This is a genomic window from Saccharothrix coeruleofusca, assembly GCF_014648515.1.
Taxonomy (GTDB): Bacteria; Actinomycetota; Actinomycetes; order Mycobacteriales; family Pseudonocardiaceae; genus Actinosynnema; species Actinosynnema coeruleofuscum.
The window spans coordinates 1-54,691 of sequence record NZ_BMRG01000004.1 but is presented as its reverse complement, the minus strand read 5'-3'; the positions used below and the strand labels follow the sequence as shown (position 1 = coordinate 54,691).

37 protein-coding genes are annotated in these 54,691 nt (G+C 74.3%); 12 read left to right on the top strand and 25 right to left on the bottom strand.

The genetic code is table 11. The features are described from left to right. From IEZ00_RS36520 to IEZ00_RS12445, 4 genes are all read right to left on the bottom strand, one after another. The coding region (locus IEZ00_RS36520; RefSeq protein WP_229795533.1) for an NADP-dependent oxidoreductase at positions 1-653 on the bottom strand (653 nt) is incomplete at its 3' end. A gap of 330 nt (positions 654-983) precedes the next feature. Continuing rightward, positions 984-3,050: an ATP-binding protein gene (locus IEZ00_RS12455; RefSeq protein WP_229795531.1), complete on the bottom strand. Its 2,067-nt coding sequence runs from the start codon at positions 3,048-3,050 to the stop codon at positions 984-986. A 76-nt stretch (positions 3,051-3,126) separates the two neighbouring features. Then, positions 3,127-3,978: a helix-turn-helix domain-containing protein gene (locus IEZ00_RS12450; RefSeq protein WP_229795704.1), complete on the bottom strand. Its 852-nt coding sequence runs from the start codon at positions 3,976-3,978 to the stop codon at positions 3,127-3,129. A 73-nt stretch (positions 3,979-4,051) separates the two neighbouring features. Further along, positions 4,052-4,900, bottom strand: coding sequence for a helix-turn-helix transcriptional regulator (locus IEZ00_RS12445; protein ID WP_189223388.1), 849 nt, complete (start codon positions 4,898-4,900; stop codon positions 4,052-4,054). Between the two features lie 139 nt (positions 4,901-5,039). Here IEZ00_RS12445 and IEZ00_RS12440 point away from each other — a divergent pair, with 139 nt between their 5' ends. Then, positions 5,040-5,819, top strand: coding sequence for an NAD(P)H-dependent oxidoreductase (locus IEZ00_RS12440; protein ID WP_189223387.1), 780 nt, complete (start codon positions 5,040-5,042; stop codon positions 5,817-5,819). Positions 5,820-5,885: 66 nt separating this feature from the next. Here the strand turns inward: IEZ00_RS12440 and IEZ00_RS12435 are convergent, their stop codons facing one another. The 3 genes from IEZ00_RS12435 to IEZ00_RS12425 all read right to left on the bottom strand — a co-directional run bounded on the left by IEZ00_RS12435 (position 5,886) and on the right by IEZ00_RS12425 (position 9,404). After that, the gene (locus IEZ00_RS12435; protein WP_189223386.1) at positions 5,886-7,163 is read right to left on the bottom strand and encodes a putative glycoside hydrolase family 15 protein; all 1,278 of its coding nucleotides are present in this window, start codon (positions 7,161-7,163) and stop codon (positions 5,886-5,888) included. 304 nt (positions 7,164-7,467) lie between these two features. Further along, a complete protein-coding gene (locus IEZ00_RS12430; RefSeq protein WP_229795529.1) occupies positions 7,468-8,253 on the bottom strand; it encodes an alpha/beta fold hydrolase in 786 nt (261 codons plus the stop codon). A 5-nt stretch (positions 8,254-8,258) separates the two neighbouring features. After that, complete coding sequence (locus tag IEZ00_RS12425; protein WP_189223872.1) at positions 8,259-9,404, bottom strand: BMP family lipoprotein; 1,146 nt, start codon at positions 9,402-9,404, stop codon at positions 8,259-8,261. A gap of 246 nt (positions 9,405-9,650) precedes the next feature. On the opposite strand from IEZ00_RS12425, the gene IEZ00_RS12420 reads away from it, so the two are divergent. Next, on the top strand, positions 9,651-10,373 hold the full coding sequence (locus tag IEZ00_RS12420; RefSeq protein WP_189223385.1) for a hypothetical protein: 723 nt from the start codon (positions 9,651-9,653) through the stop codon (positions 10,371-10,373). Between the two features lie 115 nt (positions 10,374-10,488). Continuing rightward, positions 10,489-11,232, top strand: a complete 744-nt coding sequence (locus IEZ00_RS12415) for a class I SAM-dependent methyltransferase (RefSeq protein ID WP_189223384.1) — start codon at positions 10,489-10,491, stop codon at positions 11,230-11,232. Between the two features lie 3 nt (positions 11,233-11,235). Here IEZ00_RS12415 and IEZ00_RS12410 read toward each other — a convergent pair whose 3' ends face one another. The 5 genes from IEZ00_RS12410 to IEZ00_RS12390 form a co-directional block, all read right to left on the bottom strand. Continuing rightward, complete coding sequence (locus tag IEZ00_RS12410; RefSeq protein WP_189223383.1) at positions 11,236-11,430, bottom strand: ferredoxin; 195 nt, start codon at positions 11,428-11,430, stop codon at positions 11,236-11,238. 11 nt (positions 11,431-11,441) lie between these two features. Continuing rightward, complete coding sequence (locus tag IEZ00_RS12405) at positions 11,442-12,947, bottom strand: class I adenylate-forming enzyme family protein (RefSeq protein WP_189223382.1); 1,506 nt, start codon at positions 12,945-12,947, stop codon at positions 11,442-11,444. Positions 12,948-13,033: 86 nt separating this feature from the next. After that, positions 13,034-13,804 (bottom strand): TylF/MycF family methyltransferase, encoded by a 771-nt coding sequence (locus tag IEZ00_RS12400; RefSeq protein WP_189223381.1) that lies wholly within the window; start codon positions 13,802-13,804, stop codon positions 13,034-13,036. 64 nt (positions 13,805-13,868) lie between these two features. Further along, a complete protein-coding gene (locus IEZ00_RS12395) occupies positions 13,869-15,332 on the bottom strand; it encodes an MFS transporter (RefSeq protein ID WP_189223380.1) in 1,464 nt (487 codons plus the stop codon). 92 nt (positions 15,333-15,424) lie between these two features. After that, complete coding sequence (locus IEZ00_RS12390) at positions 15,425-16,630, bottom strand: class I SAM-dependent methyltransferase (protein WP_229795527.1); 1,206 nt, start codon at positions 16,628-16,630, stop codon at positions 15,425-15,427. 149 nt (positions 16,631-16,779) lie between these two features. On the opposite strand from IEZ00_RS12390, the gene IEZ00_RS12385 reads away from it, so the two are divergent. Then, a complete protein-coding gene (locus tag IEZ00_RS12385; protein ID WP_189223379.1) occupies positions 16,780-17,973 on the top strand; it encodes a nucleotide disphospho-sugar-binding domain-containing protein in 1,194 nt (397 codons plus the stop codon). Continuing rightward, positions 17,970-18,881: an aldo/keto reductase gene (locus tag IEZ00_RS12380; protein WP_189223378.1), complete on the top strand. Its 912-nt coding sequence runs from the start codon at positions 17,970-17,972 to the stop codon at positions 18,879-18,881. The genes IEZ00_RS12385 and IEZ00_RS12380 overlap by 4 nt, the downstream gene beginning before the upstream one ends. A 53-nt stretch (positions 18,882-18,934) precedes the next feature. Here IEZ00_RS12380 and IEZ00_RS12375 read toward each other — a convergent pair whose 3' ends face one another. The 4 genes from IEZ00_RS12375 to IEZ00_RS12360 all read right to left on the bottom strand — a co-directional run bounded on the left by IEZ00_RS12375 (position 18,935) and on the right by IEZ00_RS12360 (position 22,254). Beyond that, positions 18,935-20,101, bottom strand: coding sequence for a DegT/DnrJ/EryC1/StrS family aminotransferase (locus IEZ00_RS12375; protein WP_189223377.1), 1,167 nt, complete (start codon positions 20,099-20,101; stop codon positions 18,935-18,937). 66 nt (positions 20,102-20,167) lie between these two features. Then, a complete protein-coding gene (locus tag IEZ00_RS12370; protein ID WP_189223376.1) occupies positions 20,168-21,301 on the bottom strand; it encodes a winged helix DNA-binding domain-containing protein in 1,134 nt (377 codons plus the stop codon). Positions 21,302-21,354: 53 nt separating this feature from the next. Continuing rightward, positions 21,355-21,747, bottom strand: coding sequence for a DUF3224 domain-containing protein (locus IEZ00_RS12365; RefSeq protein ID WP_189223375.1), 393 nt, complete (start codon positions 21,745-21,747; stop codon positions 21,355-21,357). 129 nt (positions 21,748-21,876) lie between these two features. Beyond that, positions 21,877-22,254, bottom strand: coding sequence for a VOC family protein (locus IEZ00_RS12360; protein WP_189223374.1), 378 nt, complete (start codon positions 22,252-22,254; stop codon positions 21,877-21,879). A 290-nt stretch (positions 22,255-22,544) separates the two neighbouring features. Between IEZ00_RS12360 and IEZ00_RS12355 the strand changes: the two genes are divergently transcribed. After that, complete coding sequence (locus IEZ00_RS12355; protein WP_189223373.1) at positions 22,545-23,483, top strand: Crp/Fnr family transcriptional regulator; 939 nt, start codon at positions 22,545-22,547, stop codon at positions 23,481-23,483. Between the two features lie 59 nt (positions 23,484-23,542). On the opposite strand, the gene IEZ00_RS12350 is transcribed toward IEZ00_RS12355, so the two are convergent. From IEZ00_RS12350 to IEZ00_RS12330, 5 genes are read right to left on the bottom strand one after another with little or no spacing between them, the layout of a single operon-like run. Continuing rightward, the gene (locus tag IEZ00_RS12350; protein WP_189223372.1) at positions 23,543-24,256 is read right to left on the bottom strand and encodes a PIG-L deacetylase family protein; all 714 of its coding nucleotides are present in this window, start codon (positions 24,254-24,256) and stop codon (positions 23,543-23,545) included. A gap of 27 nt (positions 24,257-24,283) precedes the next feature. Beyond that, positions 24,284-25,519, bottom strand: coding sequence for a beta-ketoacyl synthase N-terminal-like domain-containing protein (locus IEZ00_RS12345; RefSeq protein WP_189223371.1), 1,236 nt, complete (start codon positions 25,517-25,519; stop codon positions 24,284-24,286). Further along, positions 25,519-25,770, bottom strand: coding sequence for a phosphopantetheine-binding protein (locus IEZ00_RS12340; protein WP_189223370.1), 252 nt, complete (start codon positions 25,768-25,770; stop codon positions 25,519-25,521). Before IEZ00_RS12340 ends, IEZ00_RS12345 begins: the two co-directional genes overlap by 1 nt. 13 nt (positions 25,771-25,783) lie before the next feature. Further along, positions 25,784-26,749: a chlorinating enzyme gene (locus tag IEZ00_RS12335; protein WP_189223369.1), complete on the bottom strand. Its 966-nt coding sequence runs from the start codon at positions 26,747-26,749 to the stop codon at positions 25,784-25,786. A 1-nt stretch (position 26,750) separates the two neighbouring features. After that, positions 26,751-28,541, bottom strand: a complete 1,791-nt coding sequence (locus tag IEZ00_RS12330) for a non-ribosomal peptide synthetase (RefSeq protein ID WP_189223368.1) — start codon at positions 28,539-28,541, stop codon at positions 26,751-26,753. A gap of 195 nt (positions 28,542-28,736) precedes the next feature. Here IEZ00_RS12330 and fabD (IEZ00_RS12325) point away from each other — a divergent pair, with 195 nt between their 5' ends. From fabD (IEZ00_RS12325) to fabD (IEZ00_RS12300), 6 genes are read left to right on the top strand one after another with little or no spacing between them, the layout of a single operon-like run. Next, positions 28,737-31,043: an ACP S-malonyltransferase gene (gene fabD / locus IEZ00_RS12325; RefSeq protein ID WP_189223367.1), complete on the top strand. Its 2,307-nt coding sequence runs from the start codon at positions 28,737-28,739 to the stop codon at positions 31,041-31,043. Next, positions 31,040-31,837, top strand: coding sequence for a thioesterase II family protein (locus IEZ00_RS12320; RefSeq protein WP_229795525.1), 798 nt, complete (start codon positions 31,040-31,042; stop codon positions 31,835-31,837). The genes fabD (IEZ00_RS12325) and IEZ00_RS12320 overlap by 4 nt, the downstream gene beginning before the upstream one ends. Before the next feature lie 45 nt (positions 31,838-31,882). Then, positions 31,883-32,782: a DUF6039 family protein gene (locus tag IEZ00_RS12315; protein WP_189223366.1), complete on the top strand. Its 900-nt coding sequence runs from the start codon at positions 31,883-31,885 to the stop codon at positions 32,780-32,782. A gap of 28 nt (positions 32,783-32,810) precedes the next feature. Continuing rightward, the gene (locus IEZ00_RS12310) at positions 32,811-34,043 is read left to right on the top strand and encodes a hydroxymethylglutaryl-CoA synthase family protein (RefSeq protein WP_189223365.1); all 1,233 of its coding nucleotides are present in this window, start codon (positions 32,811-32,813) and stop codon (positions 34,041-34,043) included. After that, positions 34,034-34,792 carry an enoyl-CoA hydratase-related protein gene (locus IEZ00_RS12305; protein WP_189223364.1) on the top strand — a complete coding sequence of 253 codons (759 nt, stop codon included), beginning with the start codon at positions 34,034-34,036 and terminating at the stop codon, positions 34,790-34,792. The genes IEZ00_RS12310 and IEZ00_RS12305 overlap by 10 nt, the downstream gene beginning before the upstream one ends. A 20-nt stretch (positions 34,793-34,812) precedes the next feature. Beyond that, a complete protein-coding gene (gene fabD, locus IEZ00_RS12300; protein ID WP_189223363.1) occupies positions 34,813-37,035 on the top strand; it encodes an ACP S-malonyltransferase in 2,223 nt (740 codons plus the stop codon). Between the two features lie 36 nt (positions 37,036-37,071). Here the strand turns inward: fabD (IEZ00_RS12300) and IEZ00_RS12295 are convergent, their stop codons facing one another. From IEZ00_RS12295 to IEZ00_RS12280, 4 genes are read right to left on the bottom strand one after another with little or no spacing between them, the layout of a single operon-like run. Next, on the bottom strand, positions 37,072-38,331 hold the full coding sequence (locus tag IEZ00_RS12295; protein WP_189223362.1) for a hydroxymethylglutaryl-CoA synthase family protein: 1,260 nt from the start codon (positions 38,329-38,331) through the stop codon (positions 37,072-37,074). Further along, positions 38,328-38,597: a phosphopantetheine-binding protein gene (locus IEZ00_RS12290; protein ID WP_189223361.1), complete on the bottom strand. Its 270-nt coding sequence runs from the start codon at positions 38,595-38,597 to the stop codon at positions 38,328-38,330. Before IEZ00_RS12290 ends, IEZ00_RS12295 begins: the two co-directional genes overlap by 4 nt. Beyond that, entirely contained in the window at positions 38,594-39,544 is a 951-nt protein-coding gene (locus tag IEZ00_RS12285) for an LnmK family bifunctional acyltransferase/decarboxylase (protein WP_189223360.1), read from the bottom strand. Before IEZ00_RS12285 ends, IEZ00_RS12290 begins: the two co-directional genes overlap by 4 nt. Beyond that, positions 39,541-54,630 (bottom strand): SDR family NAD(P)-dependent oxidoreductase, encoded by a 15,090-nt coding sequence (locus IEZ00_RS12280; protein WP_189223359.1) that lies wholly within the window; start codon positions 54,628-54,630, stop codon positions 39,541-39,543. The genes IEZ00_RS12285 and IEZ00_RS12280 overlap by 4 nt, the downstream gene beginning before the upstream one ends. Positions 54,631-54,691: the final 61 nt, after the last annotated feature.

Genomic DNA, 54,691 nt, shown 5'->3' with positions numbered 1-54,691 from the left:
GTGATCGGCGCGAGGTTGAGCACGAGGTCGACCGGCTCGCCCACCGCCTCGACCACCTCGGTGGCGGTGTGGTCGACAACCTCGTCGGCCCCCGCCGACCTGACGCTCTTGCCGCTGCGCGGACTGGCCGTGGCGATCACGTGCGCACCGGCCCACTTGGCCAGCTGCACCGCGTAGCCGCCGACCGCGCCGCCCGCGCCGTTGATCAGCACGCGCTGCCCGGCCGCCAGCCCGCCGTGGTCGAACAGCGCCTGCCACGCGGTCAGGCCCACCAACGGCAGCGCGGCGGCGTCGGCCAGCGGGACGCGCTTCGGCGCAGGCGTCAGGAGTTCGGCCGACATCACGATGTGCTCCGCGGCAGCGCCGTCCTCCATCATCGGCAGGAAGCCGACGACCTGGTCACCCACTTCCAGGCCGTGCACGCCCTCGCCCAGCGCGTCGACCGCGCCCGCCACGTCGCGACCGGGGGTGTGCGGCAGGGCCACCGGCATGACGTCGCGCCTGCTGCCCGCGCGAACACCGGCGTCGATGGGGTTGAACGACGTCGCGGCCACGCGGATGCGGACCTGCCCGGCACCGGGGGCGGGCTGCTCGGCGTCCTCGAAGCGCAGGACCTCGGGCTCGCCGTACTCGTGGAAGCGCACTGCCTTCATCTCGGGGCTCGCTCTCGTTCTCGGGGGAAGTTGCTTCGAATTTGAAGCAACTGGGACTACTGTAATCTTGCTTCGAATTTGAAGCAAGTGATGCCGGTCACCTCCGCGCGCGACCAGCACCGACGACCCTGCGCCACACCACTGCTCGATCCCCGCGCCCTGTGGTGCTCACCCGCGCTCAACACTGCCCGCACCGCGCGCCACCGCCCGGTCCGTGAACGCCCGCGCCGAGCGCGCCCGGCTGGGCCGGGGCGGGCGCTCGCGGGCACAGGTGGGCACTGCCGCTGCCCGTGCTCTCCGGAACCAGAGACCTCGCCCTCCTGCGAAGGTCTACATCTCCGGTGCGTCCTCGGGTGTCTTCGACGAGGTCGGCGGAGAAGGCGCGAGCGCCTCGACCTGCCGCCGCAGCAACTGCTCGACGAGCCGTTGCCTGGCCAGCGCCAGGTGGCGCCGGTAGGTGCCGTAGGGCACCCCGAGCCGTCGGGCGGCTGCCTTTTGGGTGCGGGACGCCGAGATGTAGGTGGTGGTGAGCGCTTCGTAGGCCTTGACGCCCGCGGGATCGACCCGCAGGGCGTCGAGGGCGGTCGTGATGGTGCCGCGCAGGTCCGCGACCGGGTCGGCCGAACCCCGCGGCACCAGGCGCGAGCGCAGCAGGACGCTGGTCGCGAACTCGCGGGGAGCGCGCCACGTGCGCAGCGCCTCGACCACGCCCGCCTCGAACGCCGAACGCGGCAGCTCGTCACCGGGGGCGGCGGACGCGGACCACGCGACCACGGGCGCGGTCGCGGCGCGGGCCCGGTGCTCCACCCACTGCTCCACCGTCTGCCGCCGCCAGTCCCGACCGAAGACGTGCTGCTCGCGCCCGTCGAGATGCACCGCGACGATCTCGTGCAGCCCGGCGTCGGCGAGGTAGCGGCGCCACCGCTCGGCGTCCTGGAACACGGTGAAGGTCAGCGCGCGCCCGCGGGTCCTCATCTCCTCCGCGATGGTGCGCCTGCTGATGAGGTCCATCAGGGGTGAGGGACGCTGGTGCCAACCCGGTTGCACCGCGAAGCGGCGGATGCCCAGGTGTTCGCCCTGCCTCAGCGCGCCGCTCGCCCCCACGTGCTCCCACAGCCGCGCGATCACCGGGTCCGCGGCCCGGTCCTCGGGCAGCGGCGCCTCCAGCCGCAGCATCGCCATGAACGCCACCGGCGCGGACGAACCCGCGTAGCGGTAGACGCGGAAGGCCCCCGGCTGGCGGCGCGCCCAGTGCGCGACCGCGACCGCCGACGTCGGCCCCTCCGCCTCCTCGGCCATGCGCAGGACGTCGGGCACGTCGCCGGGTCGCAGCGGGGTGTCCTCGACGTGGGGATGCGCCCGCCAGTCGTACAGGGCGTCCGGGCCGTCGCGGTCGCGGAAGAGGAACATCCACTCCGCGACACGCGGCAGCGCATCCTCCTCGGAGGCGCGGCGCACCGCCTGCAAGCACGCGACCGAGACGCGCACGCGCACGTCGTCGTAGCGCTCGGGGTCGCGCCAGCGCAGGTCGGCCTCCAGGGTCGCCCGCACCGCGTCGTGCGGCTGCAGCCCTTCAGGGGTGGCCTCGATGTAGGGCAGCCGGCGCAGCCAGGGGAACACCGCCGCGCTGTCCTCATCGCCCAGCACCGCGCGCAGCAGTGGTTCGCGCGTGACGTAGGACTGGGCGACGACCTCCAGGGCGCGCCGGTGCGCGGCGCTCGGCAGGTCCCCCACCAACCGCTGCACCAGGGTCGTCAGCGCGTCCCCGGTGGGCCCCCACGGCGCGCCCGGTGTCGCCGGGGGCGCGGACGCGGCGAGGGAGAGCGCGAGCGGGCTGCCCCCGGCGAAGGCCACGAAGGCGGCCCGCTGCTCGGCGGCGACACCGCGGGCGGCGAGCAGGGCGTCGGCCTCGGCGGGGTCGAGGGGGCGCAGTGCCAGGTCGGCGAACAGCCGCGCCCAGCCGGGGTCCAGCGACCAGTCGGCGTCGGGGGCGCCCCGCCCCGCGAGCACGACCAGCGCGCCCTCGGCGAGCCGGAGCAGGAAGGTGTCGCGCAGCCACGGCTCGAGTCGCCCGCCCTGCTCGAAGGAGTCCACGAGCAGAGCCGTGCCGGGCTCGACGCAGGCCAGGGCGGCGGCTTCCTCCAGATGCCGCGGGTTCCCGTCGAGGAAGCGAGCGTCGACGTGCACCACGCTGCGGCCCGCGAGTTCCGCCTGCCGCGCGGCGTAGCGCACCAGCGAGGACTTGCCGATGCCGCCGGGGCCGTGCAGGTAGGCCACCACCGGGGCGTCCGCCGCTCCCGACACCATCCGGTCGAGCACCGCCCGCTCCGGCCCCCTGCCCACCAGCGCGACGGCCCGCGCCGCCGCCAACCGGTCCGCCAGCCCGGTCCTGCCCAATGCGCACTCCTCCTGCCCGCTCGGCTCGCCGCCGATGATCCGACGGGTGCTCAGAGGATTGCTCCCACCGGCTCAGTCAGCCTGGGCCGGCTTGGCCCACCCTGATGACGGGCTGCTCGTCGGAGGCGCTGACGACCTCGCCCAGCCGCGCCGCGTCGGCCGAGCCCGGTGCCGCGGTGAGGACCACCAGCATCAGGTCGTCCTCCGGCACTTCGAGCAGGTTGCCGTCCAGCGTGATGGCTTCGCCGTCCGGATGGCGGAACACGGCGCGGTTGTCGTAGCCCGCGACCGGTCTGGAGGCGCGCCACAGGGCGTCGAACGGCCTGCTCTCGCTCCGCAGCTCGTCAACGAGTTCGGCGAGTCGCTGGTCAGCGGGATAGCGCAAGGACGTGTCGCGCAGCCGGGCGGCGAGCATCGCCTGGAAACCCACCGCGTGCTCCTCGGTCCGGCTGATCCCGCCGAGCGGGTTGCGGAACGTGCGCCACGCGATGTTCCAGTCCAGGGCGTGCCCGGTCGGCGCTCCGCAGCCCAGCGCTGCCCACGTGGCGTTGACCGCGACCGCGTTCCACGCCGCGTCGACCAGGAACGCGGGGGTGTCCGCGAACCGCTCCAGCAGCCGCAGCGCGGCCACCCCGGCCTCGCTCGGCACCTGTCCGTCGGCCGCGGCGTACCCGGCCAGGGCGCACAGCCGCTCGTACTCCGCCCGCTCCAACCGCAGCGCGCGGGCGATGGCGTTCACCACGCCGGCGGACGGGTGCCTGCGCCCCTGCTCCAACCGCCGCACGTAGTCCGCCGACACCCCGGCCAGCTCGGCGAGCTCCTCCCGCCGCAACCCGCGGACCCGCCGTCCACCGCCCGGCAGTCCGATCGCGCTGGGCTCCGCGTTCTCGCGCAACCTGCGCACCGCCGCCCCAAGATCGTGCAACATCACGGCGCAAGTGTGCCCGACGTGGAACATCCGCTTTCGCGTGTCGATTCGCGGGCGCTGGATGTCGCCGGGACTACTCGCGGACCTGGGCGTTCACCGCCTGCTGCACGTCACCGCTGTCCGCCCCCAGGCTCGCGAGCAGACGCAGCCCGTCCTCGGCGGGGCTGCCGGGAGGCGCGGACAGCACGACCAGTTCCACGCCCGATTCATCCGGCAGCGCGAAGTTCTCCTGGTGCAGTTCCAGCCGCCCGACCAACGGGTGCCGGTAGCGCTTGCGGCCGTGCGTGCGAGCGCGGACGTCCGCGCGCGCCCAGAGGCGGCGGAAGCGCTCGCTGCCCATGGCCAGCTCGCCGACGAGCGAGGTGAGCCGGGGGTCCTCGGGGTACTTGCCCGCGGCCAGGCGCAGGTGCCCGACCGCGTCGAGGGTGCAGTGCTCCCAGTCCGCGTAGAGGCCGTGCGGGCCCTCTTCGAGGAAGACGTGCCGGGCGATGTTCAGGCCCGGTATCGGCTTGCCGAACAGCAGGCGGGCCATGTGGTTGCCCGCGAGCACCTGCAAGCGGTAGTCCATGATCATCGCGGGTGCGCCCGCGACCAGGTCGAGCACGCGCAGCAGCTCCGGCCTGACTCGTCCGCTCGGCACCTTTGCGCGGCGGTGGCGCTGCCGGGAGAGCCGGTGCAGGTGCTCGCGTTCGGTCTCGTCGAGACCGAGAACGCCTGCCAGCGCGTCGAGGACCTGCTCGGAGGGCTGGGTCGCGCGGCCCTGCTCCAAGCGCACGTAGTAGTCGACGCTGACACCGGACAGGTGCGCGACCTCCTCGCGGCGCAGCCCCGCGACCCGGCGACGCCGGTCGGTGGGGATGCCGACCGTCGCCGGGTCGACCCGTGAACGCCTGGTCCGCAGGAAGCCCGCGAGATCGTCCATGCCCACCAGTATGGCCCCGGTGGCGCGGGCGAAGGTGGTCCTGCCATTACCAGGAAGTCCCGTCCGACGGTGGAAGCGTCCCTGAACACCGGGTGCCGCGACGCCCAGGATCGGGAGCACCCGATCTTGAGGAGTTCCCATGAAGGTGCTGATCGTCTACGCCCACCCCGAGCCGAAGTCGCTCAACGGCTCGTTGAAGGACCTCGCGGTGTCCACACTGGAGTCCGCCGGGCACGAGGTGCGGGTGAGCGATCTGTACGCGATGAACTGGAAGGCGGTCGTGGACGCCGCGGACTACGGTCCCTACGCTTCGAGCCCGTTGAAGATCAACAGCGACTCGGGCCGGGCCTTCGACGCCGGGGCGCTCACCCCGGACGTGCTCGCCGAGCAGGAGAAGCTGCTGTGGGCCGACACGATCATCCTCCAGTTCCCGCTGTGGTGGTACACGATGCCCGCGATCCTCAAGGGCTGGGTGGACCGGGTGTTCACCTGCCACTTCGCCTACGGCGTCGGCGAGCACAGCGACACCCGGTACGGCGAGCGCTTCGGCGAAGGCACCCTGGCGGGTCGGCGGGGCATGCTGGTGGTGACCACCGGCGGCCCGGAGGCGCACTACGCCCCTCGCGGGATCAACGGCCCCATCGACGACCTGCTGTTCCCGATCCAGCACGGCATCCTCTACCACCCCGGCATCGAGGTGCTGCCGCCGTTCGTCCTCTACGCCGTGGACCGGATGACCGCCGACGAGTACGCCGACGCGGCCAAGGCGTGGGAGCAGCGCCTGCTCACCCTGGAGTCGACCGAGCCGATCGCGTTCCGGCGGCAGAACTCCGGTGACTACGAGATCCCCTCGCTGCAGCTGAAGGAGGGGCTGGAGCCCGCGGGCCGCACGGGTTTCAGGCTGCACGTGCGCGACTGACCGCAGGAGCAGCAGGGAGATCCGGGGTGTCCCGGCGGCGGGTGGTGCCCGCCGCCGGAACCCCGGTCAGCAGGGCTTGCGGAGGATGGCCCCGGAGGTGCCCGCCAGCGAGACCGAGGAGACCGTCGCGCCGCGCTCGTCGACCTGCCCCTGCTCCAGCCGCACGGTGGTCGGCGGGCTGTCCGTGCGGTTGGCGTTGACCAGGACCGTGCCGCAGGAGAAGTCGCGGCGGAAGACGTTCGCGGCCACCGACCGGTAGGGCCCGGTCGGCGTGCCGAGGTCCCAGTCGTACTCGGCGTGCCACGGCGAGGGGTCGCCGTAGCCGTCGGTCCGCTCCACGCCGGCGATCGCGGTCCGGTCACCGGCGGCCATCAGGTAGCTGGCCAGCGCGTACCGGCGGGGCCGCTCCGCGCCCGCGCTGTGGTGGGGCTGCACCCAGGTGATCTTGCCGCGGGCCTCGTTGGCGGCGATCTGGTCGACCTGCCTGCTCCAGCCCTCGGGGTACTCCGAGAGCAGGTTGGTGTCGTCGAAGGTCAGCCACCACTCGTCGAACCCGCCGTCGAGGTGCTCGGTGTAGGCGTCCCAGGCGCCCGCGTGCAGCCGGGCGTTGGACAGGTTGGCCACCGTCTTCAACCCGGCCGCGGTGAACCGGTCGCGGGTGCCCGCCAGCATCGACTCGTAGGCGTCCTGGAAGGCCGCGTCGGTCGGGTACTTCGCCGGGCAGACCCCTTCGTGGTAGGCGTCGCACGGGAACAGCGCGTTGTCCATCAGCACGCCGTCGAACCCGGCGGCCTTGCTGCTGCCGACCACGTTGGCGGCCCAGGCGTCCTGGTAGGCGGGGTTGCCGACGTCCATCTGCCAGTGCCCGGCGTAGCCGCTGTACTCGAACCGGCGACCGCCCTGGTCGAGCAGGAACCACTCGGGGTGCTCCCGCTCGGCCTGGCAGTACCCGACGCCGGTGGGCAGCTGCGCGTCGTCCACGCCGCCGCGGCAGGCGTAGCTGCGCGTGGAGGACAGGTCCTTGTAGACGAACACCTGGACTTCCGGGTTCGCCGCCTTCAGCTTCGGGACCAGCGCGCCTTCCCAGGCGTTGAGCACGATGTAGGCGCGCCTGCGCGCTTCGGTGGCCAGCACCTCGTCCGACACCGGGGTGCCGTTCCAGTGCAGCCAGAAGGACTTCACCGCTCCGCCTCCGCCCGCCGAGGACTCGACGGCGCTGGTCGCGCCCGACGGCGCGGCCAGCAGCGCCGCCGCGACACCGGCCACGACGCTGAGCAGTATGCCGCCCCGGCTGCGGCGCGCAAGCCGGTGGCGGACGCGGTGGCGGCGGTCGAACAGGGCCATTCCGGACTCCCCGGTTTACCGCAGGCGGCACCCACCGGTGCGCGCGACAAAGATGTCGAGCACAACGGGGAATGGGCGCGCCTGCCCTCGTACCATTAGCACGGAGATCACCTACCAGCCGGTAGGACAACGTGCGGAGGCAGTAAAACCGGCGCTCTTCAAATAAGTCAAGCAACGTGCGCCACACCACGCGGAAAATGCGCTCCCATATTGATCGAAATCATTCTTGTCAACCGCTGGAGCGATCAGGCGCGAGCCCGTCCCGTCCGGTGGGAGCCGGTCGCGCCGGGGGCTTGGGCGGGCGTCAACCCCGCAGGAAGTCGACGGCCGCGGCCCGGAAGGCCGGGCTGCCCACGACGCCGTGGTCTCCCGGCAGCAGGCGGAGGCGGGCGTCGGGGATGGCGTCGGCGAGGACGTGCGGGCGTTGCGCCAGCGGATCGACGTCACCGGCGATGACGAGGGTCGCAGCGGCGATGGCGGCCAGGTCGATGCGCCCCCGGTGCGCGGAGCGGGCCTGCGCGGCCAGGGAGGGCAGGTCGGCCCCCACCGTCTCGGCGAACGCGCGCATGGCCGCGACCTCGGGCGGCAGGGTGCCGGGGGCGTCGGCGAGGAGGGCCAGGGACAGCACGTCGTTGGGCAGCACGCGGGTGTCGACGCCGCCGAGTTCGACGACTCCGGCGCCGACGCCGCCGATGACCAGCCTGCGCACGGCGGGTTCCTCGGCGGCGGTCAGGAGGGCGACGACCGCGCCCATCGAGTAGCCGACGAGGTCCACGGCGGGCACGCCCAGAGCGGCGATGACCGCGCGCAGGTCGCGGGCCATGCGGCGCTCGCCGTAACGGGCCGGGTCGGGCGATTTCCCGGACCGGCCGTGGCCGCGGGCGTCGACCCCCACGACGCCGCGCCCGGCGGCGGTGAAGGCGGCCACCGTGCCGCGGTCGGCCCACTCGACCGCGGTGTTGGCGGCGAAGCCGTGCTGGAGCACGACCGGCACCGGGTCCGGGTCGGTGCCGGGGTCAGGCTCCCAGCGGTGGTAGGCGATCCCGGTGCCGTCGTCGACGACGAGCGTGGCGCTGAGCGGCTGGTCCACGGCGGCTACGGCTTGTCCGCGACCTTGATCGAGCCCTGGATGATCTGGGCCTTGAACCCTTCGAGGATGCCCTGCAGCTTCGCGTCGATCCTGCCACCGGAGGTGGCGTAGCCGACACCGTCGACCTTGAGGTCGAAGACCTTCGGCAGCGAAGCCAGGTCGTTCCTCGCGGCGGCCTTGAAGAAGTCGTAGACCGCCACGTCGACGCGCTTGAGGCTGGACGCGACGATGACGTCCCTGCTGTCCGCCAGCGACGGCTGGTTGTACTGGTCGGCGTCGCACCCGACCGCCAGCACGCCCGCCTGCTTCACCGCGGAGAAGACCCCGATGCCGGAAGCACCCGCGGCCGGGTAGAGGACGTCCGCGCCCTCGGCGATGAGCCCCTTCGCGGTCTCCAGGCCCTTCGCCGGGTCCTGGAAGCCGCTGAAGTCGGTGGCGGGCGTGATGTACTTCTTGTCGACCACGACCTTCGGCGCGGCGGCCCTCGCGCCCTGGGTGTAACCGGCCTCGAACTTCCGGATCAGCGGGATGTCGACGCCGCCGACGAAACCGACGTGGCACTTCTTGCTCTGGTACGCGGCCACGACGCCCGCCAGGAACGCCCCCTCCTGCTCGGCGAAGACCAGCGGCGTGACGTTGGCCGCGCCCTCCACCGCCGAGTCCACCAGACCGAACCGGACGTCGGGGAACTCCGGCGCGACGACCCGCAGCGCCTCGGTGTAGGCGAAACCGACGCCGACGATCGGGTCGAAGCCCTCGCGCGCGAGCTGGCGCAGCCGGGACTGCTTCACCGACTCGTCCTCGGCCGGGGCGGCGGAGACCTCGCGGGTGTTCTCCTTGCGCACCCCCATGTCCTGGATCGCCCGGTCGAACCCGGCGGCGGCGAGGTCGTTGAACGAGGCGTCACCACGACCACCGATGTCGTAGGCCAAGCCGATCTTCAGCGCGCTCCCGTCCACCTGCTCGCCCTCGGCCTCCCGGCGACCCGCGGCGCTGGTGGTCGCGGCGGCTGGCGCGGCGGGCGGGGTCGCGAACTCGCAACCGGCTCCGACGACGCCGGTCGCCGCGGTGGTGCCGCCGGAGTCCTTCGCGCAGGCGCTCAGCACCATGAGGCCGGTCAGCGCGAGCGCGGCGACAGCGGTGCCGGACACAGGACGACGCACAGTTGGTCTCCCTCCCTGCTCGTCGAGCAGACGACAGCTCCCCCGATGAGCCCCATCAGGGCTTGCGCGACGGACCGTACCTTCCGGCCGCGATCTTGCGTTTCGGCGTTCACCTGCTGGGAACCGGGGGAAACGCCCGCGCTCCGACCGCTCGGTTGAGCCGATCGGGCCGCCACCCCGAGCCGTGGCTCCGCGATGAACCGGTGAGCGCCTCCTGGGGCACAATGACCGGCCGTGGGTTCTGACTGGTGGTGGTCGTTGTCCCTGCCGCCCGGCTCGTTGACCGCCGACCTGGTCGAGACGGTGCTGGCGCTCGCGGGGAACGCGGGACTGTCACCGCACCGGCCGGACGGGGCGATCAACGGCTTCCAGCGGGAGGGCGACCTACTGCTGCTGGACCACCGCGAACTGGTCGCAGGGTTGGCCGCGGGGACGATCGCCACGAACCTGTGGAACTCCGAAGGGGTGGACATCTGGCTGGCGACGGACCCGGAGACGAGCGCCGTCGTCCTGTCGCTGGACTCCTGCTGGACCTGGCGGTCCCCCGTTCCCGAGGCGGAGCCCTACCGGCGGCTGCACGGCGGCCTGACCGAGTTGTGGGTGGCCGTCGCGGAGCGGACGGGAGCGCTGTTCGGGCGGGTCGAGGACGAGTGGTCGCTGGAGCAGGTGTACCCGTCGCTGACCAAGCCCGTCTCCGACGCTCCCCCACCACCCGGCCGCAGGCCCGAGCGGATGGGGTGGTGGACCTACGTCACCGCCGAGCTGTACCGGCGGATGCCGCCGTTGCCGCCGGGGATCGACGCGACGGTCCGCCGCACGGCCAGCGGCGCGGCGGTGATCGCCCTGCTCGACGATCCGGCCGCGGTCGACCCGTTGGCGTTCGAGCGCTTCCACCTGCACCACGGGACGCAGACCCGGCTCGCGGGCATCGACCCACCCGGCGGGTCCCGGCGGTGAGAGGCTTCTCGTTGTCCCGCAAGCCGATACTGCGCATCGGCGACGGCCGCGAGCAGTGCGGTTGCCCTCTGGTCGAACCGGTGACCATCCACCTCGGACGCACTAAGCTGTCGCTGTGGCGCAATCATCGTCGTTCGACCGGATCGCCAAGCAGTACGACAACTCGCGGGGCGGGTTGGAGCGCGGCCAGACCGCCGCGGCCATCATCGCCCGCCACCTGGTGCCCGGTGCGGTGCTGGAGGTCGGCATCGGCACCGGCGCCGTCGCGGCAGGGCTGCGGGAGTTCGGGCACCCCGTGGTCGGCGTCGACATCTCGGCCGAGATGCTGCGCGAAGCGGGCGACCGGTTCCCCGGCGCGGTGGCGCGCGCGGACGCCGTGGCGCTCCCGGTCGCGGACGGCTGCCTGCCCAACGTCGTGTGCGCCCACGTGCTGCACGTGGTGAGCGACATGGGTGCAGCGATCTCGGAGGCCGCCCGCGTGCTGCGCCCCGGCGGTCGGTTGGTCGCTCTGCACGGCAACACGGTCAGCGACCCCGACCCGGTGAGCGAGGCGATGGCTGCGCTGGAACCGCTGCGGGCGCGTCCGGACAGTCCCGAAGGCGTGGCCGCGGCGGCGGCGGCCGCGGGGTTGCGGGTGGTCGCGCAGTCGTGGGCCGGGCCGTACGAGACGGCGTTCAGCCCCGAGGACTTCGCGAAAGCGTTGACCGGCAAGCAGTACCCGTACCTGTGGCGGGTCGACGACGCCACCTGGGTCCGGGTGGTCGAGCCGGTCATCGCGGCGTTGCGGGCGCTGCCCGACCCCCAGCGGGCCAGGCAGCAGTCCTGGCGCGTGCCGCTCACCGTGCTGGTCAAGGGCTGAGGGTCAGCCCTTGACGGTGATCGCCCCCGAGGGGCACAGCGACGCCGCTTCGCGCACGGCGGCCCGCAGCTCCGGCGGCGGTTCCGCGACGAGGAGCACCACGGTGCCCTCCTGCTCGGACTGGGTGAACGCCCCGGCCGCGGCCACCACGCACTGACCGGACGCGACGCACCTGTTCACGTCGACCCGCACCCGCATGTCGTTCCTCCTCACCCGTCCGCGAACCGCACGCGCAGCACGCGCTTGAGCGGCTTGCCGTTGTCGCCCCGCGGCAGCGAGTCGACGACGAAGACGCGCACGGGCACCTCGGCGCCCGTGAGCTCCGACCGCGCGAAGTCCAGCAGGTCCCCCTCCGGCACCGGGGAGTCGAGCACCACCGCCGCGGCCACCAGGTGGCCCGCCTCGATGTCGGGGATGCCGAACGCCGCGGCTTCGACCACGTTCGGGTGCCACAGCAGGGCGTTCTCGACCCGCGCGGAGGACACCAGCGCGCCCGCGGTGCGGATCGCGTCGGGAATCCGGTCGAAGAAGTGGAGGTGGCCGTCCTCGTCCAGCGAGCCGTAGTCGCCCATCCTGGTCCACCCGTCCGCGAACACCTCCCGGTTGCGGTCGGGGTCGCCCAGGTACCAGCGCTGCGGTGCGGTGGTCCGCAGGCGGATCTCGCCGACGACGCCCGGCGGCACCGGTTCGCCGCGCTCGTCGACCACCGAGACCTCGGTGCCCGCCGCGGGCCTGCCCTGGGACGCGGTGCGCGGGAGCCGGTGGTAGGCCGGGTCCGCGTGCTCGTTCCAGGCGGCCAGCGCGTGGTGCACGGACGCGGGCACCGCCTCGGTCGACCCGTAGCCCAGGAGCACCCGCACGTCCGGCAGCGCGCGCGACAGGGCGCTGATCGTCGCCATCGGGACGGCGGTCGAGCCGAGCATCAGGACGCGCAGCGCGCCGAGGTCGCACCGGTTCGGCACGTCGTCGGCGAGCCAGCGCTGGATCGCCCACGGCGACACGACGGCGGCGCCGATCCGCGAGCGGGCGATGGCCCGCGCCGCCGAAGCCGGATCTGGATCGCTGAGCACGTGGGTCTCGCCGGAGGAGGTCAGCGCCAGCATGGTGGCGCTGTGCCCGGCGTTGGTCCCGATCGGCACGGCGCACAGCAGTCGCGGGTTGTCGCCGAGGAACGCGCCGCGCGCCCCGCGGCCGTGGGTCAGGTTGGCATGGCTGACCGCCACCGCCTTGGCCTGCCCGGTCGTGCCGGAGGTGTGCAGGATCTCCGCGATCTCGCGGGGGTCCACCTCGACCGGCAGGCCGATCGGCTCACCGTCCACTTCGGACGTCAGAGCGGTCCAACCGGGGGAGGTGGGCGGCTGGACCGCCGCGGTGTGGACCAGACCGGTCACGCCGCAGCGGTCAAGCCGCCGCGCCAGCTCCTCCTCCGGCAGGTCGGGTGACAGGGTGACCACCGCGCCGCCCGCGAGGTGCACGCCCATCACCGCCACCACGTGGTCGATCCAGTCGCCGTGCCCGCACAGCACGGCGATCCGGTCACCGGGGCGCACTCCCCTGGCGACCAGTCCGCCCGCGATCCGGGCGGCCCCGCTCGCCCACTGCCCCCTGGTCAGGGCGCGCTCGCCGTCGACGACCAGCGCGACCGAGTCGGGCTGCCGCGCGAGCAGCGAGTGGACGAGCCGGGACATGGTGGCCGTGGTCCGGGCGTGGGTCATCTCCGCTGTCCTCCCCGTCCGACTGGCTGGACGGGAACGACGCTAGGGAGACCGGAGCCGGGCCACCGCCCACAATTGCGCGCGGGTCAGGAGGTGCGGCGCCAGTACACGCCGAACTTGTCGACAGTGACGATCTCCTCGGTGATGCCGTGGGCGTCGCGGTAGTCGTGCACCGCTTCCGCGCACGTGCGCAGGCCGTAGTCGTCGATGATGACGTAACCGCCGACGGACAGCTTGGGGTACAGGTTCTCCAGGACGTCCATGGTGGACTCGTAGAGGTCGCCGTCCAAGCGCAGCACCGCGAGCCGCTCCACCGGGGCGGTGGGCATCGTGTCGCGGAACCAGCCCGGCAGGAACTTCACCGACTCGTCGAGCAGGTCGTAGCGCCGGAAGTTCTCCCGCACCTGCTCCAGGGGGATGCCCAGCACATCGTTGAACTCGTGCATCTTCATCCGGTGGTCGCGCGGCCTGCCCTCGGGGCCGACCTGCGGCATCCCCTGGAACGAGTCCGCCACCCACACCGTCCGGTCGTGCACCCCGTGCGCCTTGAGGACCCCGCGCATGAAGATGCACACGCCGCCGCGCCAGACCCCCGTTTCGATCAGATCGCCGGGCACGTTGTCCGCCAGCACCCGCTCCACGCACTCCTGGACGTTGTCCAACCGCTTCAGCCCCACCATGGTGTGCGCGGTCAGCGGCCAGTCCTCACCGCCTGCGCGGCGGGTCGGGTCGTAGTCCCCGTGCGGCCGCGGGTCGGCGGGCCCGGTGGGGTAGGCGGGGTTCGACGGGTCCTCGTAGATGACGTTGGTCAGCGTCTTCTTGAGCAGGTCCAGGTAGAGCTGCACCCCGTTGTCCATTGGTTTCCTTCCCACGTCGGCGCGCCGACCGCGGCTCGGGGCCGACACGCCGACGGCGGCTTGCTCACTTGCCGGGTTTGGGCGGCGCCTTGAGCGGCACCTCGCTGAGCAGCAGGGTGGCCACCAGGCCGATGGCGGTCAGCACGGCCCCGACCAGGAACACCTGGTGCATCGCGCCCGCCAGCTCGGCCGGTGGCACGGCGGTGGTCCCGTCGGCCTGGACACCGCTGCCCAGGAAGGCGCCGAGCACGGCGATGGACACCGGCGCCGCGACGGTCCGCCAGAACTGGACCAGGCTGGTGCCGACGCCGAGCCGCTCCGGGGGGACGGCGCTCTGCACCACCGTGGTCGCCAGCGGGAACGACACTCCGATGCCGATGCCCACCAGGACCATCGCGACCACCGGCAGCACTCCTCCGCTGCCGGGGTCCACCAGGGTCAGCAGCAGCAGCCCGCCGACCATCGCGGCGAAGGCCGCGGTGCCCAGGAAGCGGTACCTCGGCACCGACGGGAGCAGCTTGCCCACGACCGGCGGGACCAGCATCATCGCGGCCGCGATCGGGATCAGCAGGCCGCCGGACGCGGTGGCGCTGACCCCGAGCACGCCCTGGTAGAGCAGGGGGACGTAGAAGGTGGTGGCGGCCATCGCGAACGACGAGAAGAACGCCACCACCGACAGCACCGCGACCTGGTTGACCCGGAACAGGCTGAAGTCCAGCACCGGGTGGGTGGCCACGCGGGTCTCGACCAGGTAGAACAGCACGAGCACGAGCACACCCGCGACCAGCGGCACGAGCACTTCGGGCGCGCCCCAGGAACGCCCCTCCCCCGCCAGGGAGACCGCCGCCAGGAGCGGGCCGATGCCGCACAGCAGCGTGAGCACGCCGAGGAAGTCGATGTCGCGCCAACTGGCCGCCGACCGCGCCAGCGGTATCCCGAGCATGGCGACGAACGCCAGCGCGCACAGCGGGGCGTTGATGTAGAAGATCCACCGCCAGCCGAGGGCGTCGGTGAGCAGGCCGCCCAGCGGCGGCCCGATCACCATGCTGAACCCCGAGGCGCTGAAGAACACGCCCTGCACCTGCGCCCGCCGCTCGGCCGAGTACATCTCCCCCAGCAGGGCGAAGACGTTCGCGGTCAGCACGGCCGCGCCGACGCCCTGCAGGGTGCGGCCCGCGACGAGCACCCCCATGTCCCGCGCCACGGCGGCCAGCAGCGACGAGAGCACGAAGGCCAGCAGGCCCGCGAGGATGAACGGCTTGCGGCCGAACATGTCGCCGAGCTTGCCCGCCACCGGGATGAACGCCGCGGCCACCACGCCGTAGGACACCCCGACCCACGGGTACAGCTCCAGGCCGCCCAGCTCGTCGATGATGTCCGGCATGGCGGTGGCCACGATCATGACGTCCACTGAGGCGAGGACGACCGCGATCAGCGCGCCCGCGGTGGCCATCGAGCGCACCCGCGGCGACAGCGGCCCACCGACCCCCTCCGCTGTCGTGCCCGGTCCGGTCCGCCCCATCGACATCGCCTCCTCAACTGGTGCGCGGGCACGCGGTGCGAGCTTCGCGGCGGCCCCCACATGATCACTCAGAGTCACCGGATGGTATACCAGGGTGGTCACCCGGATGAGGAAGTCGGACCTCCTGCCGCGCCCGCGTTCGGCGCGAAGGCCTTTCTCGGGATGTACAAGGGGATTCCGCCGTCGAGGTTGACGCCCTTGTCGATGAAGGCGATGTTGCGGTACACGTGCAGCCCGGCGATGCCCGCCCCCTCGGCGAACCGCTCGCCGCGCAGGGCGGGCGGGTGCTCCTCGTGGTGCAGCGCGTCGACGAGCCGCTTGACCAGTCCCAGGCCGGTTCGCGGTCCGGCGGTGGTGGAGTCGTCGCCGCCGTAGCCCGACAGGTACGAGGTCCACAGATCCTCGATGACGTACAGGCCCCCGGTGCGCACGTGCGGGAACAGCGCGGCGAACGAGGTGAGGATGTGCTCGTTGACGTGGCTCCCGTCGTCGATGACCACGTCGAAGGGGCCGTGGCGGCGCGCGATCTCCGTCAGCGTGGCGGGGTCGTTCTGGTCTCCTCGCAGGGTCGTCACGCGCGGCCTGTCCAACGGCGACTTGTCGAACAGGTCCACGCCGAACACCAGGCCGCGCGCGAAGTAGCGCCGCCACATGTTCAGCGAACCCCCGCCGGACTCGGCCCCCTGGAAGCCCCCGATGCCGATCTCCAGCACCCGCACCGGCTCGTCGCGCAGGCCGCGCAGGTGCCGTTCGTAGTGGGGCGTGAACCAGTGCAGCCCGCCCCACTTGTCCGAGTAGTACCTGGCGGCCAGCGCCCCCAGGTCCGGTGGGCGGGAGTCGATGCCGCTCAGCACCGCCGCGGTGGCCTTCTGCATGGCCAGGACCGATTCCAGCGAGGGCCGGTTCTTGCCGGGGATGTTGGCCACCTCGAAGCGGGACTTGAGCGCCCGCCTGCTCGCGTAGTGCTCGCGCGCGCTGCCGAACAGCTCGCGGACCAGGTCCGCGCAGGAGTACGCGACGCTCTGGGCGATCCGGTCGCCGACCCCCTCCGACACCCGCACCGGCTCGTGCGGCCGCACCGTGAACGTGAACGAGGTCGTCGCGCCGCCGTGCTCGACGTCCAGGCCCACCTCGGTGAGCCGGTCCACGTCCGGCAGGTCGGCGCGGAAGGCGATCTCGTCGACCAGCACCCGGTTCACCCGGTCCGCGCCCAGCTCGGTCACCACCTCGTCCAGCGCGCGGTCCGGTCCGCCCGCGGCGGCGATGAGCCTCTCGAGCTCCTCGGTGTTCAGCAGATCGGTCACGCCGTTCCTCCCCGTACCGCTGTGCTCGCACCAGCCGACGTCCGGCAGGTTAGGCAGCGGTCGGGGGGCGGACTGCTCAAAGCTGAGCGGCGTCGGCACTGCGCCCGATTGAGCAGAACCGGAGCGGGAGCGCGGCGACCATCGCGGTCATGCGAATACTGCTGACCAGCTGGGCGTGGGCCACGCACATGTACCACATGGTGCCGCTGGGCTGGGCCTTCTGCGCGGCGGGCCACGAGGTCCGGGTGGCGAGCCAGCCCGCGCTCGTCGAGGCCATCCGCAGCACCGGCCTGACCGCGGTCGCGGTCGGCGAGGACGTGGACTTCCTGTCGGCGCGGGCCCGCGACCGGGTGCAGCCGGTCGACCAGCTGCCCCCGCCGGGGTCAGTGCCGGACTACCGGCGGATGTGGCGCAACACCACCACCCGGATCACCGATCTGGCCGACGCGATGGCTCCCGACCTGACCGACTTCTGCCGGGCGTGGCGACCGGACCTGGTCGTCTGGGACTGGATGACCTTCGGGGGCCCGATCGCGGCCCGGCTGACGGGGGTGCCCAGCGCGCGGTTCCTCTACGGCCCGGACCTGCTGACCCGGCTGGGGCGCGCCGCCGAGGAGGCCGACCCCGGCGGGCGCGACCGCTGGCTGTCCGACCTGTACGGCCGCTTCGGCGCCGAACCCGGCGGCGCGGGGGCCGAGTGGGGCGGGACGGCGCTGCTGGACACCTGCCCGCCGAGCGCGCAGCTGCCCGGCGTGGACGGGCTGCGGATGCGCTACATCCCCTACAACGGACCGGCCGAGGCTCCCCGGTGGACGGTCGAGCCGCCGCGGCGCCCCAGGGTCTGCGTCACCATGGGGCTGCTCACCCGCAACCTGCGCAACCAGGACTCGGTCCTGCTGCCCGAGCTGCTGCGCGAGCTGTCCGGCGCGGACGCCGAGGTGGTCGTCGCGGGCACGCCCGCGCAGCGCGCCGAGCTGACCGACCTGCCCGCCAACGCCCGGTTCGCCGAGCTGGTGCCGCTGCACGCGCTGCTGGGCGGCTGTTCGGCGATCGTGCACCAGGGCGGCGCGGGCACCGCGATGTCCGCCGCCTACTACGGGGTCCCGCAGGTGGTCGCCGCGGCGATCGCGGACCAGCCGTTCAACGCCGAGCGGTTCGCGCACACCGGCGCCGTCGTCCCGGTCCCCGCGGTGGCGGGCAGCGAGGGCGCGGTCCGGGCGGCGGTCGACGAGGTGCTCACCAAGCCGCAGTACCCCGCGGCGGCGCGGGCGCTGCGGGACGAGGTCATGGCCCAGCCGTCCCCCGCGGCGGCGGTCGAGGCGTTGAGGGAGGCGGTCCGATGATCCACGGCGATGTGCCGCACGTGCCGTTGAAGGTGTCGCGCTGCGTGCTGGGCACCTCGGGGTGCCGCGACGCCGGCGCGTACGCCCTGCTGGACGCGTACCTGGAGGCCGGGGGCAACTGCCTGGACAGCGCCCACGTCTACGGTGGCGGCCGGTCCGAGGTGACGGTCGGCGCGTGGCTCGCCGAGCGGGGCGTGCGCGAGGAGGTGGTGATCGTGGGCAAGGGGGCGCACCCGCCGGACTGCCGCCCCGAGGCGATCGGGCCGCAGCTCACCGAGTCCCTGGACCGCCTGGGCACCGACCACTTGGACGTCTACCTGCTGCACCGGGACGACCCGGAGGTGCCGGTGGACGAGTTCGTCGACGCGCTGGAAGCCGAGGTGCGTGCCGGGCGCATCCGCTGCTACGGCGGGTCGAACTGGAGCGTGGAGCGGGTGCGGGCGGCCGACGAGCACGCCGCCCGCGTGTCCGGGCAGGGCTTCACGGCGCTGAGCAACCACTTCTCGCTCGCCGAGCCCGTGGAGCCGCTGTACCCCGGCTGCGTCGCGGTGGACCGGGCGGGGCGGGAGCACCTCGCCGCCACCAGGACGGCGCTGTTCCCGTGGTCCTCGCAGGCGCGGGGATTCTTCTCCGGCGTGGACCCCGCGCTGCTGGACCCGAACATGGTGCGGTGCTGGGACACCCCCGCCAACCGCGAGCGGCGCGAGCGCGCGGCGGTCCTGGCCCGGCGCCACTCGGTCGAGGTCATCAACATCGCGTTGGCCTACGTGCTCGCGCAGCCGTTCCCGGCGTACCCGATCATCGGCCCGCGCTCGACCGACGAGCTGCGGACCGCGCTCGCGGGCGTGGAGGTGCGGTTGACCGCGGCCGAGTGCCGCTGGCTGGAGAGCGGGGCGGGAACGCCCTGATCCGCGAGCTTCCCGGTGCCCCGCCGCGCGGTGGGGCACCGGGAACCGGTCGGTCAGGCGCCCGAGGCGATCGTCCGCGCGATGGCCGAGACGATCGCCTCGACGTGCCGGTCGGTGATGGCGGGGTGCACCGGCAGCGAGAAGGCCTGCTCGGACAGCATGTCCGCCACCGGGAAGGAGTCGCTGGTGTTCACCACCTTGGCGAACACCGGCTGCCGGTGCAGCGGGATCGGGTAGCGCGGCAGCACCGGGTAGCCCTCGGCGAGCAGCCTGCCGGTGAACTCGGCCGCGGTCATCCCGGTCCGCTGGCGGTCGAGCACGCACGTGTACTTCCACCAGCAGGGGTCCGCGGCCGGGGACGGCTGCGGCAGCAGCACGCCCGGCACGTCGGCCAGCAGCCGCGCCAGCAGGTCGCTGTTGCGCCTGCGGCGCTCGTCGTACTCGGCGATGCGTCCCATCTGGACCGAGCCCACCGCGGCCTGCGGCGCGGTGAGCCGGTAGTTGTACCCCAGCACCGAGTGGTGGTAGAGCCGCCGGGGGCCCGCCACCGGCTCCTCCCCGTGGCTGCGCAGCAGCCGCACCGACTCGGCCAGCGCGTCGTCGTCGGTCAGCACCGCGCCGCCCTCGCCCGCGGTGGTGATGATCTTGTCCTGCCAGAAGCTGAGGCACCCCAGCGCGCCGAAGCCACCGACCGGCTTGCCGTCGTAGCGGGTGCAGTGCGCCTGGGCGGCGTCCTCGACCAGGGCGACGCCGCGGCGGTCGCAGACCTCGCGCAGTTCGGCCAGGGGGGCCGCGCAGCCGTTGAGGTGCACCGCCACCACGGCGCGGGTGCGCGGGGTCACCCGGCGCTCGACCTCTTCGGGGTCCAGGCAGTAGTCGGTGGCCCGGACGTCGGCGAACACCGGCGTGGCGCCCTGGTAGAGCACCGGGCTGGCCGATGCGACGAACGTGTGCGCGGGCACGATGACCTCGTCGCCCTCGCCGACCCCCAGCGATGCCAGGGCCAGGTGCACTGCGCTGGTGCCCGTGTTGACCGCCACGGCGTGCCGCACGCCGTGGTGCGCTGCGAGCTTCTCCTCGAACTCCTCGACGAGCCTGCGGCCGACCAGCTGGGACATCTGGTTGGCGGCGACCGCCTCGCGGGCGGCCTCCGCTTCCTCCGGCCCCATCTGCGGCCACGTCGGGAATTCGATCGCGGGTCGAACGTCTTCCTGAGCCATGGCCACGAGCTTGCTCGCGCGCCGGTTCCCGTGCTGCTCAACACTGATCAGGTGGGTCGCGGCCGCTCAGCCCGCGAGCACGACCTCGCGCTCGGCGCAGCCGGGGTGCAGGAACTCCAGCAGCCGCTCGCCCTGCGCGGTCAGCGCCCGGCGGTCGGCGGCCTTGACCGCGGCGAACGGGGTCAGCGTCAGCACCGCCGTGCGGCGCTTGGCCGTCGAGGACCACAGGCCCGCCACCACGCCGTCCAGCAGGAACGTCGGCTTGATCTGGAGGTTGGCCCGCACCGAGACCGCGTCGCGGTGCGCCTCGGGCAGGACGCGCTCGCGGCGCTGCGCGTGGTAGGCCAGCAGCGCGCTGTCGAACGCGGCCAGGAAACGGGGCCCGACGCGCACCCCCTCGTCGGGGCGCGGCGCGTCCACGAGGTCGTGCACCTGCCTGCCCGCCTCGTCGGTGAAGCGCACCAGGGTGTCCCCGAGCCGCTCCAGGGACTCGCGGACACCCGGTGTGCTCCAGCCCGTCCAGTACGCGACGTCCTCGACCGTGGCGGGCCCGAAGGCCCGCAGGTGGTGGCTCACCACGGCGTCCAGCGCGGCCTCGGTGGCGCGCTGCCCGACCGGTGGCGCCGCGCGGTAGTGCTTGGGCTCCTTGGCCCACCGGCCGTCACCGGGAACCCGCACCAGGAAGGGCCCGGTGCGCAGCGGTCGCCACTTGTGCTCGCGCTGGAACGCCAGCTCCTCCGCCCCCACGACACCCGGCCGGGCGGCGGCCCACTGCTCGGCGAAGGCCGAGATCTCCTCGACCGACCGCGGCTCGTCGGCGGCGAAGGCCGCCACCGCCGGGCGCAGGGCCGCCGAGTCGGGATGCGGCTCGCCCTTCGCCCGCCGCCAGTCGCACGCGCCGGACCGCTCGGCCACCACGGCGTAGTCCGGGTGCTGGGCGGCGCTGACCACGTGCAGGGTCGCGCGCAGCAGCGTGCCCGCGACCAGCTCGCCCCCGGCGAGGGCGGCGTGCAGGTCCTCCGCGCGGAAGCCCGCGAGCCGGGACCACAGCGCGACCGGCGGCGCGGCCCACGACTGGGCCTGGATGGCGCCGATCGCCTCGACGGCCGCCACGACCGGCAGCGCCAACGGCTCCAGCAGGCCCTGGCGGGCCAGCAGCGCCCGGTTGAGCGCGCGGGTGGTGATGGGCTTCCCGCTCACGGTGGGTGGCCTCCTCGACTGGACGTGGCCGTGGCCGTGGCGCGCCGGACGGCTCAGGCGATGTCGTACTCCAGGGTGATCGCGCCCACCCGCGTGCCCTCCGACCGGTACTCGCCCGATCCCGACAGCCCGCTCAGCTCGTTGGTGCCCGATCCGGAGACCACGGCGAGCTCGCCCTGCACCGCGCCCCCGCTGAAGGTCAGGTGGGCCCGCAGCACGAACGAGCCGAACCGGCCGCCGACGGCCCCGGTGACCCGGAACAGCCCGACGATCTCGGCCTCGGACTCGGTCGGGTGCGCCATGAGGAACTCCGCCATGGCCTCGCCGTCGACGTCACCGGTCAGCCGGTGGCGCGACGTGGTGCGGGTGACCATGACGCCGTCGCCGTCCAGCGGGTTCTGCTCCCACGTCAGCACCTCGAACCCGCTCTTCGCCTGTGTGCCCACCAGTCTCTCCTGACCTCGTGCGGTTCCGGTCGACTGGCAAGGTAGGGCGACCGCCGGAGGCGGGCAGCTCAACAGTGAGCACATCAACGGTGAGCACGCGACGACGAGCGCGCGGCCCGCCGCGCGGGGTCAGCTGCCGCCGAAGCGCGCCAGGCAGAACGGGTGCCCGGCCGGGTCCAGCATCACGCGCCAGCGCTCCGCGTTCGGCTGGGGCTCCGGCTTGGTGCCGCCCAGCTCCAGCACCTGCCGCTCCGCCTCGTCGAGGTCGGCGACGTCGATGTCGAGGTGGATCTGCTGCGGCACGTCCTGGGTGGGCCACTGCGGCGGGCGGTAGTCGGCCACCCGCTGGATGGCGATGGCCACCCCGCCCTCCGGCCCGGACAGGTAACACCCGTCGTCGTCGTTGTGCACGATCTCCAAGCCAGTCAGGCCGCGGTAGAAGGCCGCGAGGTTCTTGGCGTCGGCGCAGTCCAGGGTCACCGCGGCCAACCGCCCCACTGCAGTCATCGTAGAACTACCTCCAGTTACGTGTCGGATACCGAGCGGAACAGTACCAACAGAGTTCTGGAGGTACTACCCACCCGCACCGGGGATTGACTGCGGATGAGCGAACGTCGCAAACCGCCCAACGCGCGTCGGGTCGTTGACATCGGCCAATACGGAGTGGTAGCCATGGGGGAGCCCATTTTTGGGGAATCTACCGGAAAATTCTTGCAGACCAGGTTGCGAAATCGGTAGAGGTTCCGTCTGCCGTTGGCAACCTCATCTCCGCCGCACACATGGGGGAAATACCAGCGATGGAACCGCGATGTCTGCAGCAACAGCCCGGCCGGGAGGACCGCGACGGCGGCTTCCTGATGCACCTGCTCCCCGGCTCCAGGGGTACGACGGCCTCGCTCACCCTGGAGTCCTATCCGCAGAATTCCCTGCGGTGCGGCGACATGCACGTCGTCGGCCGACTCGACCACCTGGAGTCGTTCACCCCCGACCCGACTGACGACGGGACGCTCCCCGGCGTGCCGCTGCCCAGGGTGGCGCCCGAGCGGCTGGCCGGGTGCGCCCCCGCGCAACGACCGACGCGGACCCCCGCCGGGAGGTTGGCCGAACGACTGCGCGCCACGGGCCTGCCCACGCCGACGCTCCGACTGCCGCAGCACGACAGCCTCTACAACTGCGGCGAACCGGGCGATGCGCTCTACACCATCGAATCCGGGTGCGTCAAAACGATGACCTACTCCGCCGTCGGGAAATTCTGCCTGCTCGACATCCACACCGCGGGCGACTTGATCGGGGAGTCCTGCCTGCTCGGCCGCGGGCGAACCGAAACGGCCACCGCGATGTTGCCCACCGTGCTCCGCACGGTGCGCCGCGATCATTTCGTGGATTCACTGTCCGACGGCTCCCTGCGGGCGGAGGTGCTGCGCTACCTGGCCGACCGCATCGCCCAGCAACAGAAAACGATTTCCCTTTTCGTTACGCTGGACAGCGAGCGCAGGCTGGCGGCCACTCTGCTGCGCCTGGGCCGCAAGCTCGGCGTGCGGCGCGGCGAGCTGCTGCTGCTCCCCCACCGGATCACCCACGAGGAGCTGGGTGGCCTCGTCGGCACCACCCGCTCCAGGGTCGGCTACTTCCTCAAGCGGTTCCGCGACATCCGGCTGGTCGAGGCCACCGGTCCGTGGCCGCTGGCGGTGCACGAGCGCCGGATCGCCGACTACGTCGAGGACCCCGACCTCTGAGTGGGGACCGCGCGGACCCGTGAGCGCTTGTGCCGATCCCCGGCACAAGCGCTCACGTTTCACCGCGCGTAGAGCTCCAGGGCGATGGCGGGGCGGTCGCCGAACCTCTTCCCCACCTGCCGGGCGAACCCGGTCATCGGACCGCGCACGTCGGTGATCGGGGGGTTGAGCCCGGCGAGGTAGCTGCGGTGCGCCTCCAGCGAGGCGATGCCCGCCTCCAGGGTGTCGGTGACGTCAACCGCGTGGGTGGGGTGCGGCGACTGCGCGATGGCGACGTAGCGCACGTGCCACGGCGACGGGCCCGCGTCGGGGAACACCCACCGGTTGCCCGCGTCGCCCACCGCGTCGATCAGCGCGCGGCCCGCGTTGCGGTGGTCCGGCGAGTTCCACTTCCCGCTGATGGTCAGCTCGTGGTGGTTGAACCCGATGACCAGGTCCGGCCGGTGCTTGCGCAGCGCGGCGGTGATGTCGCGGCGCAGCGCCACCCCGTACTCCAGCACCCCGTCGGGGTGGTCGAGGAACTCCACGTCCTTGACCCCGACCAGTGCGGCGCTGGCGCGCTGCTCCTGCTCCCGCAGCCGGGCCGCCTCGGCGGGCTCGACCCCGTCGATGCCCGCCTCGCCCCTGGTCAGCAGCAAGTAGTGGACGGCCTTGCCCGCCTCCGTCCACGCCGCCACCGCGGCGGCCGCCCCGAACTCGATGTCGTCGGGGTGGGCCACCACCGCCAGGGCCCGCTCCCAGTCCTCCGGCATCGGCTGCAACTGGTCCGACATCTCTTCCTCCCGTGACGCCTGCGCGACTCACCCGGCCGGCCTGGTGAACACGACCGCCGAGTTGAACCCGCCGAAACCGAAACTGCTGGACAGAGCCACCTCGACCGGCATCGACCGGGCCACAGGGCCCGCGAACCGCACCTCCGGGTCGATCGGGTGGTCGAGGTTGGCGTTGGGATGGGCGAAACCCCCGTCGAGCTGCACGACCGCGGCCACCGCCTCCACCACGCCCGCGGCGGTCAGGCAGTGCCCGGTCAGCCCTTTGGTGGAGTTGACCACGGGCACGCGGAAATCCACCCCCAGGGCGGCCCTCAGCGCGCGGACCTCCGTCGCGTCGCCCAGCGGCGACGCCGAGCCGTGACCGTTCACATAGGACAGCTCGTGCGGTCGGACGCCCGCGCGCCGCAGCGCCCCTGCGATGACGGCCGCTTCGACCTCCTCGTCGGGATCGGCGAGGTTGTTGGCCGCCAAGCGGGTCACGCCGCCCGCGAAAGCGGCGACCGCCGCCACGCCGCGCCGCCGGGCGGTGGCGGCGGACTCCAGCACCAGGCAGGCGCTCCCCTCGCCTGGGACGAAACCGCGGCGGCCCGCGTCGAAGGGGCGGCACATCGCGGTCGGGTCGCCTCCCGGCGGCGCCATGGCGCCCAGCGCGGTCAGCGCCCGCCGCTCCAGAGGACCGAGTTCCAGCATCGCACCCACCACGAGGCAGGCGTCCACCTCGCCGGAGGACACCAGCCGCGCCCCCGCGACCAGGCCGACCGACCCCGACGCCGACGCCCCGCCCACGGTGCAGCCCTCGCCCGTGGTGCCCAGGACCGCGCTGAGCGTGCCGACGTGGTCGGTGTCCAGCGCGCGGAGGGCGAAGCTCGGGCGCAACCGCCCCGGCCGGGTGGCGCACTCGGCCTGGGCGTCGTGGCAGTACCGCGCGGTCAGGTTGCTGCCCGCCACCACCAGGCCGACCCGCTCCGGTGGCAGGGGGCGGTCGTGCAGCTCCGCCGACGCCCACGCCTGCAGCGCCGCGACGACCGCGACCCTCAGCGGCAGCGGCGACCGCGCGGCCACGCGGGTCGCGCGGTCGCGCAGCCGCGCGGGCAGCTCGCGCAGGCGGTGGACCTCGTCCGGGAAGGACCACCCGGTGATCCGCGCACCCGCCGGGTCGGTGATCCCGGTCCGGCCGCCGCGCAGCGCCTCGGTGAAGGACGGCACGTCCCGCCCGATCGCGCTGACCACGCCCATCCCGGTGACCACGACCCCCGGCGGCATCAGCAGTGCCTCACCAGCAGCCGGACCAGGTCGCCGATGTCGGCGACGCCGCCGAACTCGGCGACGGGCACGGTGATGCCGAGGTCGTCCACGGTCATCGCCGCCACGTCCGCCCGGTCGATGCTGTTGCAGCCGAGGTCGGCCAGGGACCGATCCGGCGTGATCAGCTCGGGGTCGAGGTCCGGCACGACCGCCAGGACGTTGCGCCTGACCGCCTCCAGGACCGCCGACTCGTCCACCGCGCCGCCCACCGCGCCTCCCCGATCAGCCGTTGGCCGCGCCCACACCGGACGCGCGCGTGGTGAACGGGTGCCCCAGCGTGGTGTGCGTGGCGATGCGGTTGTGCCCGTGGGTGTCCTGCCCGGACACCAGCACCGCGCCCCACTTCTCCAGCGACACCGAGCCGCCGTACTCCTCGACCACGTCCGTGTCCGGGTACACCCGCACCGAGGTCGGCACGTACCGCCCCGCGAAGCCCAGCCGCATCTCGTCGGTCTTGCCCGCGTGGGGCAGGGAGGCGTGCATGAGCGTGGACCAGAACATGATCGCCTGCCCTGGTCGCATCACCATGGACACCGCCTTGGACTCCTCCGGCTTCCAGTCCGGGTCGATCTGGAGGTCCCGGTAGTCGTAGCCGAAGAACCCGCGGCGAACCCCGTCCTTGTCCACCTTGTTGATCTTGTCCGGGTCGTAGTGCATCCGCTTGGTCTCGTCGTAGAACATGCTGCGGTGGGTGCCGGGGATGAACTGCAGGCAGCCGGTCTCCTCGTTCGCCTCGGTGAAGGCGGTCCACACCGTCAGCGTGCCGCCGAAGTCCTCGCCCTCGCCCGGCCACAGGATCTGCGGCTTGCCCGAGGCGTTGGCGAACGTGTCGGCCTGGTGCCAGTCGGTGCCCTCGTCGCCGGGGTACTTGGGGAAGAACTCGCTGCGCCAGCACAGCACGTCGGGGCCGAGCACGCTGGCCACCCGGTCGACGATCTCCGGCCTGACGATGTGGTCGGCCAGGAACGCGTTGTCCATGTGCCGGTCGTAGTTGGCGATGTTGGTGTTGCCGGACTCGGCGGCGTCGCCCTGGTAGATGGCGTGGCTGCGGTCCATCAGCCGCATCCGCTCGCGCCGCCAGCGCGCCTTCATCTCCTCGACCTCGTAGACCTGGAAGGGGCCGAAGTAGCCACGGCTGTGGAAGCTCGCCAGCTCCTCCGCGCTCAGCGCGAAGCTGTCACCGGACATGTCATCCTCCTACCTGTTGCAAGTCGGCCCGCCGGGTTCGCGCGGCAACGCAGCCGGCCAGGCAGGTGATCGTGGGCTCCTCCAGCTCCGCACCGGTCAGCCCGGCGCGGAACCGGTCGTTGACGGCGGCGATGATCCGCGCGAACGCCAGCGAGGTGACGCCGTGCTCGAACAGATCGTCGTCCGGGCCGATGGACGGGCGGCCGGTGATCTCCGCGACGATCGCGCGCACCACCGCCTCGTCACCGCTCGCGCCGTCGCCCGGCACCGCGCTCGCTCCGGTCGCCGCCGACCGCAGTGCCGCGCGGTCGAGCTTGCCCTGCGGGGTCAGCGGGAGGTCGGTGACGACCCGGTAGTCCGAGGGGCGCAGGTGGGCGGGCAGCCGGGCGGCGAGCCGGGCCAGCTCCCCGGCCAGGCGGTCGACGTCCCGGTCCGGCCGGTCGACCGCGGCCGCCACGACGGCCAGCAGGCGCACGTCGCCGTCGCCGTGGTCGTCGTCGACCACCACCGCGGCGGTGATCTCCGGGTGCTCCAGCAGCACCGCCTCCACCTCGGCGGGTTCGACCCGGTAGCCGCGCACCTTCAGCTGCCGGTCGGTCCGGCCGAGGTAGCGCAGCTCTCCGCCGACCCGGACGGCCAGGTCGCCCGAGCGGTACCAGCGCACGCCCCCCAGCTCGACGAAGCGCTCCGCGGTCAGCTCCGGCCTGCCGAGGTAGCCCGAGGCCACGCCCGGCCCGCTGACCAGGATCTCGCCCGGCGTGCCATCGGGGACGGGACGGCGGTCCTCGTCGAACAGCTCGACCCGCACCAGGGGCAGCGGCGCGCCGAGGGGGCTGACGTCGGGGTGGTCCAGGTCGGCGGCCTCGATGCGCCGCAGGGTGGCGTGCACCGTGACCTCGGTGATGCCGTACATGTTGACCAGCTGCGGCGACCGGTCGCCGTGCCGGGCGATCCACGGGCGCAGGACGCCCATGTCCAGCCGCTCACCGCCGAACACCACCAGCCTCAGGCTGTCCGCCCCGTCGACCTGGTCCACCAGTCTGCTGAACGCCGACGGGGTCTGGCTGAGCACGGTCACCCGCTCGGCCGCCAACAGCTCGGCGAAGCGGGCGGGTGTCCTGGCCACGTCGGTGTCGACGACGACCAGCCGCCCACCGTGCAGCAGGGCTCCCCACATCTCCCAGACGGAGAAGTCGAAGCTGATCGAGTGGAACAGCGTCCACACGTCCAGGTCGTCCAGCTCCAGCGCGGGGCCGGTCTGCTCGAACAGGCCGATCACCTGCTCGTGGGTGATGGGCACGCCCTTGGGCACACCGGTCGACCCCGACGTGTGGATCACGTAGGCCGGGTCCGCGGGCCCGGCGGGCTCGTCCTGGACGGGCTCGTCACCCGAGGGCCACTCCTCCTCGCGGTCGAGCAGCAGCACCCGGCGGCCGGGGCCGTCCACGGCGGACGCGACCGCGGACACCGAGACGATGAGGTCCACACCGGTGTCGCGGAGCAGGAAGTCGATCCGCTCGACCGGGTAGGCCGGGTCCAGCGGCACGTAGGCGCCGCCCGCCTTGAGGATCGCGAGCACGCCGACCACGAGGTCGGCCGAGCGGTCGACGCACAGGCCCACCAGCGAACCGCGGCGCACGCCCGCCCGGCGCAGCGCCGCTGCGGCCCGGTCGGCCGACGCGTTGAGCTCGCCGTAGGTCAGCTGCCGCTGTCCGCTGACGGTGACCGCCGCCCGGTCCGCGAAACGGGCGGCCTGGCGTTCGAAGAACGTGTGCAGGCATCGCGCAGTCATCTAGCACCTCTCTGTCGGGGCCGGGGTGCGGGCGACGCGGCGGACCGGGATCCCCTTGCGTCGTCAGGACGCTAACCACGTCCGGCGACCGCCTCTGCTCACTTTTATTCAGCGCCGGGAGGTCGCGCCGGGGCGCAGTGTTGAGCAGCACCCCGGCAGGCCGCCTCCTACGGTCCGGGCGACGGAGGAGGTGCGATGAGGGCGTGGCTGTACCCTGGGCAGGGCTCCCAGCACCGCGGGATGGGGGCGGGGCTGTTCGAGCGGCACCCCGATCTGGTGGCGGTCGCCGACGCCGTGCTCGGCCACTCGGTCACCGAGCTGTGCCTGGAAGACCCGCACGACCGGTTGGGCGACACCCGCTACGCGCAGCCCGCTCTGTTCGTGGTCGGGGTCCTGAGCCACCTCGCCATGGCCGAGGACGAACCGCCGCCGGACTTCCTGGCGGGGCACAGCCTCGGCGAGTACGTCGCGCTGTTCGCCGCGGGCAGCTTCGACTTCCCCACCGGTGTCGAGCTGGTGCGGCGGCGCGGTGAGCTGATGTCCCTGGCGACCGGGGGCGGCATGGTGGCCGTGGTCGGACCGACGGCCGGGACCGTGTCGGCACTGCTGGCCGAGGGCGGGTACGACGACGTCGACATCGCCAACCACAACGCGGCCGATCAGGTGGTGCTCTCGGGACCGCGGTCCTCGCTGGAGGCCCTGCGGCGGGAGATCCGCGCTCGCGGAGGGCGGTGCGTGCCGCTGAAGACCAGCGGCGCGTTCCACTCCCGCGCCATGCGGCCCGCCGCCGAGCAGTTCGCCCGGCACCTGGCCGGGGTGGCGGTGGCCGATCCCGCGCTGCCCGTGCTGTCCAACGTCACCGGGCTCCCCTACCCCCCTGGCTCGGTGCGCCGCCTGCTGGCCGAGCAGGTCCACCGCCCGGTCCAGTGGGCGCGGTGCATGGCGCACCTGCTCGACAGCGGGGTGACCGAGGTGGCGGAAGTCGGTCCCGGCACCGTGCTGACCGGCTTGTGGCGGTCCGCCCTGCGGTCCGCGCGCCGCCCCGCCCCGGTCGGCGACGCCGGGGGCGGCGGGGCGACCGCCGCGGCGCGCCCGGCCGCGAGCACCGCCGAACCCCGGCCCGAACAGCTCGGCTCGACCGCGTTCCGCGCCGACTACGGCCTGCGCTACGCCTACCTGGCGGGGTCGATGTACCACGGGATCTCCTCTACCGACCTGGTCATCAGGATGGGGAGGGCCGGGCTCATGGGCTTCTTCGGCGCGGGCGGCCTGCGCGTCGAGCGGGTCGACGAGGCGCTCGGCGAGATCCAGGCCGCCCTCGGGCGGGACGGCCGGTACGGCGCGAACCTGCTGTCCACACCGGACCGTCCGGACGCCGAGGAAGCCGTGGTGGACCTGTACCTGCGCCGCGGTGTCCGGCACGTGGAGGCCGCGGCCTACACCAGGATCACCCCCGCGCTGGTGCGCTACCGCTACGCGGGCGCGCACGTCGACCGGACCGGGCGACCGGTCGCGGTCAACCGCGTGCTGGCCAAGGTCTCCCGGCCGGAGGTGGCCGCGGCGTTCCTGCGACCGCCGCCGCGGGCGGTGGTGGACCGCCTGGTCGACCAGGGCCGCCTCACCGCTGCCGAGGCCGCGGTGGCGGCCTCGCTGCCGGTGAGCGAGGACCTCTGCGTCGAGGCCGATTCCGGCGGCCACACCGACGGCGGCGTCGCCCTGGCGCTGCTGCCGTCGGTGCGGCGGCTGGCGGACGAGGTCGCCGGTCGGGGCGCGGTCCGGGTCGGCGCGGCGGGCGGCCTGGGCACGCCGGAAGCGCTGGCCGCGGTGTTCCTGCTGGGAGCGGACTTCGTGGTGACCGGGTCGATCAACCAGTGCACCCCGGAGGCGGGCACGTCCGAGGCGGTCAAGGACATGCTCGCGGCGCTGGACGTGCAGGACACCGGCTACGCGCCCGCGGGCGACATGTTCGAGGCGGGGGCCCGCGTGCAGGTGGTGCGCAAGGGCACGCTGTTCGCCGTCAGGGCCAACCGGCTGCACCAGCTCTACCGCGGCTGCGGCGGGGTGGAGGAGATCGAACCGGGAACCCGCGCCGTGCTGGAGCGCGACGTCTTCGGCAGGCCGCTGGACGCGGTGTGGGCGGAGGTGCGCGACCACCTCGCGGCCCGCAGGCCCGACGAGCTGGTCCGCGCCGAGCGCGACCCCAAGCGCAAGCTCGGCCTGGTGCTGCGCTGGTACTTCCGCCACTCCACCGCGGTGGCGCTGCGGGGTGTCGAGCGGGAGCGGGTCAACTTCCAGGTGCACTGCGGCCCCGCCATGGGCGCGTTCAACCGGTGGGTCGCGGGGACCGACCTGGAGGACCGGCGGCGCAGGCACGTGGACGTGGTCGCGGAGCGGCTGATGACCGCCACCGCGCGGTACCTGCGGGAGCGGCTGGACGCCGTGGCGGGCGGACCGCTCGCCGAGCGGGCGCCCTCACCCGCCGTCGGGGTCGGCCCGTCGTGACCGGCGACTGGATCACCGGGTCCGGCGCGGGTGGCGACGCGCCGGTGCTGCTGTTCTGCGTCCCGCACGCCGGGGGCGGGGGCGGATTCTTCCGGCCGTGGGCGGAAGCGCTGCGCCCGGACGTGCGGGTGCTCCCGGTCGTGCTGCCGGGCCGGGAGCGCAGGCTGCGCGAGCGGCCGCTGACCCGCGCCGAGGACATCGTCGGGCCGCTGGCCCGCGCGGTGGCGCGGCGGGTCGACCGGCCGTTCGCCGTGCTGGGTCACAGCATGGGCTCCGTGCTGGCCTACGAGGTGGCGCGCAGACTGGAGTCCGAGGGGCACCACCCGCTGTGCCTGTTCGCCTCCGGCAGGCGGGCGCCGCACCTGCCCGCGCGGCGCCCGCCGCTGCACCCGTTGCCCGAGGCGGAGTTCCTCGACCAGGTGGGTCGGTTGAACGGCACCCCGCCGGAGGTGCTGCGCGACGCCGGGCTGCGGGCGCTGTTCACCCCGTCGCTGCGCGCCGACTTCGAGGTCAACGAAACCTACGCGCCGCTGCCGGGGCCGCCGCTGCGCTGCCGGGTCTCCGCGCTCGTCGGGGGCGCCGACCCCGAGGCCGACCTGGAGGAGGTGGCCGCGTGGCGGCACGCCACGACCGGGGAGTTCACCCTGCGGGTATTCCACGGCGACCACTTCTACCTCAAGGGCGCTCCCGCCGAGCTGCTCGCGGCCATCCGGGCGGACCTGCGGCGCGGTGTCGAGGCGGTGGCCGGTCCCCTGCTCAATCGTGAACAGCGATCCCCCGACCCGCACGGGTAGAACCGGCACCACGGACCTCCCGCCACGCACGAGAAGGGACGCGCGATGACCGCCACCACCCCACCCCGGACCGCCGCGGTGACCAGGGCGCAGGACCAGACCTCGCTCGCCCCGGACCGGCTGCTGCACACGGGCAACGCGGGCTTCGTGATCTACCGGCAGGGCCGGTTCAACTACGAGTTCGCGGAGGAGGGCCGGGGCTTCAGCGTCGACCTGCTGCGCTACATGAACGACAAGCAGGCGGGCGTGGCGAGCACCTACTGCTACGAGGAGGTCTTCGGCGTCCGGGACAGGCTGCACTGGCTGATCCACCTCCGCTCGCCCAACGAGTACCGCAAGCTGCTCGACATGGTCGACCACGACAAGCGGGTGCAGCAGATCAACACCGTCGACCGGCTGCCCGAGAAGGGCCACGGCAACTGGGAGCGCATCTTCGTCGAGGGCAGCATCGAGGAGCGCGTCCTGGTGCCCCAGCACGGCCTCGGCCACCACCACGACGAGGAGGCCGAAGTGGACAACTACGTCCCCTCCGCCCGCAACCAGACCAGCCAGCCGCTGGACGTGCAGCTCAACTCCGCCAACGCGGGCGCGATCGTGCTGCGCACCGCCCACGTGAAGTACGAGTTCCGGGAGGAGGGCAGGCTGTTCGCCTACGACTGGCAGGAGCACGTCAACCGCGAGCTGGCGGGCTCGGTCACGGTGCTGCTGTTCGAGGAGAACTTCGGCAAGCAGGACCGCATCTACTCGATGATCCACCTGCGCGAGCCGGACGACTACTGGCGGCTGGTCGAGCTGGACCGCAGCCCGGCCACCGCGGAGCGCGTCCACCGCAAGCAGCGGATCCACGACTCCAAGGGCGGCGGCACCTGGCAGCGGCTGTTCGTGCAGGACAGCGTGCGGGACACGCTGCTGCTGCCGCAGGCGCCCGGTGGCGGGAAGTCCTGATCGGACGACGAGGGGCGGGGAGGCCCGGATGGCCCTCGGCATCGAGGCGATCAACGCGTACGTCGGCCGCGCCTGCGTGGACGTGCGCGAGCTGTTCTCGCGGCGCGGGCTGAGCATGGCCCGGTTCGACAACCTGATGATGCGGCAGCGGTCGGTCGGGCTGCCGTGCGAGGACCCGGTCACCAACGCGGTCAACGCGGCCAAGCCGCTGGTCGACACCCTGTCCCCGGCCGAGCGGGAGCAGGTGGAGCTGGTGGTGGTCGGCACCGAATCCGGTCTGGACTTCGGCAAGTCCATCAGCACCTACGTGCACCACCACCTCGGGCTGCCCGCGCGCTGCCGGTCGTTCGAGGTCAAGCACGCGTGCTACGGCGGCACCGCCGCGCTGCGCACCGCGGTGGGCATCGTCGCCACGAGCGCGTCCCCGCGGGCTCGCGCCCTGGTCGTGGCGACCGACGCGCCCAGCGCGGTGTCGCGCGGCAGCTACTGGGAGCCGTCGGAGGGCGCGGGCGCGGTGGCGATGCTGGTCGGCAGGCAGGCCGGGGTCCTCCAGCTGGACCAGGGCGCCAGCGGGTTCCACACCTACGAGGTGATGGACACCGCCCGGCCCGCGACCGACGTGGACGTGGTCGACCCGGACGTGTCGCTGCTGGCCTACCTGGACTGCCTGGAGCACAGCTTCGCCGCCTACTCGGCCGCGGTGGCCGGGGTGGACGCCGTGGCCACCTTCGACGGCCTGGTGTTCCACACGCCGTTCGCCGGGATGGTCAAGGGCGCGCACCGCGCGCTGCTGCGCCGGTTCCACCCGCTGCCGCCCGACGAGGTCGAGGCTGACTTCCGGGCCCGCGTCGCCGCCTCGCTGGAGTACCCCGGCGCGGTCGGCAACCTGTTCTCCGCCTCGCTGTACCTGGCGCTGTGCTCGGCCATCGACCACGGGCCCACCGACCGGCCCCGGCGGCTGGGACTGTTCTCGTACGGCTCGGGGTGCGCGTCGGAGTTCTACAGCGGCGTGGTGCCCGCCGGCGCGGCCGAGCTGGTCGGCGGGATGGGCGTGGGCAAGGCCGTGGCGGACCGGTGCGAGCTGGCCGTCGACGAGTACGACCGGCTGGTCGAGGGGCTCGCCGACAGCGCCTTCGGCACCCGCGACGCGGTGTTCGACCCAGCGCGGTACGGCCGGGTCTACGACACCCGCTTCGACGGTCGCGGGCTGCTGGTGCTGGACCGCATCCGCGACTTCCACCGGGAGTACCGGTGGACCTGAGCCGCTCCCGCGCCGTGGCGTCCCCGCTGGTGCGCGAGGTCTGCGTCAACCGGGGCGGCCAGGCAGGCACCATCGACGACGCGCTGGTCCGGCGGCTGCACGACGAGCTGGACGCGGCCGAGGCCGACACCCGGTGCCGGGTGCTGCTGATCACCTCCGAACCGGGGGTGTTCAGCACCGGCATGGACCTGGTGGACGCCGCGCGGACCCCCGGCCCGCAGGAGTCCGGCGGCCGGTTCTTCGACCTGCTGCGGCGCTTCACGCGCACCCCCCTGGTGGTGGCCGCGGTGGTCGACGGCCGGGTCGCGGGCGGCGGTGTCGGGCTGCTGGCCGCGTGCGACCTGGTGCTGGCCACACCCCGCAGCACCTTCGCGCTGCCAGAGGCGCTGTGGGGTCTGCTGCCGTGCTGCGTGCTGCCCTTCCTGATCCGCCGCACCGGCTTCCAGAGGGCGTACGCCATGGCGCTGACCACCCGTCCCCTCGGCACCGCGGAGGCAGCGGCGTGCGGGCTCGTCGACGAGGTCGCCGACGACCCGGCCAAGGCGGTCCGGCGGCTGGTGTTCCGGGCGGGCAAGCTGGACGGGGCCACCGTGGGCGACCTCAAGCGCTACGCGGGCGCGCTGTGGGCGATCACCGACGACACCCGACGGCTCGCGGTGGAGGAGCTGGACCGGCTGATGGCGCTGCCGCGGGTGCGGGACCGGCTGACCGCGTACGCCGCGCACGGCCGCTACCCGTGGGAGAGCTGACCCGACCAGGAGGACGTGCCATGGGCGTCGCGCTGCTGTTCCCCGGCCAGGGTTCCCAGGCACCGGGCATGGGCGCCGGGCTGTTCGACCGGTTCCCCCGGCTGGTCGCCGAGGCCGACGAAGTCCTCGGCTACTCCGTGCGGGAGCTGTGCTCGGCGGAGGCGCCGCGGCTGCGCCGGACCGAGTACGCGCAGCCCGCGTTGTACGTGGTGAGCGCGCTGGCCTTTCTGGACCGGGGCGCGGACCGGCCCGCGCCGGACTACCTCGCCGGGCACAGCGCGGGCGAGTTCGCCGCGCTGTTCGCCGCCGGGTGCTTCGACTTCGCCACGGGGCTGCGGTTGGTGCGGCGGCGCGGCGAGCTGATGGGCCGCGCGCCTGGGGGCGGCATGGCGGCGGTGCTCGGCGTCCGGCTGGAGGCGCTGCTCGACCTGATCGGCGCGGCGGGCGTCGAGGGGGTCGAGGTGGCCAACCACAACACTCCCGAGCAGCTGGTGCTCGCCGGGCCGAGGGAGGCGCTGCGCGCGGTGGCCGACCTGGTCGCCGCGCGCGGCACCGGCAAGTGCGTGCCGCTCAACGTCAGCGTGGCCGCCCACTCCCGCTACATGGCCGGGGCGGCGCGGGAGTTCACCGAGGTGGTGCGCGGGGTGAGGTTCGCGGAGCCGCGCGTGCCGGTGATCGCCAACGTCACCGCCCGGCCGCACCGAAGGGACGAGATCGGCGGCGCGCTGGTGCGGCACCTGACCAACCCCGTCCGGTGGTGGGAGACGCTGTGCCTGCTCGCCGAGCGGGGTGTGGCGGAGGTGGAGGAGGTGGGGCCGGGCGAGGTGCTGTCGAAGATGTGGCGGAAGGCCCGTCCGCACCTGCCTGCGCCCGCTCCCCCGGCCGCGCCCGCTCCCCCGGCCGCGGCACCGCCCGGCCCGGCGCCTGCGCACTCCGGTGCGTTCCTGGGCAGTGCCGCGTTCCGCGACGCCTACGGGGTGCGCCACGGCTACCTGGCGGGCTCGATGGGGCACGGCGTGTCCGGCCCCGTCCTGCTGCGCGCGCTCGCGGGCGCGGGCCTCGCGGGCTTCCTCGGCACCGCGGGCCGACCACCCGAGCGCATCGACGAGGACTTGCGGGCCCTTGACGACCTCCGGGGCCGGTTCGGGATCAACCTGCCCTCCGGCGTGGAACCGCCGGAGCGGGTGGACGCGGTGGTGGAGCTGGCCCTGCGCCACGGGGTCCGTCACGGCGAGGCGTCCGGCGCGGGCGGTGTCACCGCCGAGCTGGTGCGGTGGCGGTTCACCGGTGCGCGCTGCTCACCCGGAGGCCACGCCACCCCCGGCAGGGAGCTGCTGGTCAAGGTGTCCCGCCTGGACGCGGCGAAGGCGTTCCTGCGCCCCCCGCACGCAGGTCTGGTCGACGCGCTGCGCCGGGACGGGCGCCTGACCGAGGAGGAGGCACGCGCCGCCGAGCGGCTGCCCGTGGCGGGCGACCTGGTCGCGGAGGCCGATCCGGCGTGGCTCGGCGGCGGGGCGGGCGGCGCGCTGTTGATGGCGGTCCTCGCCCTGCGCGCCGGGGCGGACCACGGACCCGGCGGGCGCGTGCGGGTGGGCGCGGGCGGTGGCATCGGGAGCCCCGAGGCCGTCGCGGCGGCGTTCCTGTGCGGTGCGGACTTCGTGGTGACCGGCTCGGTGAACCAGTGCACGCGGCAGGCGCGGGTCCCGGCGGCGGTCAAGGACCTGCTCGCCAGGGTGGACGTGGACGACACGGTGCGGGCCCCGGCGGGCGAGCTGTTCGAGCTGGGGGCCCGCAGCCGCGTTGTCCGCAAGGGCAGCATGTTCAGCGCGCGGGCCGAGGCGCTGTACCGCGCCTACCGGGAGCACCCCGGCCTGGAGGAGATCCCGGAGCGCACCCGCCGGTCGCTGGAGACCGCCTGCTTCACCGAGCCGCTCGACGCGGTGTGGGAGCGGGTGCGGGAGCGACTGCCCGCAACCCGGCGCGCCGCGGTGGAGGCCGATCCGAAGCTGCGGATGGCGGCGGTGTTCCGGTCCTACTTCGACCGCTCGCGGCGCGCGGCGCTCGACGACGCCTCCGAGGCGCCGCTGGACCTGCAGATCCCGTGCGGGCCCGCGATGGGCTCGTTCAACACGGCCGCGGCGGGCACGGCGCTGGCGGCGTGGCGGGACCGGGACGTGGACGCGGTCGCGGCGTTCCTGCTCGACGGCGCGGCCGACCTGCTCGCCCGGCGGCTCGACCGGTGAGCCCGTGCCGGCGGCCCCGGCACGGGCCCACCGGTCTCACGCCGCACCGGCGGTGGTCCACTCGTACTGCCGGTGGTAGCCCTTGGTCCCGTTGAACACCAGCAGCTCCCGCTCGATGCCGAACCGGGACAGCAGCGGGGCGCACCGCGCGGCCTCGGCAGGCCGGTCGCGCTCCGGCACCAGGCACCGCGCGTTCCCGGCCAGCAGTTCGGTGTACTCGGCGAAGTCCACCTCGAAGCGGGCGGCCAGGTGGTCGCCGATCCGCGCCTCCCGCACCGCCGCGGCCGACTCGCCGTCCACCACCCCGCTGAAGAACTCCGACGCGCAGCCCGACCCGTAGGAGTACAGGCCGACGCGGGCACCGCCCTCGACGTCCGCCGCGTCCAGCAGGCTGGCCAGCGCCAGGTACACCGAGCCCGAGCAGAGGTTGCCCACCAGCCGGGGGTACCGCAGGGAGGGCTCCAGCCGCCGCGCGAAGTCGGTCTCGACCTCCTGCCGCGACGGCGCGGGCCGCACGTCCCGCATCACCGCCCGGTGCGCCGCCCGCACGATCCCCGCGAACGGCGTGTGCATGGCCAGCAGGTCGAAGGTCTCGGCGAACCCGGCCTCCTCCACGCGGTCGGCGTAGTCGCGGAACGCGCCGCGCAGGCAGTCGATGTAGGCGAACAGCGACCGGTCGGAGTCCGCCACGTCGAAGGTGGGGCCGGGCCGCGCGGAGTCGAAGGTCTCGTAGCTGTGCAGGCCGAACGCGCCCTGGTCCAGCGCCAGCACCCTGGGCCGGTCGCCGACGAGCATGGCCGCCGCGCCCGTGCCCATGGCGGGCTCGGTGTACTCGGCGCGTTCGTCCACAACGGACACGTCCGTTCCGATGACCAGGGCCTTGGCCCCCGGTGACAACCCGCTCGCGACGTACGCGGCGGCCAGCTGCACGCCCGCCGTGGCCGCGTAGCACGCCTGCTTGACCTCGATGGTCCGGCAGCGGCGGCTCAAGCCCAGCTGCTCGTGCACGTAGGAGGCGACCGACTTGCTGTAGTCCACACCGGACTCGGTCGAGGTGACCAGCAGCTCGATCGACGCCCGCTCGACCGGGTCGAGCCGGTCGAGCAGCGGCTTGGCCGCGTTCACCGCGTTGGTCACCGGGTCCTCGCAGGGCAGCGCCACGGACTTCTGGTCCATCATCAGGTTCGGCAGGCGCGCCGGGTCCAGCCCGCGCCCGGCGAACAGCGCGGCCACCGGGATGCGGGCGAGGCCGCAATAGACGTTGAGCGCCTCGATGCCGATCGGCGCAGTGCTCACTTGCCCATCCTCTCGTACAGGAACTCGGTCAGCGCGCCGATGTTCGGCAGGTCGCTGAAGCTCGCCAGCGGCTCGCGCACGCCGAGCCGGTCCAGGACCGACAGGATGATCTCCACGCGGTCCACGGAGTCGGCGCCGAGGTCGCGCAGGTGCTTGTCGGCGGTGATGTCGGCCCGCGCGACGCCCGGCACGATCTCCGCGACGGCGGCGAGGATCGCCCGCTCGACCTCGGCCCGGCCGCCGCGCGGCGGCCGCGGGGCGGTCATGCCGCACCCGCGCGCACGCGCAGCAGGCAGACCGCGAGCAGCGAGCCGTGGCGGCGGTCGCGCAGGACCACCTCGACCAGTTCGTCGGTCTGGTCGTCCCGCTTGCGCCACAGGTCCACCCGCACCCGCACGACGGCGTCGCCGTCGGCGTTGCCCAGGTAGCACACCCGCTGGTCCAGGACCACCCGGTCGAGGTAGTCGCGCACACCGCGGCCAAGGTGCCGCCACAGCCGCAGCAGGGCCCAGTCGACGATCGCGAAGTAGGAGGCGAAGTACAGCAGGCCCACGCCGTTGAGGTCGCGGCCCGCCTCGACCGGGTAGTCCGCGGTGAACCCGCGCACCGCAGGCCACCGGTCCGGCGGCGGTTCGGCCAGGAAGCTGCCGCGCCTGGCGTTCGCGCACGCCAGGCGCGGCGAGTGCGCCGGGGGCGGGGCGGGCAGGTGGTCGTGCCGGAAGCCGACGGGCGAGGCCCGCGCCAGGTCGCGGTTGCTGTGCTGCCTGGTGCGGGTGATCCAGCGGTTGAAGTTCTCCACCAGCAGGTCACCCGGTCGCGGACCGCCGTAGAAGGCGTCCGGGTCCAGCGGTTCGGGCGCCGCGCCGGTGTCCACGCGGATGCGGTGCACCGTCAACACGGACTCGCTGCCGCAGTCGAGCACACGGGACACCACCTGCAGCCGGTCCCCGAACGCGATGCCGGTCGGGTGCAGCTCGCGGCTGCCGCGGATGCGGTAGTAGTAGAACGACAGGTACGTGGGCTCGCCCCGCTCGTCCACCGCGCGGTAGGCGTCCACGCCGCACAACGCGCTCACCGCGTCCCACGTCCAGTCGCCCACCCGACCGGCGAACAGCGAGACCGGTCCGCACATGCCGGGGCTGGCGGTCTCGGTGCGGACCAGCGAGCCGTCCGCCATCGGCCGCGGGTGGGCGGCGGGGACCGGCGCGCTCATCGCGCCGCCCCGCCGTCGCTCGCCGCGCTCCCAGCGGTGAACTCCACCAGCAGCCGGTTGACCTCCTCGGCGTGCGTCAGGCACGGGAAGTGGCCCGCGCCGGGCAGCTCGACGTACCGCGAGTCCGGTATCGCGCCGTGCAGCAGGTGCGCGGTCTTGAGCGGGATGACGGTGTCGTGGCTGCCCTGGACGATCAGCGTCGGCGCGGCCACGTCGCCCAGGCGCGCCGCCAGGTCCGGCCGGGCCGCGAAGACGTCGAGGTAGCGCAAGCCGGTCTCCGGGTCCATGCTCTCGCAGCGCAGCAGCGTGCGTTCGAGTTCGGCGCGCCGCTCGGCCAGCCGCTCCCCGCCCGGCGCGGTGAGCACGTGGTCGAAGTCCTGGCGGGCCACCGCTTCCAGCCGGTCGAGCCCGCCGACCCGGTTGCCGATGCGGTACGAGCTGCCGATGAGGGTCAGCGTCGCGCAGTCCTCGGGGTGGTCCAGGGCGAACGCCAGCGCGGTGAGGCCGCCGAAGGACGCCCCCGCGACGTGCACCGGTCCGGTCACGCCTAATCCGCGCAGCGCCGCGCGGGTGAGCGCGGAGATGCCCGCCAGGGTGATGTCGGCGGCTCCCGCCGAGGCCCCGACGCCGGGGTGGTGCGCGCATACCACGCGGTGGCTCCCGCTCAGCGCGGCGAACTGGCGGGCGAACAGCCCCGCGCCGATGTTGAACGGCGGCATGAGCAGCACGGTCGGCCCGTCGCCCGCGGTGAACACCTCGACCACGGCGCCGCCGTCGACGGGGACCAGGTGCCGCTGGACGTCGGGGTGGTGCTCCCGCAGCACGGCCAGGTTGCCGTCGTCGGGCGTCCCGGCTGCCGGTGCGGCGCTCCGCGCGGGGTTTCGCGGCCGCAGCACCGGCACCAGCCGCTGACCCGCGCGCACCGCATCGTCGACGGACCACCCCAGTGGCACCGCGAGCCGCACGCACCGCCGCAGTTCCGGCGTGTCGCCCAGGTGCGGGGCACCCCGCACACCGGCGGTGAACATCCTGGCCACCACCTCCCGGACCGGGTCGGCGACGTCGCCCGCGACCCGCGCGGCGTCGACCAGGACGCAGTGCCCGCCGGGCGGCCCGGCCAGGGGCACGCCCGCACCGTCGAGCACCTCCCGCAGTGCGCGGACCGCCGCCACGCGGGTGCGGACCAGCGCGGCCACCGCGTCGGTGTCCGCGAGCGCGGCGGCGGCCAGCTTGCGGCCCGCCAGCGGCAGGTCGCGCCCACCGGCGGCCAGCTGCGCCGAGACCGCGTCGGCCAGCGCCCCGTCGCCGGTGGCCAGCAGACCACCCGCCGTGACCCCGAAGTCCTTGGTGAGGCTCATGGTCACCGCGTCGGCGCACGAGAGCAGGCTGTGCACCACCTTCCACGGGTCCTTCCCGCCGTCGCCCTCCTCGGCCCCGGCGACGAGCAGGGCGTTGTCCACGACGCGGGTCGCGTCCAGCACGACCGGCACGCCGCGCCGGTCGGCCAGCGCGCGCACGGCGGTCAGGTTCGCCTGCGAGACCGGGAGCCCGCCCGCCGCGTTGACCCCCAGCTCCAGGGACACGAACGCCACGTCCGGCCCGGACCGCTCCAGCACCTCGGCCAGCTCGTCCACGTCCACGTCGCCGCCGGTCGCGCCGCCCGCCCGGCGGACCGGGACCGGCGTGAAGCCGGCGGTCACCAGCGCCGCGAGCAGGGTGGGGAACAACCCGTTGTGCGGCACCGCGCCGCGCGGGCCCGGCCAGTTCGCGCACAGCAGCGCCTCCGCGGACCGGCCCGAGCCGACCAGCGCGGAGTACCCGAACGGCAGCCACGACGCGGCGACCTCCTCACCGCCCGCGCGGGCGGTGAGGTCGGCCGAGCGGCGGCGGATGACCTCGCCGTCCAGCTCCGCCCACGAGTCGGTCGCCAGGTCCAGCTCCACGGCGTCGTGCGGGAGCGCCAGCGGGTCGGGCGGGGTGGCGGGCGCGACGGCCGACGGCGCGCGCAGCTCGGGGTCGGCGATCATGAGGATGATCTCGGAAACCGGCGTGGGGTCGTCGGCGGGCCTGCACAGGTAGATCGGCAGGTTCACCGGCCGGAACTTGTTCTTGAACTGGAAGTTGCCCTCGCCGAAGACGCCCATCGAGCGCAGCTCGGCCAGTTCCCGCTCGATGCCGGGGTCGGCGTTGGGCGCGTCGCCCAGCTTGACGCCGAAGCTGGCGCCGAGGCTGAACGTGGTGCAGCCCTCGGCCACGATCACCCGGATGATCTCGGTGATGGCGTACTCCAGGCCGCCCAGCGGAGCTTCCGGCGGGTAGAACTCCAGGTCCAGCAGGTAACCCGGAGTGGACGGGATGCGGGTGACGACGATGGCGTTTGCCAGCTCGCCGTCGACACGGGTGAGGAACAGCCGGTGGCGGTCGGTCAGGCTGCCGGAGCGGATCTCGTCGCGCACCACCGCCACGTAGGGGTTGACCATCTGCTTGTTGCGCGTCCAGCGGTCGAGCATGGCCGCGACCTCGGCGTCGGTGGCCGGGTCGCTCCCGGAGCGGTACTCGACCGTCCGACAGGCGCCCTGTCGCTCGAAGCGGCGCACCATGTACCGCAACCGCGACATCCGGCTGCCGTCGAGGCCGAACGACGGCAGGTCCTCGATCCGCTGGAGCGCCCCGAACGGCGTGGCGGTGAGCGGTTGGCCGTCCACCTGCTCCAGGGGCGCCAGCGACAGGAAATTCGGTCGCAGCCCGTGCTCCCGGCAGTGGCGGACCAGTTCGGCGGCCAGCTCGTCGAACCGGTCGGCCGGGCCGACGTAGCTCCAGGCGAACAGCACGCCGTTGCGGACCGAGACGTTGAAGTAGCCCTGCTGCCGGGCCCCGATGAGGGCGAACGGGGCGATGTCCCGCCCGGCCAAGCCGCCCTCCATGCCGTGCGCCCGCTCCAGCTCGGCCACCGCGCGGGCCAGCTCCGGCCTGCCGGGCAGGTCCCGCTTGAGCACGACGATCGTGCCGCCCCGCTCGGCGACGGGTGGCGCGTCCGGCCGCCCGCCGCCGTCCGGGGTGGTGGTCAGGCGCTCCAGCGCGCTCGGGCCGTAGCGCTCGACCAGCTCCTCGGTGACCTCCGCCGTGGTGGGGCGGTCGAACAGCAGCGTCTTGCGCTGGGGGCCGAACCGCTTGTCCAGCTCGTTGACCAGGCGGAGCATGTCGAACGAGGTGAACCCGTTGTCGGTGAAGGTCAGCGCCGGGTCGACGGGTCTGCCGACGGTGGCCACGACCAGCTCCTCCAGCCGCCGCCGGACCTCCGCCGTGTCGATCACCGTGTCAACCGCCGTGTCCGCCTCGGCGTCGACCGCCGTGCCTGTCCCGACGTCGGCCGCCGAGGGGTCGCCCGCGCGGGGCGCCGACCGGCGCACGAAGCGCGCCAGCGCCTCGATCGAGTCGTGCTCGTAGAGGTCCGCGGCCTTGAGGTCCACCCCGTGGGCGTCGTTGAGCCAGCGGACCAGCTCCATCCGGAAGATCGAGTCGAGGCCAAGGTCGGCGAACGAGCCGTCCGGGCTCAGCCAGTCCGCGTCGACGCCGAGGATCACGGCGAGCCTGTCGCGGATGGCCGCCTCCACACCGTCCGCCTGCCCGGCGAGGGGGTGCTCGGCGGTCGCCGAGGATGGCTCCGGGGCGGACGGCGCTCCGGCCCGCCGGGGCACGGGGACGGGCCCGCCCGCGGCCGGTCCGGTGCCGCCGCGACCGGCGGGCCGCGCCAACCGGACCTTGGCCCGCGGCGCCTGCCTCGGAGTCTCGTCCCGCACGGGGTCGTCCTGCACCGTGTCCTCCTCGGGAACGTCGGTGGTTCGCTCGGTGAACCAGTGGGTGGTCTTGGCGAAGGGGAAACCGGGCAGGCCGGGCAGCCTGCGGACCGGGGCGGGCCACCGGGCCGCCCAGTCGACGCGCCGCCCGGCGACCCAAGCCGCGATCGGGTCCTCGTCGGGGTCCGCCGGGTCCGCGGCCTCCGCTTTCCGCCAACTGCCCGGCACCAGGCCCCGCACCAGCCCCGGCGCCGGGCGGTCCTCGGCGACCGCGCGCAGCGTCCGCAGCGCCTGCTCGTGGTCCTCCGCGAGGAAGCCGCACCGGTGGGGCAGCGCCTCGCGCCCGACCTGGAGCGTGCGGGCGACCCTGGCCAGCGGCAGGTGGGGACGCCGCGCGAGCAGGTCGGCCAGCCGCCCGGCGTACTCGGCCAGCGCCCGCGGGCTCGGCGCGGACAGCACGAACGCGTGCGGGCCGGGCGGCGAGGCGTCGTCCTCGGGCTCGACCAAGCCCTCCAGCACGACGTGGGCGTTCGTGCCGCCGAAGCCGAACGAGCTGATGCCCGCACGCCGGACCGGGGTGCCGTCGGGCAGGGTGGCCGCCTCCCAGTCGCGCAGCTCCGCGTTGAGGTAGAAGGGGCTGTCCGCGAGATCGAGGTACCTGTTGGGCCGCTCCAGGTTGATCGACGCGGGCAGCTTGCGGTGGTGCAGGCACAGCAGCACCTTGAGCAGGCTCGCCATGCCCGCGGCCGTCTCGAGATGGCCGGTGTTGGTCTTCACCGAGCCGATGCCGATCCACGGCGGCCCCTCGGGCGCGCCGAGTTCGGCGAACGCCTTGCGCAGCCCCTCCACCTCGACCGGATCGCCCAGCCGGGTGCCGGTGCCGTGCGCCTCGACGTAGCCGACCGTGCGCGGGTCCACCGCCGCTTCCCGGTGGGCCGCCACGATGACGCGGGCCTGCGCCTTCGGGTTGGGAGCCGTCAGCGACGTGGCCCGGCCGCCGTGGCCGACCGCGCTGCCGCGGATCACCGCGTACACGTGGTCGCCGTCGGCGAGCGCGCGGTCCAGCGGTTTGAGCAGGACGACGCCCACGCCCTCGCCGCGGCCGTAGCCGTCCGCGGCCTCGTCGAACGCCTTGCACCGGCCGTCCGGGCTGAGCATCCCGGAATCGGCGAAGGCGACGAACAGGCCGGGGCTCAGCAGCAGGTTCACGCCGCCGACCAGCGCCGCGTCGCACTCCCCCGACCGGATGGCCCGCACGGCCCGGTGCAGCGCCACCAGCGAGCTGGAGCACGCCGTGTCGACGGCCTCGCTCGGACCGCGCAGGTCGAGCAGGTGCGACACGCGGTTGGCCAGGATGCACGCGGCGATGCCGCTGGCCGAGTGCGCCTCCACCGGGACGCCGTGGGTCCGCAGCAGGTCGTCGTAGTCGCAGGCGGACACCGCGGCGAACAGCCCGGTGGCGGTGCCCGCGAACGACGACGGCGCGTAGCCCGCGTCCTCGACCGCACGCCACACCGTCTCCAGGAACAGCCGCTGCTGGGGGTCCATCAGCGCCGCTTCGCGGGGGGAGATGCCGAACAGCGCGGCGTCGAAGCGGCGGACGTCGTCCAGGAAGCCCGCCCGGACGTCCCTGGTGCGGTGGTCGGCGAGCAGGTCGGTCCGGTCCGGCGGGACCGGGCAGATCAGGTCGTCGCCGTCCACCAGGTGCTGCCAGAACCGGTCGACGTCCGCCGACCCCGGCAGGACACCCGCCATGCCCACCACCGCGACCGGCGACGGCCTGTCCGGCGCGGGTTCCGGGGTGGGCCTGGGGGCGGCCACCCTCACGTCCGCCGGGGCCGGTCCGCGGACCTCGCCCACTTCCACGTCACCGACTCCCTGGCCTGCCTGCTCCGCGTCACCGGCTTGCCGGCCCTCCGGTCCCGCTTCGAAGGCGGGTGCGGCGACCGGGGTGTCCGCGTTCACCGGCACGTCCGGCATCGCCGCGGTGGTCGCCCTCGCGGCCACCGCCGGGCCGTGCTCCTCGACCAGGTACCGGGCGAACGCGGCCAGGTTCACCGACTCGAACAGCACGGTCGGCAGGAGGTCCAGGTCGTAGCGCTCGTTGACCGCGCCGATCAGCTCGGTGAGCGAGATCGAGTCGAAGCCCGCGTCCATCAGGTCCGCGTCCAGGTCGACGTGCTGCTCCTCGACCAGCAGGAACCGCGCCGCGATCGACCTCAGCTCGGTCCGCACGAACGCCGCGGCGTCGGCCGGGGGCGGCACGGCCGCCTCGACGCGCTCGTCGGCGGGACGGGTGCCGCCCCCGGTGGCCACCACCAGGCAGTCCGCCCCGGCGGACAGGGCGCGGGCGAAGGCGGCCATGCCGTCCGCGGTGCCCAGCGGTGTGCTGCCCCACCGGCGGGCGAACAGCCGCCTGGTCGCGTCGGGGACGGTCATGCCGCCCTCTTCCCACAGCGGCCAGCAGATCGACACCGCCCGCCCCTGCCGCCGCCCCGCCGCGAGCAACCCGTTGCGCAGCGCGGCGAACTCGTCCAGGAAGGCGTTGGCGTAGGCGTAGTCGACCTGCCCGAGGTTGCCGGTGCGGCCCGCGACCGACGAGAACAGCACGAAGAAGTCCAGCGGTTCACCCGCCGTGGCCGCGTCCGCGTGCACCGCGCCGAGCACCTTGGCGCCCAGGACCTCCGCGACGTCCTCGGGCGACTTGCGCACGGCCAGCGAGTCCCGCGTGACCCCCGCGGCGTGGACCAGACCGCACAGCGGTCCGTGCTCCCTGCGCACCTCGTCCACGAGCCGCCGCACGTCTCGCTGGTCGGCCAGGTCGACCCGCCGGTACACCACGGTCGAACCGGGCCCCGCCAGGCCGCGCGGGTCCGGCGCGCCGGGGTCCGAGCGACCGGCCAGGACGACGGTGATCGGGGCCTGCCCGCTCAGGTGCTCGGCGAGCTTGCGCCCGAGCGCGCCCGCACCGCCGAGGACCAGGTAGGTGCCGCCCGCGCGCAGCGGGACGGCCGGGACCTCGCCGGGCGGGTCGACCGGTTCCAGGTCCGCCTCCCACCGACCCTCCCCGGTGCGGCGCACCTGCCGGACGCGGTCCTCCGGCGGCCCGGACGGCGTGGTGCGGCGCAGTTCGTCCACCAGCAGGCCCGCGGCGTCGGCGACGTCCTCGAAAGCCGCCGACACGCCGGTGAACCCGCTGTGCTCCAAGGCCAGCGTGCGCAGCATCGCGTGCAGCGCGGCGGGCACGGGCCGGTGCTCTCCCGGCCGCCGCTCGAACCCGGCGGCCACCCGCAGCGGTTTCCGCCCCCCGGCGGCCAGCACGGCGGTGGTGGCCCACAGCAGCGGGTACACCGCGGTGTCGAGTTCGACGGCGACGTCAGCGCCGTCGGTGGCGGGCGCCAAGTGCACGACGGCGTCGGGCAGCAGGTCCCGTTGCGCGAGGTCGGTCACCGCGGCGGTGAGGTCCGCGCGGCCGCCTGACGCCCGGACGCACCGGACCCCGGCCTCGGTCAGCCGCGCGGCGGTGGCTTCGGCGCCGAGGTCGTCGCCGAGCACCAGCGCGGTCCGCGGCAGGGATGCCGGTGGCGCGTCGACGCGCCGCCACACCGGCCGCGAGTACGTCAGGGACGCGTCGGAAGCCGCGCCGCCCCCTGCGGTTCCAGCGGGCGCGGGAGCGGGTCGGGGCAGCCAGAACCTCCTGCGGTCGAACGGGTAGGGCGGCATGGCCACTCGTCCCGGTGAGCCGCCGGGCCACAGCGCGCGCCAGTCGACGGGCGTCCCGCCGACCCACAGCTTCGCCAGCGCGCGCAATCGGCGCCCGGCGACCAGCTGGGCGACCAAGCCGTCCTCGTCCGCGGCCTCGCCGGGCCGTTCCGCCGTGCCCAGCACGACGCCCTCGGCGGACCGCCCGGCGCTCGCCGCGCGCAGCCGCTCCACCAGCTCCCCGCTGCCCCCCGCGACCACGGCGAGCCGCTCGCCGAACTCCGCGCGGCCCACCTGCGTGGTGTGCGCCAAGGCGGCGAGCGACAGGTCGAGCCGGGCGGCCACCGCGTCGGCCAGGTCGGCCGCCGCGGTGCGCAACTGCTCCGACGTGCGCGCGGACAGCAGGAACACCTGCTCGCCCTCGGCGGGCGCGGCGGCGGGTGGCCGGGCGTAGCCCTCGACGACCACGTGCGCGTTGGCCCCGCCCGCGCCGAACGAGCTGATCCCGGCCCGGCGCGGCGCGGCCCAGTCGACCGGTTCGGTCGGCAGGACGAACGGGGTGGACCGCAGGTCGATCTTCGGGTTGACCCGGAGCAGGTTCGCGCACGGCGCGACCACGCCGTGCCTGAGCTGGAGCAGCACCTTGGTCAGCCCGGCGATGCCCGCCGCGCCCTCCAGGTGCCCGATGTTGGCCTTGACCGACCCGACCAGGCACCGCTCGGGCCCGCCGACCTCGCGCAGGGCCTCGGACAGCGCGGCGAGTTCGATCGGGTCGCCCAACGACGTGCCGGTGCCGTGCGCCTCGACGAAGCCGATGGTGCGGGGGTCCACACCGGACTCGCGGATCGCCTCGGCCACCAGCCGGGCCTGCGCGTTCGGGTTCGGCACCGTGTACCCCGCGGTGCGCCCGCCCGCGTTGACGCGGGTGCCCTTGATCACCGCCCAGATGTCGTCCCCGTCCGCCTCGGCCGCCGCCAGCGGCTTGAGCAGCACCGCGCCGACGCCCTCCCCCGGCACGATGCCGTCGGCCCGCTCGTCGAAGACCTTGCAGGCCCCGTCCGGGGACAGCATCCGCATCGACGACAGCGCGACCAGGTGCGCGGGGTGCAGCACGAGGTTGACCCCGCCTGCGATGGCCATCCGGCACTCGCCCCTGCGCAGGCTCTGCACGGCCAGGTGCACCGCGGTCAGCGAGGACGAGCAGGCGGAGTCCACCGCGAAGCTCGGCCCGCGCAGGTCCAGCGTGTACGACACGCGGTTGGCGATGGACCAGTACGGCGAGTGCCCGTCGGTGAACCGGCCCGCCCGCCACCCGCCCGCCGCGGCCAGCTGGCCGTAGGTCCCGTACATCGTGCCGACGAACACACCCGTGGACCGCTCGCGGGTGGTGTCGGCGAGGTGACCCGAGTCCTGCAGCAGCGTCCACGCGGTCTCCAGGAACAACCGCTCCTGGGGGTCCATGGTCGCCGCGTCGCGGGGCAGGATGCCGAAGAAGCCGGGGTCGAACCGGTCGACCCCCTCGATGAACCCACCCCAGCGGCCGTAGCTGCGGTTCGGCTTCCCCGGTTCCGGGTCGTAGAGCTCGTCCCAGTCGAAACCGGCCCAGTCGAACCGCTCCGGCGGCACCGCGGTGACCGACCGCTGCCCCGCGCGGAGGTTGCGCCAGAACGCGTCGAGGTCCGGCGCGCCGGGATACCGGCCCGTCACGCCGATGACGGCGATGTCCCCCGAGGTGTCCCCCGAGGTGTCCCCCGGGAGGGCGTCGGCCGGAGCCTCCGCTGGGTCCTCCGCGGCGGGTGCGGCGGCGACGCGGCCGGGTGCCGCGTCCCGCCGCGATGGCGTGAGCACCGCCGCCAACCGGTCGCCGCAGTGCCGCTCGAAGTGCTCGGCCAGCTCCTCGATGGTCGTGCGCTGGAACAGCAGGGTGGCGGGCAGTTCGCCCAGGTCCCGCTCGAACCGGTCCACGATGGACAGGCTCACCAGCGAGTCCACCCCGAAGGTCTCGAACGTCGCCCGCTCGTCGAGGTCCGCCGAGCGGAACTTGAGCACCTCGGCGAACACCCGCCGGACGTAGTCGACGACGGCGGCGCGGGTGAGCGGTCCCGCCGGGACCGGCGGTCCGGCGGGTTCGACCCGCTGCCGCTCGGCCACCACGACGCACTGCGCCAGCCGGTCCTCCGGGGTGCCCGGCACGCCGCGCACGCGCCGCACCGCCAGTCCTGCCCCGGTCAGCGCGTCGCGCCACTGGGCGGGGCCGAGCAGCGGCGAGCGGTCCAGCCGCGCGGCCGGGTCGCGGAACCGCCACCAGCCGGGCGTCAGGCCGAACGTCGCGGTCAGGAAGTCGGTGGCCAGGGTGGCCTCGTTGACCACCAGCAGCCCGCCGGGGCGCAGCAGCCCGGCCACGGTGGCGAGCGCGCGGCCGATGTCGGCGGTGGCGTGCAGGACGTTGGCCGCGACCACGACGTCGTAGCCCGGCGCGGCCAGCCCTTGCGCCATCGGGTCCTGCTCGACGTCGAACAGCCCGAAGGTCACGTTGGGGTGCTCGACGCCGAAGCGCTCGCGCGCGCGGTTGAGGAACGCCGGGGACACGTCGGTGAAGTGCAGCCGGGGCAGCGGGTCGAGCCCGGCGCAGGCGTCGAGCACGAACGCGGTGCTCGCCCCGGTGCCCGCACCGACCTCCAGGACCTCCGCGGGCCGCCCCGTCGCCCGAGCGACCTCGCGGACCGCGGCCACCACCTCCTCGGCGACCAGCCGGTGGTGGAAGTCCGCGCCGGTGTTGCCCCGGTACACCTCGTCGAGCAGTTCCGTCGAGCCGCCGGGAAACAGCACCTCGACCCCGCGCCGGGTCCCCGCGAGCACCTCGGGCAGCGCCGCCGCGCAGGTGCGCAGCAGGCGCAGGTGGCCTGCCAGCTCCGGGTACCGGGCGGCGACTTCGGCCGTGGTGTCCTCGGGCACCGCGCCGGTGACCTCCACCCACCCGTCGCCCAGCCGGACCACGCCCGCGCGGACCAGCGCGTCCAGCACCGCGTCGAACAGCCTGCCCTGCTCCGGGGCCACGGGGAGCCGCTCGGCCAGGCAGGCGAGGTCCACCCGCTCGCCCGGTGCGGGCGCACCGGGCATCCCGAGGAACACGCGGGCCAGCAGCGCCCGGCTGCACTCGTCCAGCTCGGCGTATCCGGCGACGGCGCCCGCGATGTCGGGGTCCGGCCGGGGGCCCGCGCCCAGTCTCGCCAGCCCCTCCCCGGTGCCCTTCACCACCAGGGCCTGTGGCAGGCCTGCGCGCAGGACGCGCTCCAGCGCCGCGATGCCGTCGGCCGGTTCGAGCGGGGCGATGCCCAGGGCGGCGAATCGCTCCCGGTGCTCGGGTGTGGCGACGGCGCCGACGCTGCCCCAGTAGCCCCAGTCGATCGCGGTCGCGGGCAGGCCCGCGGCGCGCAGCGCCAGGGCACAGGCGTCCTCGAACCAGCTCGCGGCCGCGTAGTTGCCCTGGCCCGCGGCGTCGGTGCAGGTCACGGCGGAGGAGAAGTAGGCGAGGAAATCCAGCGGTTCGCCCGCCAGCGCCTCGCCGAGCGCGACGGCGCCTGCTGCCTTGGGCGCCAGCACCTCCAGCAAGTCCTCCTCGCGCATCGTGGCCAGCGCGCGGTCGCGCAGCACCATCGCGGCGTGCACGACCCCGTGCAAGGCCCCGAAGCGGGTCTTCGCCACGTCGACTGCGGCGCGCAGCGCGGCCGGGTCGCCCACGTCGCCCCGCAGGTAGGCGACCTGGCCGCCGAGCCGCTCGACCTCCGCACGGGCCGCCCGGACGCCGTCGTCCTCGGGGCGGCGGCCCAGCCAGACCAGGCGGGCCCCCACCGTGCGCGCGAGGTGCGCGCTGAAGGCGCGGCCGAGGCCGCCCGCCCCGCCGACGACCAGGTACGTGCCGCCGGGGCGGAACACCGCCCTGGCCGCCCCCTCCCCCGGCGCGGGGACCAGCCGCCGGACCAGCCGTCGCTCCCCGCGCAGCGCGACCACCCGCTCGGTGTGTTCCTCGCCCGCGATCCGCGCCGCGAGCAGCGGGTCCGCCGCGGCCGACCCGACGTCGACGCACCCGGCCCGCCAGCGGGGGTGCTCGGCCCGGATCGCGCCGACCAGCCCGACCAGCGCGGCGGCGGCAGGGTCGGGCACCTCCTCGCCGGACACCGCCACCGCGCCGCGCAGGACCACCGACAGGGTCAGCGGGTGCCTGGCCCAGCCCGCGTCAATCATGCCCCTCACCAGGCGGAACAGGTCGAGCACGGCCGAGTGCCCGGTGCGGTCGTCGGGCGCGGCGACCACGTGCACCACGTCGAACGGCCGCCGCGGGTCGCCCCACAGCGCGTCGGCCTCGGCGGGGGACACGCACACCGCGTGCTCCGGCTCCCCGTGGGCCAGCAGCGCCAGTGCGAGGGGGTCGTCGGGGGCGGCGACGACCGCCACCCTGCCCCGCGCCCGGCCCCGCGCCGCTGCCGTGGCCGGGGCCGGCTCCCACCGGGGCACGAACACCGTCTCCGGGACGAGATCCGCGTCCTCCGCCAACGGCCCGTCGGTGCGGGCGGGCTCGGGCGCCGCACGCAGGCGCAGGCCGTCCAAGCGCACGCAGACGTGCCCCGCGGCATCGGCGACGCGAACGGAGAACCGGAAGTCGCCCTCCTTGCGCACGTGGGCGTAGCGCGGTGCGGCCCGCCGGTCGAGGACGTCCACGCGCTCCACCGCGAAGGGCAGCAGCGGCCGGGGGTTCGCGCCCTCGGCCACCAGCACCACGGCGGCCTGGAGAGCGGCGTCGAGGGTGGCCGGGACCAGTGCGGCGCCCGCCGGGTCCACCCGGTCCGCCGCGCGCAGCACGCCGATCGCCTCGTCACGGCCCCGGCGCAACTCCTCCAGGCCCCGGTGGTCGCCGCGGTAGTCCAGACCGGCCGACGCGAAGCGCCGGTACACCTGCTCGACCGGGACCGGCTCGGGGCAGCGCTCGCTCACCGCCGCCGCGTCGAGGCGCTCGCCGTCGTCGGTGAGCGGGTGGACCGCGCCGTGGGCGCACTCCCCCGACTCGTCGGCCAGGGTCACGGCGACGCCGTCGCGCTTCGGCCGCACCACCAGCGACACCGTGCGGGGAGCCCGGACCACCAGCGGCCGGGACCACCGCAGACCGCGGATGGCCACCGCCCCCTCGACCGGGGCGACCGAGGCCAGCAGCAGGACCGAGGCGGTGGCGGGCAGCACTGGCGCCCCGCCGACGTGGTGGCAGGCGACCAGCCAGTGGTCCGGGGTCAGCCGCAGCTCGTGGGTGGTGGTGTCACCGGACCGGGTGGTTCCGCTCAGCAGGGGCGCGTCGTCCGCCCGCACCCAGTGCCGCTCGCGGGCGAAGGGGTACGGCGGCAGCGGCACCCGGCGCACCGGGCGGTCCCGGTGGTGCTCCGCCCAGTCGGGGTCCTCGCCGCGGGCGTAGGCCAGCGCGAGGTCGCGCAGCGCCTGCGGGGCCGTCCGGTCCGCGGCGGGCGGGGTGCGGCCGTCCGCCACGGCGCGCAGCCACGCCAGCAGGGCCGCGCGGTCGGCCACGACGACCGCGGCCCGCGCCCGCAGGTGGCGACGCCCCACCGCCAGGGTGTGCGCGACGTCGGCGAGGCGGTGGCCAGCTCCCGGTCCGTCGAGGTGGTCGGCCAGGTCCGCCGCCCGGCGGCGCAGCCCCTCCTCGTCGCGCGCGGAGAGCACGACCACCTCGGCGCGGGAGTTCGGCGCGCCCTCCGTCCGCGCGGGCGGTTCCGCCACCACGACGTGGCAGTTGACCCCGCTGAAGCCGAAGCTGCTCACCGCCGCCACCCGCCGCCCGGACGGCCCCGGCGGCCACGGCTCCAGCTCGCGCACCACGCGCAGCGGCCCCGCGCCGAAGTCGATGTGGGGGTTGGGCACCTCGTAGCCCGGCGTGGGCGGCAGCTGGCCGTGCCGCAGCGCCAGCAGCACCTTCAGCAGGCCGGCGATCCCGGCCGCCACGGTGGTGTGCCCGATGTTGCCCTTCACCGACCCGAGACCGCTGCTGGTCCGGCCGTCCGCCGGGCTCAGCGCCGCGTTGAGCGCCTTCACCTCGATCGGGTCGCCCAGCTCGGTGCCGGTGCCGTGCGCCTCCACGTACCCGACGTCCGCGGGCCGGACGCCCGCGAGGTCGTGCACGCGCCTGATCAGGTCGGCCTGCGCGCGGGCGCTGGGCGCGGTGATGCCGTTGGTCTTGCCGTCGCTGTTTACGCCGCTGGCGAGGATCACGCCGTGGACGTGGTCGCCGTCGGCCAGCGCGCGGTCGAGCTTCTTGAGCACCACCACGCCGACGCCCTCGCCCAGCACGATGCCGTCGGCGCCCGCGTCGAACGGGCGGCAGCGGCCCGTGGGCGACAACATGCCGGTCCTGCTGGTCCAGACGTGCATCTTGGGCGTGCACATGACCGCGACACCGCCCGCCACCGCCGCGTCGCACTCGCCGCGCAGCAGGCTGGCGCAGGCCAGGTCCAGCGCCACCAACGAGGACGAGCACGCGGTGTCCAGGGCTACCGCGGGACCGCTGAAGTCGAGCAGGTACGCGATGCGGGCCGCCAGCACGGACGGCGCGTTGCCCAGGAACGCCTGGGCGGACAGCCCCCGGCCCGCCGCGTCGAGCAGGTCGGTGTAGTCCCCGGCGGCGCACCCCGCGAACACGCCCCAGGGGCGCCTGCCGCGGTCGCCCGCGTAGCCCGCGTCCTCCAGCGCGGCCCACGCGTGGCGCAGGAACAGCCGCTGCTGCGGGTCCATCGCCTCGGCGTCGAGCGGTGACAGGTTGAACAGCTGCGCGTCGAACACGTCGACGTCGTCCAGCATCGCCGCCCACTTGCTGTAGGTGCGGTCCGGCGCCCGCCGGTCGGGGTCGAAGTGCTCGCCCACGTCCCACCGGTGCGGTGGCACCTCGCGGATGCTGCACCGGCCCCTGGCCAGGTTGTCCCAGAACGCGTCGAGGTCAGGGGCGTCGGGGAAGCTGCCCGACATGCCGATGACCGCGATCTCCCGCCCCGTGGTGGGCGGCTCGGCCGCTCCCCGCGCGGGAGCGGGCGGTGCGACCACCGGCCGCGGATCGGTGGGCAGGGGCGTCAGCCTCACCTGACCGGCACCCGGAGCGGGCTCCGGGTTCTTCTCCAGGACCGATTCGGGGACCGATTCGGGGACCGATTCGGGGGCCGATTCGGGGGCCGATTCGGGGGCCGCCACCCGCGCGGAGGCGACCGGCGGTTCGGGCGCGGGCTGCGCCTCGACGCGCCGGGGACCGGGATCGGTCGCGGCGGCGCGGAGGGCGGCGGACCGCGTCAGGTCCTCGGCCACCGCCTCGGCGAGCGCGGGCACGGTCGGCCGGTCGTACACGGCGGTGGAGTCCAGATCAGTGCCCAGGCGGCGGTTGAGCTTGCCGATGATCTCCACCGCGCCGACCGAGTCCAGCCCCATCTCGGCGAACGTGCGGTCCGAGTCGATCTCCTCCCGGTCGAGGTAGAGCACCTCGCCGAGCACGTCCTCCACCTCGGCGCGGACGTCCTCGGCCGTCACCGCCACCGCCACCGGCACCTGCGCCGGTGCTCCAGGCGCGACGGGTTCGGGCGCGACGGGTTCGGGCGCGACGGGTTCG

What these genes read in the sequence shown, in the direction of transcription:
- IEZ00_RS12450 (WP_229795704.1), bottom strand. Translation starts at nt 3,978, where the DNA reads ATGTTGCACGATCTTGGGGCGGCGGTGCGCAGGTTGCGCGAGAACGCG.
- IEZ00_RS12445 (WP_189223388.1), bottom strand. Translation starts at nt 4,900, where the DNA reads ATGGACGATCTCGCGGGCTTCCTGCGGACCAGGCGTTCACGGGTCGAC.
- IEZ00_RS12440 (WP_189223387.1), top strand. Translation starts at nt 5,040, where the DNA reads ATGAAGGTGCTGATCGTCTACGCCCACCCCGAGCCGAAGTCGCTCAAC.
- IEZ00_RS12435 (WP_189223386.1), bottom strand. Translation starts at nt 7,163, where the DNA reads ATGGCCCTGTTCGACCGCCGCCACCGCGTCCGCCACCGGCTTGCGCGC.
- IEZ00_RS12410 (WP_189223383.1), bottom strand. Translation starts at nt 11,430, where the DNA reads ATGCGGGTGCGGGTCGACGTGAACAGGTGCGTCGCGTCCGGTCAGTGC.
- IEZ00_RS12405 (WP_189223382.1), bottom strand. Translation starts at nt 12,947, where the DNA reads ATGACCCACGCCCGGACCACGGCCACCATGTCCCGGCTCGTCCACTCG.
- IEZ00_RS12400 (WP_189223381.1), bottom strand. Translation starts at nt 13,804, where the DNA reads ATGGACAACGGGGTGCAGCTCTACCTGGACCTGCTCAAGAAGACGCTG.
- IEZ00_RS12395 (WP_189223380.1), bottom strand. Translation starts at nt 15,332, where the DNA reads ATGTCGATGGGGCGGACCGGACCGGGCACGACAGCGGAGGGGGTCGGT.
- IEZ00_RS12385 (WP_189223379.1), top strand. Translation starts at nt 16,780, where the DNA reads ATGCGAATACTGCTGACCAGCTGGGCGTGGGCCACGCACATGTACCAC.
- IEZ00_RS12380 (WP_189223378.1), top strand. Translation starts at nt 17,970, where the DNA reads ATGATCCACGGCGATGTGCCGCACGTGCCGTTGAAGGTGTCGCGCTGC.
- IEZ00_RS12375 (WP_189223377.1), bottom strand. Translation starts at nt 20,101, where the DNA reads ATGGCTCAGGAAGACGTTCGACCCGCGATCGAATTCCCGACGTGGCCG.
- IEZ00_RS12360 (WP_189223374.1), bottom strand. Translation starts at nt 22,254, where the DNA reads ATGACTGCAGTGGGGCGGTTGGCCGCGGTGACCCTGGACTGCGCCGAC.
- IEZ00_RS12355 (WP_189223373.1), top strand. Translation starts at nt 22,545, where the DNA reads ATGGAACCGCGATGTCTGCAGCAACAGCCCGGCCGGGAGGACCGCGAC.
- IEZ00_RS12350 (WP_189223372.1), bottom strand. Translation starts at nt 24,256, where the DNA reads ATGTCGGACCAGTTGCAGCCGATGCCGGAGGACTGGGAGCGGGCCCTG.
- IEZ00_RS12345 (WP_189223371.1), bottom strand. Translation starts at nt 25,519, where the DNA reads ATGCCGCCGGGGGTCGTGGTCACCGGGATGGGCGTGGTCAGCGCGATC.
- IEZ00_RS12335 (WP_189223369.1), bottom strand. Translation starts at nt 26,749, where the DNA reads ATGTCCGGTGACAGCTTCGCGCTGAGCGCGGAGGAGCTGGCGAGCTTC.
- IEZ00_RS12330 (WP_189223368.1), bottom strand. Translation starts at nt 28,541, where the DNA reads ATGACTGCGCGATGCCTGCACACGTTCTTCGAACGCCAGGCCGCCCGT.
- fabD (WP_189223367.1), top strand. Translation starts at nt 28,737, where the DNA reads ATGAGGGCGTGGCTGTACCCTGGGCAGGGCTCCCAGCACCGCGGGATG.
- IEZ00_RS12315 (WP_189223366.1), top strand. Translation starts at nt 31,883, where the DNA reads ATGACCGCCACCACCCCACCCCGGACCGCCGCGGTGACCAGGGCGCAG.
- IEZ00_RS12310 (WP_189223365.1), top strand. Translation starts at nt 32,811, where the DNA reads ATGGCCCTCGGCATCGAGGCGATCAACGCGTACGTCGGCCGCGCCTGC.
- fabD (WP_189223363.1), top strand. Translation starts at nt 34,813, where the DNA reads ATGGGCGTCGCGCTGCTGTTCCCCGGCCAGGGTTCCCAGGCACCGGGC.
- IEZ00_RS12290 (WP_189223361.1), bottom strand. Translation starts at nt 38,597, where the DNA reads ATGACCGCCCCGCGGCCGCCGCGCGGCGGCCGGGCCGAGGTCGAGCGG.
- IEZ00_RS12285 (WP_189223360.1), bottom strand. Translation starts at nt 39,544, where the DNA reads ATGAGCGCGCCGGTCCCCGCCGCCCACCCGCGGCCGATGGCGGACGGC.